At 68.6% G+C, this 55,013-nt stretch carries 58 protein-coding genes, 3 tRNA genes and 1 pseudogene (1 of these 62 only partly in view); 36 read left to right on the top strand and 26 right to left on the bottom strand.

From position 1 onward, the window contains the following. The first annotated feature begins 214 nt into the window (after positions 1-214). On the top strand, positions 215-691 hold the full coding sequence (locus ACIRVF_RS11600) for a hypothetical protein (RefSeq protein ID WP_402816113.1): 477 nt from the start codon (positions 215-217) through the stop codon (positions 689-691). Further along, on the top strand, positions 691-1,002 hold the full coding sequence (locus ACIRVF_RS11595) for a transcriptional regulator (protein WP_402816112.1): 312 nt from the start codon (positions 691-693) through the stop codon (positions 1,000-1,002). Before ACIRVF_RS11600 ends, ACIRVF_RS11595 begins: the two co-directional genes overlap by 1 nt. Before the next feature lie 13 nt (positions 1,003-1,015). On the opposite strand, the gene ACIRVF_RS11590 is transcribed toward ACIRVF_RS11595, so the two are convergent. Continuing rightward, the gene (locus ACIRVF_RS11590; RefSeq protein ID WP_402816111.1) at positions 1,016-2,011 is read right to left on the bottom strand and encodes a hypothetical protein; all 996 of its coding nucleotides are present in this window, start codon (positions 2,009-2,011) and stop codon (positions 1,016-1,018) included. A gap of 125 nt (positions 2,012-2,136) precedes the next feature. On the opposite strand from ACIRVF_RS11590, the gene ACIRVF_RS11585 reads away from it, so the two are divergent. After that, entirely contained in the window at positions 2,137-3,402 is a 1,266-nt protein-coding gene (locus ACIRVF_RS11585; RefSeq protein ID WP_402816110.1) for an ADP-ribosylglycohydrolase family protein, read from the top strand. Here the strand turns inward: ACIRVF_RS11585 and ACIRVF_RS11580 are convergent. Beyond that, complete coding sequence (locus ACIRVF_RS11580; RefSeq protein WP_402816109.1) at positions 3,392-4,126, bottom strand: GNAT family N-acetyltransferase; 735 nt, start codon at positions 4,124-4,126, stop codon at positions 3,392-3,394. The genes ACIRVF_RS11585 and ACIRVF_RS11580 overlap by 11 nt on opposite strands. Before the next feature lie 676 nt (positions 4,127-4,802). On the opposite strand from ACIRVF_RS11580, the gene ACIRVF_RS11575 reads away from it, so the two are divergent. From ACIRVF_RS11575 to ACIRVF_RS11555, 5 genes are all read left to right on the top strand, one after another. Further along, positions 4,803-5,747, top strand: a complete 945-nt coding sequence (locus ACIRVF_RS11575) for a PAC2 family protein (RefSeq protein WP_402816108.1) — start codon at positions 4,803-4,805, stop codon at positions 5,745-5,747. Positions 5,748-5,880: 133 nt separating this feature from the next. After that, the gene (locus tag ACIRVF_RS11570; RefSeq protein WP_402816107.1) at positions 5,881-6,900 is read left to right on the top strand and encodes an SGNH/GDSL hydrolase family protein; all 1,020 of its coding nucleotides are present in this window, start codon (positions 5,881-5,883) and stop codon (positions 6,898-6,900) included. Between the two features lie 145 nt (positions 6,901-7,045). Then, positions 7,046-8,356 carry a deoxyguanosinetriphosphate triphosphohydrolase gene (locus tag ACIRVF_RS11565; protein WP_402816106.1) on the top strand — a complete coding sequence of 437 codons (1,311 nt, stop codon included), beginning with the start codon at positions 7,046-7,048 and terminating at the stop codon, positions 8,354-8,356. A 65-nt stretch (positions 8,357-8,421) separates the two neighbouring features. Further along, on the top strand, positions 8,422-10,338 hold the full coding sequence (gene dnaG, locus ACIRVF_RS11560; protein ID WP_402816105.1) for a DNA primase: 1,917 nt from the start codon (positions 8,422-8,424) through the stop codon (positions 10,336-10,338). 154 nt (positions 10,339-10,492) lie between these two features. Continuing rightward, positions 10,493-11,626: a sigma-70 family RNA polymerase sigma factor gene (locus tag ACIRVF_RS11555; protein WP_402816104.1), complete on the top strand. Its 1,134-nt coding sequence runs from the start codon at positions 10,493-10,495 to the stop codon at positions 11,624-11,626. Between the two features lie 67 nt (positions 11,627-11,693). Here ACIRVF_RS11555 and ACIRVF_RS11550 read toward each other — a convergent pair whose 3' ends face one another. From ACIRVF_RS11550 to ACIRVF_RS11535, 4 genes are all read right to left on the bottom strand, one after another. Then, complete coding sequence (locus tag ACIRVF_RS11550) at positions 11,694-12,797, bottom strand: DUF2690 domain-containing protein (protein WP_402816103.1); 1,104 nt, start codon at positions 12,795-12,797, stop codon at positions 11,694-11,696. 589 nt (positions 12,798-13,386) lie between these two features. Continuing rightward, on the bottom strand, positions 13,387-14,790 hold the full coding sequence (locus ACIRVF_RS11545; RefSeq protein ID WP_402816102.1) for a glutamate decarboxylase: 1,404 nt from the start codon (positions 14,788-14,790) through the stop codon (positions 13,387-13,389). Between the two features lie 112 nt (positions 14,791-14,902). Further along, entirely contained in the window at positions 14,903-16,339 is a 1,437-nt protein-coding gene (locus ACIRVF_RS11540) for an FGGY family carbohydrate kinase (protein ID WP_402816101.1), read from the bottom strand. A 125-nt stretch (positions 16,340-16,464) separates the two neighbouring features. Beyond that, a complete protein-coding gene (locus tag ACIRVF_RS11535) occupies positions 16,465-16,761 on the bottom strand; it encodes a hypothetical protein (protein ID WP_402816257.1) in 297 nt (98 codons plus the stop codon). A gap of 247 nt (positions 16,762-17,008) precedes the next feature. On the opposite strand from ACIRVF_RS11535, the gene ACIRVF_RS11530 reads away from it, so the two are divergent. Both ACIRVF_RS11530 and ACIRVF_RS11525 read left to right on the top strand, forming a co-directional pair. After that, positions 17,009-17,081: transfer RNA gene (locus ACIRVF_RS11530), tRNA-Asn, on the top strand. Positions 17,082-17,144: 63 nt separating this feature from the next. Continuing rightward, positions 17,145-17,217: transfer RNA gene (locus ACIRVF_RS11525), tRNA-Asn, on the top strand. A 156-nt stretch (positions 17,218-17,373) separates the two neighbouring features. Here the strand turns inward: ACIRVF_RS11525 and ACIRVF_RS11520 are convergent. Continuing rightward, the gene (locus ACIRVF_RS11520) at positions 17,374-18,120 is read right to left on the bottom strand and encodes a trypsin-like serine peptidase (RefSeq protein WP_402816100.1); all 747 of its coding nucleotides are present in this window, start codon (positions 18,118-18,120) and stop codon (positions 17,374-17,376) included. A 125-nt stretch (positions 18,121-18,245) separates the two neighbouring features. Further along, the gene (locus ACIRVF_RS11515; RefSeq protein ID WP_402816099.1) at positions 18,246-19,094 is read right to left on the bottom strand and encodes a trypsin-like serine peptidase; all 849 of its coding nucleotides are present in this window, start codon (positions 19,092-19,094) and stop codon (positions 18,246-18,248) included. Positions 19,095-19,283: 189 nt separating this feature from the next. Between ACIRVF_RS11515 and ACIRVF_RS11510 the strand changes: the two genes are divergently transcribed. The 5 genes from ACIRVF_RS11510 (at position 19,284) to ACIRVF_RS11490 (ending at position 22,593) form a co-directional block, all read left to right on the top strand. Then, positions 19,284-19,357, top strand: a tRNA-Ile gene (locus ACIRVF_RS11510). Positions 19,358-19,646: 289 nt separating this feature from the next. Further along, positions 19,647-20,594: an SPFH domain-containing protein gene (locus ACIRVF_RS11505; RefSeq protein WP_402816098.1), complete on the top strand. Its 948-nt coding sequence runs from the start codon at positions 19,647-19,649 to the stop codon at positions 20,592-20,594. A 4-nt stretch (positions 20,595-20,598) separates the two neighbouring features. Then, positions 20,599-20,832 carry a hypothetical protein gene (locus ACIRVF_RS11500; RefSeq protein WP_402816097.1) on the top strand — a complete coding sequence of 78 codons (234 nt, stop codon included), beginning with the start codon at positions 20,599-20,601 and terminating at the stop codon, positions 20,830-20,832. 60 nt (positions 20,833-20,892) lie between these two features. Continuing rightward, complete coding sequence (locus ACIRVF_RS11495; RefSeq protein WP_402816096.1) at positions 20,893-21,561, top strand: GPP34 family phosphoprotein; 669 nt, start codon at positions 20,893-20,895, stop codon at positions 21,559-21,561. Positions 21,562-21,684: 123 nt separating this feature from the next. Continuing rightward, a complete protein-coding gene (locus ACIRVF_RS11490) occupies positions 21,685-22,593 on the top strand; it encodes a 1-aminocyclopropane-1-carboxylate deaminase/D-cysteine desulfhydrase (protein ID WP_402816095.1) in 909 nt (302 codons plus the stop codon). Positions 22,594-22,600: 7 nt separating this feature from the next. Here ACIRVF_RS11490 and ACIRVF_RS11485 read toward each other — a convergent pair whose 3' ends face one another. Both ACIRVF_RS11485 and ACIRVF_RS11480 read right to left on the bottom strand, forming a co-directional pair. Beyond that, positions 22,601-24,106, bottom strand: a complete 1,506-nt coding sequence (locus ACIRVF_RS11485; RefSeq protein ID WP_402816094.1) for an LCP family protein — start codon at positions 24,104-24,106, stop codon at positions 22,601-22,603. A 118-nt stretch (positions 24,107-24,224) separates the two neighbouring features. Next, positions 24,225-24,689 (bottom strand): MarR family winged helix-turn-helix transcriptional regulator, encoded by a 465-nt coding sequence (locus ACIRVF_RS11480; RefSeq protein ID WP_402816093.1) that lies wholly within the window; start codon positions 24,687-24,689, stop codon positions 24,225-24,227. 106 nt (positions 24,690-24,795) lie between these two features. Here ACIRVF_RS11480 and ACIRVF_RS11475 point away from each other — a divergent pair. Next, a pseudogene (locus tag ACIRVF_RS11475) lies at positions 24,796-24,981 on the top strand (NADP-dependent oxidoreductase); the annotation flags it as partial. 90 nt (positions 24,982-25,071) lie between these two features. Here the strand turns inward: ACIRVF_RS11475 and ACIRVF_RS11470 are convergent. Continuing rightward, on the bottom strand, positions 25,072-25,446 hold the full coding sequence (locus tag ACIRVF_RS11470) for a hypothetical protein (protein ID WP_402816092.1): 375 nt from the start codon (positions 25,444-25,446) through the stop codon (positions 25,072-25,074). 66 nt (positions 25,447-25,512) lie between these two features. Beyond that, positions 25,513-26,001, bottom strand: a complete 489-nt coding sequence (locus ACIRVF_RS11465) for a hypothetical protein (protein WP_402816091.1) — start codon at positions 25,999-26,001, stop codon at positions 25,513-25,515. A gap of 354 nt (positions 26,002-26,355) precedes the next feature. Here ACIRVF_RS11465 and ACIRVF_RS11460 point away from each other — a divergent pair, with 354 nt between their 5' ends. From ACIRVF_RS11460 to ACIRVF_RS11390, 15 genes are all read left to right on the top strand, one after another. Continuing rightward, the gene (locus ACIRVF_RS11460) at positions 26,356-27,279 is read left to right on the top strand and encodes a hypothetical protein (RefSeq protein WP_402816090.1); all 924 of its coding nucleotides are present in this window, start codon (positions 26,356-26,358) and stop codon (positions 27,277-27,279) included. A gap of 32 nt (positions 27,280-27,311) precedes the next feature. Beyond that, positions 27,312-28,007 carry a hypothetical protein gene (locus ACIRVF_RS11455; protein WP_402816089.1) on the top strand — a complete coding sequence of 232 codons (696 nt, stop codon included), beginning with the start codon at positions 27,312-27,314 and terminating at the stop codon, positions 28,005-28,007. A gap of 2,219 nt (positions 28,008-30,226) precedes the next feature. Continuing rightward, the gene (locus ACIRVF_RS11450; protein ID WP_402816088.1) at positions 30,227-30,538 is read left to right on the top strand and encodes a hypothetical protein; all 312 of its coding nucleotides are present in this window, start codon (positions 30,227-30,229) and stop codon (positions 30,536-30,538) included. 128 nt (positions 30,539-30,666) lie between these two features. Beyond that, complete coding sequence (locus ACIRVF_RS11445) at positions 30,667-31,470, top strand: hypothetical protein (protein WP_402816087.1); 804 nt, start codon at positions 30,667-30,669, stop codon at positions 31,468-31,470. Beyond that, entirely contained in the window at positions 31,470-31,664 is a 195-nt protein-coding gene (locus ACIRVF_RS11440) for a hypothetical protein (RefSeq protein ID WP_402816086.1), read from the top strand. The genes ACIRVF_RS11445 and ACIRVF_RS11440 overlap by 1 nt, the downstream gene beginning before the upstream one ends. Before the next feature lie 91 nt (positions 31,665-31,755). Beyond that, positions 31,756-32,067 (top strand): hypothetical protein, encoded by a 312-nt coding sequence (locus tag ACIRVF_RS11435; RefSeq protein WP_402816085.1) that lies wholly within the window; start codon positions 31,756-31,758, stop codon positions 32,065-32,067. A gap of 19 nt (positions 32,068-32,086) precedes the next feature. After that, a complete protein-coding gene (locus ACIRVF_RS11430; RefSeq protein WP_402816084.1) occupies positions 32,087-32,347 on the top strand; it encodes a hypothetical protein in 261 nt (86 codons plus the stop codon). Positions 32,348-32,428: 81 nt separating this feature from the next. Beyond that, positions 32,429-33,226 carry a hypothetical protein gene (locus ACIRVF_RS11425; protein ID WP_402816083.1) on the top strand — a complete coding sequence of 266 codons (798 nt, stop codon included), beginning with the start codon at positions 32,429-32,431 and terminating at the stop codon, positions 33,224-33,226. A gap of 156 nt (positions 33,227-33,382) precedes the next feature. Next, positions 33,383-33,688, top strand: coding sequence for a histone-like nucleoid-structuring protein Lsr2 (locus tag ACIRVF_RS11420; RefSeq protein ID WP_402816081.1), 306 nt, complete (start codon positions 33,383-33,385; stop codon positions 33,686-33,688). Next, entirely contained in the window at positions 33,685-33,933 is a 249-nt protein-coding gene (locus ACIRVF_RS11415) for a hypothetical protein (protein WP_402816079.1), read from the top strand. Before ACIRVF_RS11420 ends, ACIRVF_RS11415 begins: the two co-directional genes overlap by 4 nt. Beyond that, positions 33,930-34,289 carry a hypothetical protein gene (locus ACIRVF_RS11410; protein WP_402816078.1) on the top strand — a complete coding sequence of 120 codons (360 nt, stop codon included), beginning with the start codon at positions 33,930-33,932 and terminating at the stop codon, positions 34,287-34,289. The genes ACIRVF_RS11415 and ACIRVF_RS11410 overlap by 4 nt, the downstream gene beginning before the upstream one ends. Positions 34,290-34,291: 2 nt before the next feature. Beyond that, positions 34,292-34,528, top strand: coding sequence for a hypothetical protein (locus tag ACIRVF_RS11405; RefSeq protein ID WP_402816076.1), 237 nt, complete (start codon positions 34,292-34,294; stop codon positions 34,526-34,528). A 79-nt stretch (positions 34,529-34,607) separates the two neighbouring features. Next, positions 34,608-34,796 (top strand): hypothetical protein, encoded by a 189-nt coding sequence (locus ACIRVF_RS11400; protein WP_402816075.1) that lies wholly within the window; start codon positions 34,608-34,610, stop codon positions 34,794-34,796. A 14-nt stretch (positions 34,797-34,810) separates the two neighbouring features. Then, positions 34,811-36,262 carry a DUF3987 domain-containing protein gene (locus ACIRVF_RS11395; protein ID WP_402816074.1) on the top strand — a complete coding sequence of 484 codons (1,452 nt, stop codon included), beginning with the start codon at positions 34,811-34,813 and terminating at the stop codon, positions 36,260-36,262. 290 nt (positions 36,263-36,552) lie between these two features. Continuing rightward, positions 36,553-37,416 carry a hypothetical protein gene (locus tag ACIRVF_RS11390; protein WP_402816073.1) on the top strand — a complete coding sequence of 288 codons (864 nt, stop codon included), beginning with the start codon at positions 36,553-36,555 and terminating at the stop codon, positions 37,414-37,416. 190 nt (positions 37,417-37,606) lie between these two features. Here the strand turns inward: ACIRVF_RS11390 and ACIRVF_RS11385 are convergent, their stop codons facing one another. Together ACIRVF_RS11385 and ACIRVF_RS11380 are read right to left on the bottom strand one after the other, a co-directional pair. Continuing rightward, positions 37,607-37,813, bottom strand: a complete 207-nt coding sequence (locus tag ACIRVF_RS11385; RefSeq protein ID WP_402816072.1) for a DUF397 domain-containing protein — start codon at positions 37,811-37,813, stop codon at positions 37,607-37,609. Beyond that, positions 37,810-38,643: a helix-turn-helix domain-containing protein gene (locus tag ACIRVF_RS11380; RefSeq protein ID WP_402816070.1), complete on the bottom strand. Its 834-nt coding sequence runs from the start codon at positions 38,641-38,643 to the stop codon at positions 37,810-37,812. Before ACIRVF_RS11380 ends, ACIRVF_RS11385 begins: the two co-directional genes overlap by 4 nt. 137 nt (positions 38,644-38,780) lie before the next feature. Between ACIRVF_RS11380 and ACIRVF_RS11375 the strand changes: the two genes are divergently transcribed. From ACIRVF_RS11375 to ACIRVF_RS11360, 4 genes are all read left to right on the top strand, one after another. Continuing rightward, on the top strand, positions 38,781-39,047 hold the full coding sequence (locus ACIRVF_RS11375; protein ID WP_402816069.1) for a hypothetical protein: 267 nt from the start codon (positions 38,781-38,783) through the stop codon (positions 39,045-39,047). Between the two features lie 1,334 nt (positions 39,048-40,381). Then, positions 40,382-40,531: a hypothetical protein gene (locus ACIRVF_RS11370; protein WP_402816067.1), complete on the top strand. Its 150-nt coding sequence runs from the start codon at positions 40,382-40,384 to the stop codon at positions 40,529-40,531. Positions 40,532-40,628: 97 nt separating this feature from the next. Beyond that, entirely contained in the window at positions 40,629-41,495 is an 867-nt protein-coding gene (locus ACIRVF_RS11365) for an aKG-HExxH-type peptide beta-hydroxylase (RefSeq protein ID WP_402816066.1), read from the top strand. A 63-nt stretch (positions 41,496-41,558) separates the two neighbouring features. Continuing rightward, the gene (locus ACIRVF_RS11360) at positions 41,559-41,813 is read left to right on the top strand and encodes a hypothetical protein (protein ID WP_402816065.1); all 255 of its coding nucleotides are present in this window, start codon (positions 41,559-41,561) and stop codon (positions 41,811-41,813) included. Position 41,814: 1 nt separating this feature from the next. Here ACIRVF_RS11360 and ACIRVF_RS11355 read toward each other — a convergent pair whose 3' ends face one another. From ACIRVF_RS11355 to ACIRVF_RS11300, 12 genes are all read right to left on the bottom strand, one after another. Next, the gene (locus ACIRVF_RS11355; RefSeq protein WP_402816064.1) at positions 41,815-42,486 is read right to left on the bottom strand and encodes a pentapeptide repeat-containing protein; all 672 of its coding nucleotides are present in this window, start codon (positions 42,484-42,486) and stop codon (positions 41,815-41,817) included. A 180-nt stretch (positions 42,487-42,666) separates the two neighbouring features. Beyond that, a complete protein-coding gene (locus ACIRVF_RS11350; RefSeq protein WP_402816063.1) occupies positions 42,667-42,891 on the bottom strand; it encodes a hypothetical protein in 225 nt (74 codons plus the stop codon). Between the two features lie 54 nt (positions 42,892-42,945). Beyond that, entirely contained in the window at positions 42,946-44,259 is a 1,314-nt protein-coding gene (locus ACIRVF_RS11345; protein WP_402816062.1) for a peptidoglycan-binding protein, read from the bottom strand. A gap of 61 nt (positions 44,260-44,320) precedes the next feature. Continuing rightward, positions 44,321-44,581: a hypothetical protein gene (locus ACIRVF_RS11340; protein ID WP_402816061.1), complete on the bottom strand. Its 261-nt coding sequence runs from the start codon at positions 44,579-44,581 to the stop codon at positions 44,321-44,323. Positions 44,582-44,590: 9 nt separating this feature from the next. Next, the gene (locus ACIRVF_RS11335; RefSeq protein WP_402816060.1) at positions 44,591-45,169 is read right to left on the bottom strand and encodes a hypothetical protein; all 579 of its coding nucleotides are present in this window, start codon (positions 45,167-45,169) and stop codon (positions 44,591-44,593) included. Then, positions 45,170-45,580: a hypothetical protein gene (locus ACIRVF_RS11330; RefSeq protein WP_402816058.1), complete on the bottom strand. Its 411-nt coding sequence runs from the start codon at positions 45,578-45,580 to the stop codon at positions 45,170-45,172. It lies immediately after the preceding gene. 412 nt (positions 45,581-45,992) lie between these two features. Further along, complete coding sequence (locus ACIRVF_RS11325; protein WP_402816057.1) at positions 45,993-46,757, bottom strand: hypothetical protein; 765 nt, start codon at positions 46,755-46,757, stop codon at positions 45,993-45,995. Positions 46,758-46,769: 12 nt separating this feature from the next. After that, complete coding sequence (locus tag ACIRVF_RS11320) at positions 46,770-47,825, bottom strand: hypothetical protein (protein WP_402816056.1); 1,056 nt, start codon at positions 47,823-47,825, stop codon at positions 46,770-46,772. Continuing rightward, on the bottom strand, positions 47,825-49,054 hold the full coding sequence (locus ACIRVF_RS11315; protein WP_402816055.1) for a siphovirus ReqiPepy6 Gp37-like family protein: 1,230 nt from the start codon (positions 49,052-49,054) through the stop codon (positions 47,825-47,827). The genes ACIRVF_RS11320 and ACIRVF_RS11315 overlap by 1 nt, the downstream gene beginning before the upstream one ends. Positions 49,055-49,059: 5 nt before the next feature. Continuing rightward, a complete protein-coding gene (locus tag ACIRVF_RS11310) occupies positions 49,060-50,058 on the bottom strand; it encodes a phage tail domain-containing protein (protein ID WP_402816054.1) in 999 nt (332 codons plus the stop codon). Positions 50,059-50,073: 15 nt separating this feature from the next. Beyond that, positions 50,074-54,603, bottom strand: a complete 4,530-nt coding sequence (locus tag ACIRVF_RS11305; protein ID WP_402816053.1) for a transglycosylase SLT domain-containing protein — start codon at positions 54,601-54,603, stop codon at positions 50,074-50,076. Positions 54,604-54,611: 8 nt separating this feature from the next. Next, positions 54,612-54,848, bottom strand: a complete 237-nt coding sequence (locus ACIRVF_RS11300) for a hypothetical protein (protein WP_402816052.1) — start codon at positions 54,846-54,848, stop codon at positions 54,612-54,614. 54 nt (positions 54,849-54,902) lie between these two features. Here ACIRVF_RS11300 and ACIRVF_RS11295 point away from each other — a divergent pair, with 54 nt between their 5' ends. Then, positions 54,903-55,013: the 5' portion of a hypothetical protein gene (locus ACIRVF_RS11295; RefSeq protein WP_402816051.1), read on the top strand. 30 nt of this gene lie beyond the right edge of the window; the window shows 111 of its 141 coding nt (coding positions 1-111); it begins with the start codon at positions 54,903-54,905; its stop codon lies beyond the right edge, outside the window.

Below are 55,013 nucleotides of genomic sequence, written 5' to 3'. Positions count from 1 at the left end.
CCGCTCACCGCCCGCCTGCCCGGTCCTCGGGCCCCGGCGCCGCCCCCGACCCGTCGGCGCCTGGCTTCCCGGCCCCCGCCTCCCCCACGCGGAGCGGGGGCCGCGCCGTGTGCCCGGCGGTGCACCGGCCTTCTGCCTGCTCGCCGGAAAATACTTTCCAACTCGGAAAGTCAGTGGCACAGTGGAGCCACCGTCACCTTCCGAGGGGGAAGCCATGAGTGACTCTGTTCCCACGCCGTCGTCCGCCGCCGAGGCGCTGCGCCTGGCCGACCGGGCCGGCGCGGCCGCCCGGCGACCGCGCCCCACACCCCGCTGGTACGGGCCCACCCTGGCGGCCGGCTTCGTCGTCTTCGGGATCGCGACCGGACAGGCCGTCGCGGCCGAACAGGTCTGGCTGATCGGGGTCCTCGGTGGCGCCTGGGGCGCGCTGAGCGGCCTGATCGGGTGGGCCGGGACGCGCGGCGGCGGCGTCGTCCGGCGCCAGGCGCCGTCCGGCCTGGGCGGCCCGGTGGTGCTGACCGTCCTCTCCGTGCTGGCGGCGATGCTGGGCGCCGCGGCGCTCGCCTGGTGGGCGGGTGGCGGTCCCGGGTGGATCGGGGCGGCGGGAGGGTCCGCCGGGGGAGCGGTCTTCTGGATGGCGAACAACGCGCTCAACCGCCGCGTCGAGCGGCTGTGGAAGGCCGGCAGCTGATGCCCGCCGCCCTCGACCCGCTGCTCCAGCACGCCACCCGCCTCACCGTGCTCGCCTTCCTCGGCGCCTGCCGGGAGGCCGAGTTCGCCGCCGTCCGGGACCACTGCGAAGTCTCCGACTCCGTCCTCAGCAAGGCGGCCACCGCCCTGGAGGAGGCCGGGTACCTGGCGGTGAAGAAGGGATACGTCGGCAAGCGCCCGCGCACCTGGCTCGCCGCCACCCGGGAGGGCCGCGCCGCGCTCGCCGCGCATCTCGCCGAACTCCAGCGGCTGGTGGCCGCAGCCGAGGCGGCAGGCTCCCAACTCGCCTGACCGGCAGCAGGGTTCACCGCGCCCGACGCCAGCTGATCCGGCCGTGCGGGCCGTGCGGGCCGGTGGTGACCAGGGCGGTCAGCTCGTGCAGCACCGGTGCCGGGTCGCGCCGTAGCTGGACCGGGGTGGTGCGCACCACCGGCAGGCCGGCGGCGGTGAGGCGGTTGGCGCGGGCCAGGCCGCGTTCGTGGTCGGCCGGGTGCAGGTGGTAGGCGCGGGAGTCGATCTCCAGGGCCACGCAGGCGTGCGGCCAGTAGGCGTCCGGTACGGTGAGGAACCGGCCGTCCAGGAAGAGCACCGGGTTCCACAGCGGCTCCGGCAAGCCCGCGTGGGCGAGCACCTCGCGGGCCTCGCCCTCCACCACCGAGCGCACCCCGGCGGTCAGGTCCTCCACCACCCGGGCCACCAGCGGCAGCGCCAGCGCCCCCGGTCGGGCGAGCAACTGGTCCAGCAGCTCGCCGAGTTCGCAGTGCCGCCGCTGCACCGCCTCGGCGCACAGCGCCCGGAACCGGCGCGGCCCGGTCTCCTGCGGCGCCACGTCCGCCAGTGCCCGGGCGACCGTGGTGCTCCACAGCCCGTCGTCCCGCTCGAAGCCGCCCGGCATCGCCCCGGACGCCCGGTGCACCCGGACGAACTCCCGGTCGCCGACCCGGCGTTGGGTCGGGATCAGCACATCGACCTCGGCCAGGTCGGCCGGGTGCCCGGCGCTCGGCAGCCCGGCCTCCGCCAGCACCGTGAACCCGGTCAGCAGCACCTCGCCGGGCTGCGGCTGCCGCCCCTTCGGGCTCGCGTACGCCAGGGCGGCCCGCAGTTTCTGATGTGGCGTCAATCTCCCGCTCTGCAGGCAGATGACCCGCGGCAGCACCTGCTGCCAGGGCCCGCCCGGCCGCAGCCGGTGGGCGATCGTGCCGGAGGGCACGCCGAGCCGACGCAGCTGCGCCCGGGTGGCGATGTGCTGCTGGTCGGCGCCGAGCAGGGCGACGGGGTCGAGCGGGTTCGCGCGGGTCATACCCGGGGTGCTGCCCGCCCGGATCGGCGGTATGCGAAACGTCCCTCGTCAGGGGCTTCCCCGCACCGAGGTTGACGCTGCGGAGGTTGACGGAACCGCCGCCGACCGGCTGAACTCGGTCCCACATGATGACCGAACCCAACGGCCCGGCGCTCGACGCGCTCAACGGCCTCTCCGTCGGTGACGCCCTCGGCGCCCAGTTCTTCGTCCCGGCGACCGCCCGGGCCCACTTCACCACCCGCACCGACCCGCCCGGCCCCTGGCCGTGGACCGACGACACCGAGATGGCCTGCTCGGTGTACGCCGCCCAGCGCGAGCGCGGCACCGTCGACACCTTCGACCTCACCCACGCCTTCGCCCTCCGCCACGACTTCGACCGCGGCTACGGCCCGGCCGCCACCCGGATGCTCCGGCTGATCCGCGAGGGCGGCGACGCCAGGGCCCTGGCCGCCGAACTCTTCGACGGCCAGGGCTCGTACGGCAACGGCGCCGCGATGCGGGTCGCCCCGCTGGGGGCGGCGTACGCGGACGACCTGGACGAGGTCGTCCGGCTGGCCGCCCGGACGGCGATGATCACCCACACCCATCCGCAGGCCGTGGACGGCGCGATCGCCGTCGCCGTGGCGGCGGCACTGGCCGTCCGGACGCGGACCGAGGCCAGGACACCGGAGACGTTCCTGGGCGAGGTCGCCTTCCACACCCCGATCGGCGCGCTGCAGAAGGGCCTGCACGAGGCGATCACCCTGCTCGCCGAACCGGACCCGCTGGTCGCCGCGCAGGTGCTCGGCAACGGCAGCCGGACCTCCGCCGTCGACACCGTCCCGTACGCCCTCCGGTGCGCGGCCCGCCACCTGACCGACTACCGGGCGGCCGTCCGGGAGGCGATCGCGCCCGGTGGCGACATGGACACCGTGGCCGCGATCACCGGCGGAGTCGTCGCCTCGTGCACCGGTACGCGCGGCATCCCGGCCGAGTGGACGGCCGCCCGCGAGCCGCTGCCGGCCTGGGCGTTCCCGGAGCCGGGCGGCGTGACCGGCGGCCGGGGCCGCCCGGACATGCTGGTTCCGCGCCCGCACCCCGTCCCCGACGTGGAGTGGACCGACGAACAGTGGCAGCGCATCCGGACCGGGAGGCACACGGACACGCTGGACCACCGCTGGGCGGTGCACACCCGCGAGGGTTCGGTCAGGATCTGCCGCCCCGCGGACGGCCACCCGGTCTGGGAGGTGGCGGTCACCAGGATCCGGGGTGGCTGGCGTCCCGTTTCGGTGGCCGTCGAAACGAGCCACCCCCGGTGGTCCGTGCTGCCCACGGACCCTCACGGTCTGACCACACTGAGCTGGATCCTGAGGACCGCCGCCACCGGCGAACGGTCCCCTCTCAGGCCGTGATCATCAGCTGCCCGGCGCTGCCGCCGCCCTGTCTAAGACACTCCTGGTTGATCGCCGGATCCGGGGCGCTCGGCGAGGTGGCGGCGGCGATCCGCAGCTCGATGATGTCCCGGACGGCGGGCCACTCGGAGTCGAGGATCGAGTAGAACGCGGTCGAGCGCACCACGCCGTCCAGCCCGCGCGAGTGCGCCCGGCGGACCCCCTCGGAGGTCGCGCCGAGCCGCTCGATCGCGGCCCGGGAGCGCAGGTTGCGGGCGTCGGCGCGCAGCGAGATCCGCTGCACGCCCCAGGTCTCGAAGGCGTGCCGGAGCATCAGCAGCTTGGCTTCGGTGTTGATGCCGGTGCCCTGGGCGCGCGGCGAGAGCCAGGTGTTGCCGATCTCGGCGGCGTCCGGGACGGCCGTCGCCGGATCGCCGAACGGCACGCCCGGCGCGGGCGGCCACACCAGCGGGCCCTGCCAGTAGTCCAGTTCCAGGAACCGGGTGGAGCCGACCACCCGGCCGTCGGCGACGTTCACCGTCGCGAACGGCAGCGACCGGCCCGCGGCCTGGTCGGCGAGGGCCCGCGCGACGTAGTCGCGAGCCGCTTCCAGGCCGTGCGGGACGGGGGTGAAGGCGTAGGTCGTACGGTCCTCGGCGCCGGCCGCGGCGATGGCCTCGGCATGGTGTGCGGCGAGGGGCTCCAGCCGCACGGTGCGGCCGGTGAGGGTGACAGGTGCTGGCACGGAACCTTCTGTCCTTCATCGGTCGTAGGGCGCAGTCCGCGCCGGGGTGCGGCACTGGCTGCGGTGGACTGGTTCGCCCCGGTCCGGTTTCCGCCTCCGGGTACCCGTGCGCGCCGGAGGATTCCGGTCGGGCGGGGCGGGGGGCGGCGGCCCGGAACGGGCGGCGCGTGGTGCCGGAACGGACACGGGTCCTCGGACCGGTCCGGCGGGAAGAGCGAGGGGACAGTGTGCGTCCGCGAAATGGCCGAGGAGGAAACGAGAGCGCGAAGGGAAGCAGGCGGCCAGGTGAAGGCAAGATGCGTCGTGGGTGGCTGTCCGAGCAGCGATCCGGGTCGTGGTCGACGGCGTTACGGACGACGTGACGACGACGCGACGATGCGAGGCAGCGAGAGGACGATACCCGCCAGAACGCGGTGCGTCACTTCGCGGCACGCGAATGGCGGCGCGGGCCGCCACCGCGCGCTTCGAAGCGGGCTGTTGAACGCCCGTGACCAGGGGCTTTTCCTTCGGGTGCGATCATGGTCCGGAGGGGACGGCGAGGGCCTCCGGCCGCTTCGCCGGGCGGGTCGCGCGCCGAGCGGTCGGCCGGAACGGGAATTCCGGCGCGCCCCGGCACGCTGGACAGGACGAGAAGCCGGTCGGATCGGGACGAGCAGAGAACGGGGTTGGGTACGCGGTGCGAGACTTCCAGGCGCTGTACGAGCTGGATGAGCGGGGCGTGGCCGCCGTGGCCGAGGCGAACGCGGAGCTGCGTGACACCGGCGCCGGCCTGGTGCTGCTCCACCACTTCGAGGGGTTCATGGACGCCGGCGAGGCCGGCGGCCAGGTCGTGGCCCACCTGCTGGAGACGGGCTCGCCGCAGGTGGTGGCCCGTTTCGACCACGACCGGCTGGTCGACTACCGGGCCCGCCGCCCCGCGATGGTCTTCGACCACGACCACTGGACGGCCTACGACCCGCCGGAGATCCTGCTCCAGCTGGTCCGCGACGCCGCCGGGGCCCCGTTCCTGCTGCTCACCGGCCCCGAGCCGGACGTCGAGTGGGAGCGCTTCGCGCGCGCCGTCCGCGCGCTGGTCGAGCGCTTCGAGGTCCGGCTCAGCCTGGACTTCCACGGCATCCCGATGGGCGTGCCGCACACCCGCCCGGTCGGCCTGACGCCGCACGGCAACCGGCTCGACCTCGCACCGGGCTACCCGCAGTGGTTCGAGCAGGCGCAGGTCCCGGGCAGTGCCCAGGCACTGCTGGAGTACCGGCTCGCCGAGGCCGGGCACGACGTGCTGGGCTTCGCCGTGCACGTCCCGCACTACGTGGCCCGTTCGGCCTACCCGGCCGCCGCCGTACTGATCCTGGAGGCGGTGCAGTCCGCGACCGGCCTCGTCCTGCCCGGTACCCGGCTGCGCGAGCGGGTCGGCGAGGTGTACGCCGACATCGAGGAGCAGTTGGCCCAGGGGGACGGCGAGTTGCGCTCGGCGATCCGCGGCATGGAGGGCCAGTACGACGCGGTGGCGGGCTCCGAGGGCCGGGAGAGCCTGCTGGCCGAGCCGGCGGACCTGCCCTCGGCCGACGAGCTGGGGCGCCGCTTCGAGGAGTTCCTGGCCGAGCACGAGCGCGGCGCGGAGTAGCGGGCGCCGGTTCCTCCGGAGAGCAGGGCGCCGGCGGGAGTCATCGGCGCCGCCCGTACGTTGGACTCGGCGGTGCCCGGGGGACGGGTCGCCGTAGGGAGCTGCCCGTGACTCGCACCCCCGGGGGGATGCCATGCCGAGGACCACACGCCCGACCGTCGTCGTGACGGCCGGGCTCGCCGCCCTGATGCTGGCCGGACTGGCCGGGTGCAGCGGCGGGGGCGGTTCGGACGGTTCGGACGGTTCGGACGGTTCGGACCGGGGTTTCGCGGGCGCCCTGCCCGGCCGGGTCCCGGCCGCCGCCACCCCGACACCCACCCCCACCCCGCCCAGCGGCCCGTACGTGGCCCTCGGCGACTCCTACACCGCCGGGCCGAAGATCGATCCGCAGGTCGGCGACCCGGGCGGCTGCGGCCGCTCCGGGATCAACTACCCCGCCCTGGTGGCGAAGGCGCTCGCCCTGGCGCCCGGGCAGTTCCGGGACGTCAGCTGCAGCGGCGCCCGCACCGGGGACCTGAAGGCCGCGCAGCGGACCGCCGACGGCTCCAACCCGGCCCAGCTGGACGCGCTGACCCCGGCCACCCGGCTGGTCACCCTGGGCATCGGCGGCAACGACGCGGGCTTCATGCAGGTCGTCACCGACTGTGCCAAGGACACCCTGGTGGGCGCGGTGAGGGACCTGGTCGGCGAGGAGACCTCGGTCGCGCCCTGCCGGGAACGCTACGCCTCGGGCGGCTCCGACCAGCTGCGGGCCCGGGTCGACGAGGCCGGCGGCCAGGTCGCCGACGTCCTCCGGGAGATCAAGCGCCGTTCCCCGCAGGCCCGGGTGTACGTCGTCGGCTACCCGGCGCTGCTCCCGGCCGACCCGGTGAGCTGCCGACCGGTGCTGGGCACCACGATCGCGGCGGCGGACCTCGGCTTCCTCGCCGAGAAGGAGCAGCAGCTCAACGGGATGCTCAAGCAGCGCGCGGAGGCCGCCGGGGCGGTGTTCGTGGACACCGCCGGGCCCTCGGCCGGGCACGACATGTGCGCGGGGGAGGACTCCCGCTGGATCGAGCCGCCCTTCCCGGCCCACGGGCTCACCCCGATCCACCCCAACGCCAAGGGCGAGGAGGCGGTGGCCGGCGTCGTGCTGAAGGCCGTCCGGAGCTGACGGGCGGCCCGGGCGGGGCCGTCCGGGTACGAGCGGTTCGCGGCGGCGGACACCGGCGCGCCTCCCACGGTTCACGCCCCGGTCCGCGCTCCTTCGCGCGCGGCACCCCCCGCGTGTCGGGGGTGCGGCGTACCGTGAGCCCCATATGGATGACACCACGCACCGCCTCGCCGCCCCGATCCCGTACGACCACGCCGCCGAGGCCCGCTGGGTCCCCGAACCGGACAAGCGCCCCGGCCGCACCGCCTTCCAGCGCGACCGTGCCCGGGTGCTGCACTCCGCCGCGCTGCGCCGACTGGCCGGCACCACCCAGGTGGTCGCCCCGATGCGCAGCGACTTCCCGCGCACCCGGCTGACCCACTCGCTCGAATGCGCCCAGGTCGGGCGGGAACTGGGCGCCGCGCTGGGCTGCGACCCGGACCTGGTGGAGACCGGCTGCCTGGCCCACGACATCGGCCACCCGCCCTTCGGCCACACCGGCGAGGAGGCCCTCGACCAGGCCGCCGAGGCCTGCGGCGGTTTCGAGGGCAACGCCCAGTCGCTGCGCATCCTCACCCGGCTCGAACCCAAGCGCTTCGCGCCCCAGGAGGACCGCCCCGCCGCCCGGCTCGCCCCCTGGCCGGGCCGCAGCGTCGGCCTCAACCTGACCAGGGCCGCCCTGGACGCCGCCACCAAGTACCCGTGGACCAAGGGCGCCCACCCCGCCGACCCGGCCTCGCCCAAGTACGGCGTCTACGCCGACGACCTGCCGGTCTTCCGCTGGCTGCGGGCCGGTTCCCCGACCGGTCGCAAGTGCTTCGAGGCCACCGTCATGGACTGGTCCGACGACGTGGCCTACTCCACCCACGACGTCGAGGACGGCCTCCAGGCCGGCCACATCGACCCGGCCGCGCTGCGCGCCCCCAGCGAGCGCGCCGAACTGTTCAAGGTCGCCGAGCGCTACGCCCCCGACGCCGAGCCGGAGGAACTGGCCGCCGCGCTGGACCGGCTGCTCGCCCAGGACTGGTGGCCGCAGGCCTACGACGGCACGGCGCGCGCCCGGGCCGGGCTCAAGGACCTCACCAGCCAGCTGATCGGCCGCTTCTGCCTGGCCGCCGAGCAGGCCACCCGGGCCCGCTACGGCCCCGGCCGGCTGACCCGCTACGCCGCCGAGCTGGTGGTGCCGAGGGGCGTCCGGCTGGAGTGCGCGGTCCTCAAGGCGGTCGCCGTCCGCTTCGTGATGATGCGCGACGAGCAGGCCCAGCTCCGGGCCCGCCAACGGATCGTGATCGCCGAGCTGGCGTACGTCCTGACCCAGCGCGCGCCCGAGGGGCTGGACCCGGTGTTCGCCGCGATGTACCACGAGGCCGAGGACGACCGCGCCGCCCTGCGCACGGTCGTCGACCAGATCGCCACCCTCACGGACGCCTCGGCCCTCGCCCTGCACGCCAGACTGGTCGGCGCCGCCTGGGCGTAGCGCCGGGGGCGGACCCCGGTCCGGACCCCGGCTCGAAACCCCGGCCGCCCCAGTAGACTTCCGGGGTGGCCGGGCGGATCAGGGACGAAGACGTACAGGCGGTGCGCAGCGCACTGCCGATCGACGCGGTGGTCGGCGACTACGTACAGCTGACCAACGGTGGCGGCGGCGAGTACAAGGGCGTCTGCCCCTTCCACGACGAGAAGTCCGCCTCCTTCTACGTCAACCCCGCCAAGGGCGTCTTCCACTGCTTCGGCTGCCAGGAGAACGGCGACACCATCGCCTTCCTGATGAAGATCGAGCACTTCACCTTCGCCGAGGCCGTCGAGCGGATGGCCGCCCAGGCCGGCATCACCCTGCGCTACGAGGAGGGCGGCTACAGCCCCCGCCACCAGCAGGGCGAGCGCACCCGCCTGGTCGAGGCGCACAAGGTGGCGGCGGCCTGGTACCAGGAGCAGCTGGCCTCGCCGGAGGCGGAGATCGGCCGGCGCTTCCTGGCGGAGCGCGGGTTCGACGAGGAAGCCGCCAAGGCCTTCGGCGTCGGCTACGCCCCGGCGGGGTGGGAGCACCTGGTCCGCTTCCTGCGCGGCAAGGGCTTCACCGACAAGGAGATCCTCCAGGGCGGCCTGGCCTCGCAGGGCCAGCGCGGCGGTCTGATCGACCGCTTCCGGGGCCGGCTGGTCTGGCCGATCCGGGACATCGCGGGCGAGGTGGTCGGCTTCGGTGCCCGCCGGCTGCGCGAGGACGACAACGGTCCGAAGTACCTGAACACCCCCGAGACGCCGATCTACAAGAAGTCCCACGTGCTGTACGGGATCGACCTGGCGAAGAAGGAGATCGCCAAGTCGGGCCGCGCGGTGGTGGTCGAGGGCTACACCGACGTGATGGCCTGCCACCTGGCCGGGGTCACCTCGGCGGTGGCCACCTGCGGCACCGCCTTCGCCGAGGACCACATCAAGATCATCCGTCGCCTGCTGATGGACACCTCGCAGTACCGGGGCGAGACGGTCTTCACCTTCGACGGCGACGCGGCCGGTCAGAAGGCCGCCCTGCGCGCCTTCGAGGACGACCAGAAGTTCGCCGCCAGGACCTCCATCGCGGTCAGTCCGGGCGGCATGGACCCCTGCGAGCTGCGGCTGGCCCAGGGCGACGAGGCGGTCCGGCAGCTGATCGACAACCCGGTCCCGCTGTTCGAGTTCGCGCTGAACACGGCGGTGTCCAAGCACCGGGTGGAGACGCCCGAGGGGCAGGCCGCCGCGATGGAGGAGGCGGCCCTGATCGTCGCCAAGATCAAGGACCCGTCGATCCGCCACGGCTACGCGATCAGGCTGGCCGGCATGCTCGGCGTGAACCCCGGTGACGAGCAGTTCGTGGTCCGCCGGATCTCCCAGCTGGCCCGCTGGGAGCGCGAGAAGCAGCAGAACCCCCGAGGCAACGGTCAGCAGCGGCGCCCCGAGCAGCCCGCCGCGGTGGCGCGCCCGGCCCGGCCCGCGTTCCGGCTCAACCCGCGCGACCCGGCCCAGTTCGTCGAGCGCGAGCTGCTCAAGCTGGCACTCCAGCACCCGGACCTGGTCAGCCCGGCCTTCGACCACTACGGCGAGGACGAGTTCCCGACCCCGCCGTACACCGCCGTCCGGCAGGCCATCGCCAAGGCCGGCGGCGCCGCGTACGGGGCGACCCTGCCCGACTTCGTCAGCGCGGTGCGCGAGGCGGCCCCGGACGACCAGGTGCGCTCCCTGGTGACCGAGCTGACCGTCGAGCCGGTGCGCTCACTGCGCAAGGCGGACGCGGTCTACGCGGGCGAGTTCCTGGTCAAGCTGCGCCTGTTGGCCGTCGACCGCCGGATCACCGAGGTCCGCGGCTACCTCCAGCGGCTCGGCCCCCGGGCCGACGCCGAGCAGCTGCACGCGGTGCAGACCGAGCTGTGGCAGCTCCAGCAGTACGGGCAGCAGCTCCGCAGCCGGGGCGCGGCGGCGCTCTAGGCCCGACGGGCCCGGTGGTGCCGGGGAGCCACGAAAGTCCTGCGCAGAAAGTCGGCGCACGAGTCTCGGCCACGGAGCGTGGCGTACCGCACACTGGAGGGCGTCCCACCTCCGTACAGCGCGGGTCCGCCAGAGTCGCGCCCGCCCCGAGGGGATGCCCGTGGACCGAGGCCCTGCCGCAGCGACCACCGCCCGACCGACCGATCCCGCCGGACCGCCGGCCCGGGAGCAGGAGAGCGACCACGGCCGGGCCGGGGCCGCACCCCCGGACGGCGCGCGGATCCCCGCCCAGGGGCTGCCGGAGGGCCACCCCGACAGCCCGGACCCGGAGGCCGACGAAGGCGGCGACGATCCGCCCGTACCGGCCGAGGGCGGCGGTCCGGCCGCCGACCTGCTGCGCCAGTACCTGCGCGAGATCGGCCGGATCAGGCTCCTCACCGCCGCCGAGGAGGTCGAACTGGCCCGCCGGATCGAGGCCGGCCTGTTCGCCGAGGAACGCCTGAACGGCGATCCGCCCCCGCCCGACCCGCTGGCCCGCGAGCTGGACACCCTGGTGGTCCTCGGCCGGATCGCCAAACGCCGCCTGATCGAGGCGAACCTGCGGCTGGTGGTGTCCGTCGCCAAGCGCTACGTCGGCCGCGGGCTGACCATGCTGGACCTGGTCCAGGAGGGCAACCTCGGCCTGATCCGGGCGGTGGAGAAGTTCGACTACGCCCGCGGCTACAAGTTCTCGACGTACGCGACCTGGTGGATCCGGCAGGCGATGACCCGGGCGCTGGCCGACCAGGCCCGGACGATCCGGGTGCCGGTGCACGTGGTCGAGCTGATCAACCGGGTGGTCCGGGTGCAGCGCGCTCTGCTGCAGGAACGCGGCCTGGAACCGACCCCGGCCGACATCGCCACCGCCCTGGAGCTCACCGAGGCGCGGGTGCGCGAACTGCTCCGGCTGGCCCAGGAGCCGATCTCGCTGCACACCCCGGTGGGGGAGGAGGACGACGTCGCGCTCGGCGACCTGATCGAGGACGCCGACGCCGCCTCGCCCGCCGAGTCCGCGACCTTCCTGCTGCTGCGCCAGCACCTGGAGGCGGTGCTGGCCACCCTGGGCGAGCGGGAGCGCCAGGTCGTCCAGCTCCGCTACGGCCTGGACGACGGCCGTCCGCGCACCCTGGAGGAGATCGGGGCGGTGTTCGGCGTGACACGGGAGCGGATCCGCCAGATCGAGTCCAAGACGCTGGTCAAGCTTCGCGACCACGCCTGCTCCGCGCAGCTGCGCGGCTATCTGGACTAGGGCTGGACCAGCGCCTGTGCGGCGTCGCGCGCCCGGCATGATCCGCCGGACGGGCCCTCGGGCAACGCTAGGGAGCGGACGGGGCGGGCGACGGCTGGTCGGTGGGCGGGGCCTGCGTGGGCGTGGCCGGGTCGCTGGGCGTCGCCGCCGCGGCCCCGGCGCCCGGGGGCGGGGAGGCCGGGCCGATCGGGATCGGGGTGGAGGCCACCACCGAGGCCAGGTCGGTCACGGTCGCGGTGCAGTCGTGCCCGGCGGGCTGGAAGCCGCAGACCCGGAAGCCGATCGACGGGTCGGCCGCGTTCAGCATCGCCGAGTAGTTGTCGTAGCCCCAGTGGATCATCGCGGTCTCGCTGTCCCCGGTGCTGTCGGTGATCACCGCGTAGTCCTTGGGCTCGCCCTCGGTGATCGCCGCCCAGGCGGCCTGACAGGTCCGGCTGTACCGCAGGTAGACGACGACCTTGCCGATGACCTGGGTCTGCAGGGTCCGGGCGTCCTTGCCGCAGCCGGTGCTCTTGGGGTCCTTGTGGGCGCAGCCGACGGCCCGGCACGGCGGGTCGGAGGGGGCGGGCCTGGCCACGGCCGGGGCGGTCGGGGTGGGTGCGTCGGCCGCCGAGGCCTCGTCGTCGTGCCGGCTGACCCGCAGGCCGACCAGCACCACCAGCAGGGCCAGCACCACGGCGCCGGAGACCAGCGCCACCGGGCGCCGCCACCACACGGGCGCGGGCTCGGCCCGGGCGGGCCCGGAGGCCTCCTCGGCCGTCGGCGCCGGCTCCCCGGACACCGCCCCGTCGGCGGGCTCGGCGGCCGGCTCCTCGGCGGTGGCCGCCTCCTCAGGGGTCCCAGCGGCGGCGGGCGCCCCGGTGACGGCCGGCTCGGCGGTGGTCGCCCCCACGGCGGTCGCCTCGGCGGCGCGCTCCGTCGCCTGCCGCCACAGCCGCCGCAGCGCCGTCGCGTCGCAGTCCACCGCACCGATCAGCGCTTCCAGCGCCTGCTCGGTGACCACCCGCTTGCCGTTCAGCCAGCGCTCCCAGGAGGCCCGGCTGTAGTGGGTGCGGCCGGCCAGTTCGGACAGCGAGAGTCCGGCGGCGTCCTTGATCGTCCGGAGCTCCTGCGCCAGCAGCCGGGCGGGCTCTGACAGCTCCTCGGGCAGGTCCTTCCAGGCGGAAGCCAATGCGACCCTCCATGACTCGCGGGACGGGACGACGGTGGACGGGGGCGGGAGGGTGCGCGCGCCCGGTCCGGCCGTTCGGTGTCTCCCCTTCTCCAACCTCACTGGCCCGGTGTCCCAAACTCCAGGTCATGGCGTTGAGACGGACGGAAGTGTCTCACAACCCCCGGGATCGTCGAAGAGTCACCTGTTCGTCGTGCAGAGTTCTCCTCGCCGGTGCGTTTCCGCAGCCCCGGCCGCTTCGTTCGGGCACCGGCCGGTCGGCCGGATCGACCCGACACGGGTCCCGGACACCCCCACCGGTCGGGGGGGGCCGCCGGGGGGGGGGGGGGCCCCCCCCCCCCCGCCCCCCCCGGGGGGGGGGGGGGGCCGCCCCCCCCCCCCCCCGGGGGGGGGGGGGGGGCCCCCCGCCCCCCCCCCCCCCCCCGCCGGGCCCCCCCCCCCCCCCCCCCCGGCCCCCCCCCCCCCCCCCCGGGGGGGGGGGCGGGGGGGGGGGGCGCCCCCCCCCCCCGACCGGGACACCCGGCGGGAGGGCGCTTCCCCTGCGCCCTCCCGCCGTGGCGTTTCCGGGCCGTCCTCCCGGCCCCGCAGCTCAGTGGTGGAAGCCCTCGCTGGCCGGCACACCCAGCTCCTTGAGCGGGACGGGCTGGCGCCGCAGCTCCGGCAGCAGCCGGTGGAGGTCGGCCAGCAGCAGGTCGGCGAGGTCCCGGGTGAAGGCGTTGCGGCAGACGATCCGGAGCACCGACAGGTCCTGCCGGTCCGGCGGGAAGGTGTACGCGGGCACCTGCCAGCCGCGTTCGCGCAGCCGCCGCGAGACGTCGAACACGTCGAAGGACACGTCCTCGGTGGTGGTGAAGGCGAACACCGGGAGCTGGTCGCCGCGGGTCAGCAGCCGGAAGCAGTCCAGCTTCCCGATCTCCCCGGCCAGGTAGGTGGCGACCTCCCGGCAGGCGCCCTGGACCGCCTCGAAGCCCGCCCGGCCGAGCCGCAGGAAGACGTAGTACTGCGCCGCGACCTGTGCGCCGGGCCGGGAGAAGTTGAGCGCGAAGGTCGGCATGTCGCCGCCCAGGTAGTTGACCTTGAACACCAGCTCCTCGGGCAGCGCCTCGTGGTCCCGCCACAGCGCCCAGCCGACGCCGGGGTAGACCAGCCCGTACTTGTGGCCGGAGGTGTTGATCGACTGCACCCGGGGGAGCCGGAAGTCCCAGACCAGGTCCGGGTCGAGGAAGGGCGCCACCATGCCGCCGGAGGCGCCGTCCACGTGCACCGGGACGTCCAGGCCGGTGCGCTCCTGGAGCTCGTCCAGGGCCGCGCAGATCTCCGCGATCGGCTCGTACGACCCGTCGAAGGTCGAGCCGAGGATGGCGACCACGCCGATGGTGTCCTCGTCGCACAGCGCGGCCGCCTGCTCGGCGCCGAGGTGGAAGCGTTCGCCCTCCATCGGCGCGGTGCGGGCCTCGACCTCCCAGAAGTTGCAGAACTTCTCCCAGCACACCTGCACGTTGACGCCCATCACCAGGTTGGGCCGGGCCCCGGCCGCGTACCGCTCGGCGTTGCGGCGCATCCAGCGGCGCTTGAGGGCCATGCCGGCGAGCATGCAGGCCTCGCTGGAGCCGGTGGTGGAGCAGCCGACCGCGGTGTCCGGGTCGGGGGCGTGCCACAGGTCGGCGAGGATGGCCACGCAGCGCCGCTCCAGCTCGGCGGTCTGCGGGTACTCGTCCTTGTCGATCATGTTCTTGTCCAGGCACTCGGTCATCAGCCGGCTGGCCTGCACCTCCATCGACGTGGTGACGAAGGTCGCCAGGTTGAGCTTGGCGCTGCCGTCCAGCATCAGCTCGTCGCGGATCAGCTGGTACGCGGTGTCGGCGGCGACCGGGCCCTCGCCGAGCCGGTGCACCGGCGGGGCGAGTTCCATCGCGCCCAGCGGGTCGGTGATGCCGAGCAACGGATTGACGCTCAGCCGTCGGTTGCTGCCGGTCCCCTTGTGCAGGGCCATGGGATCCTGCCGCCCTTCGCCTCGGTGGCCGTGTCCCGACCCACGCTGCCACCGGGCGCGGGATGACGCATCTTCAGCGTCCCGCCGCGGCCGGCCCCCGGACAGCAGGGCCCTACGCGGAGGCGGCTTCCGGGTGGACCTGGTCCCGGGCGGCGCGGTACTGCTGGCGCACCGCCGAACCGATCGCCAGGTCCTGCTCGCCCTCGGGCTCCACCGTCTCGGCGTCCGGCAGCTCCCACTCCGGCGGCTCAGCGGTGCCGGCCAGCGCCCAGGCGGCCTGCCGGGCGGCGCCGCGGGCGGCGTGGGCGCCCGGCGGGGGCACCACGACCGGGACGCCGAACAGCATCGGGGCGACGTGCCGCACGGCCGGCAGCCGGCCCGCCGCGCCGAGCAGGAACACCCGCTTGATCTCGACGCCCTGGGCGCGCAGCACGTCCAGCGCGTCGGCGATGTTGCACAGCATGCCCTCGACGGCGGCCCGGGCCAGGTGCTGAGGCGTCATCGCCTCGGCCCGCAGGCCGGTCAGGGTGCCGGCGGCGTGCGGCAGCGCGGGGGTGCGCTCGCCGTCCAGGTACGGAAGCAGCACCAGGCCGTAGGCGCCGGGGGAGGAGTGCAGGGCGAGGTCGCTCAGCCCGTCCAGGTCCGCGCCGAGCATGGCGGCGGTGGAGCGCAGCACCTGGGCGGCGTTGAGGGTGGCGACCATCGGCAGGTGGCGGCCGCTGGCGTCGGCGAAGGAGGAGACCAGGCCGGTGGCGTCCACCACGGCCTTCTCGTGCACCGCGAAGATCGTCCCGGCGCTGCCGAGCGAGACCACCGCGTCACCCGGGCCGAGGCCGAGGCCCAGGGCGGCGGCCATGTTGTCGCCGGTGCCGGCCGAGATCAGCAGGCCCTCGGGGGTGTGCCCGGCGGGTTCGGCCGGGCCGAGCACGTCCGGCAGCCTGAGCTCGTGGCCGAGAGCCAGCTCGACCAGGTCCTGCCGGTACTCGCCGGTGATCGGGGACCAGTAGCCGGTGCCGGAGGCGTCGCCGCGGTCGGTGGTGCGGCGCTTGGGGTGGCCGAGCAGCTGCCAGACCAGCCAGTCGTGCGGCAGCAGCACCTCGGCGACCCGGCGGGCGTTGACCGGCTCGAACTCGGCCAGCCAGCGCAGCTTGGCGATGGTGTACGTCGGGGCGGGCACCGCGCCGATCGCGGTGGTCCAGGCGGCCGGTCCACCGAGGGCGTCCAGCAGCTTGGCGGCGGCGCCGCTGGAGCGCGGGTCGTTCCACAGGATCGCGGGCCGGACCAGCACGCCGCCCGCGTCCAGGCCGATCATGCCGTGCTGCTGCGCGCTGACGCCGATCGCCCGGACGCCCTCCAGCAGGCCGCCGGCCGCGGCGTCGCCGAGCGAGTGCAGCCAGACCTGCGGGTCGGTCTCGCCGGGGCGCAGGTCCTGGTCCTCGGGGACGGGGTGCGGCGCCTTGCCGGAGCGAAGGACGGCGCCGCTGTCGGTGTCGCACGCGACGATCCTGGTGCGGCTGGTCGAGCTGTCTATCCCCGCGACGATGGCCATGTCGAGATCATGCCTCAGCCCGGCCCGGTACGCGTCCGGGCCGGGTGAGCCGTTGCCGGTTCGGGACCCCTGGTTGGGGACTCCTTTGCCCGGGGCCTGTCAGCAGGCCGCGGGTCACCACCCCGTCACGGGCGGAAGGTACCCCAGCCGTCGTCCTCCGTCCGGGACCGGCTGAAGTACGGCACCCGGTCGGTGACCGCGCTCGGCAGCCGGTCCCCGACCCGGTCCGCGACGGCACCGGCCGCCTTCCCGGCCACCGCGCCGGCCTGCTGCCGCGCCCGGTCGGCCGCCCCCTGCACCGCAGGGGTCTGGGCGATCTGCCGGGTGACCTTGGCGATCTGCTCGTAGCGCTGGCGCCCGGCCCGCGAGCCGAGGACGTAGCCGGCCGCGAAACCCACGGCCAACGACAGCTTCCACATGATCGGACCCACCCTCTCCTGGCGGCCTTCTGCCGCATTGCCCTACCCGTTGCTCGGGACGGCGAACCGTCCGCGCCCCCAGCATCCCCGGCTGCCGCCGCGGGCGCGCGCGGGGCACGCCGGACCGGCGGGCCGGCGGGCCGGGGTGGCCGGGGAAAGCGATTGGCGGACCACCCCCCCGAGTGCGCTAATGTATGTCCCGCAGCGAGCGCCGAGGAGCCCGGGTCACGGGAGCCGAGGCGGAAGCCGATCCCCCATAGCTCAATTGGCAGAGCAGCCGACTGTTAATCGGCAGGTTATTGGTTCGAGTCCAATTGGGGGAGCTCAGGAGAAGTGCTCTTCGGGAGCCCGTTTCCTGTGCGTGGTACGGAAGTTGAGTACTGCGATCCCGCATAGCTCAATTGGCAGAGCAGCCGGCTGTTAACCGGCAGGTTATTGGTTCGAGTCCAATTGCGGGAGCTGCACCGGGCCCGCCCGGTGACTGCTCAGAGCGAAGGCCCCCCGGACGACCGGGGGGCCTTCGTGTTGCCCGGGCCGGTGTCGTGTGCGTCACCCCGGGAGGTCGCCCCGGGGAGCGCCACCTGGGGCGCGTCATCCCTGGGCGCCCCGGCGTCATCAGGTGGTCGCCCTCCGGTAGAGGTCGGAGATCCGCTGGTCGAAGGCGACGCTGTACGAGGTGCCCGGGGTCTCCCCGCCCTCCTGGTAGCCGCCGATCACGCCGACCACCGCGCCGTCGCCGGCCACCCACGGGCTGCCGCTGGTGCCGTCGGTGTAGCCGCCGCAGTCGAAGCGCGCCTGGGTGGCGCTCTGCGAGCTGGTGCGGACCGAGCAGGTGATCGGCTCGTCGCTCTCGTTGGGGTAGCCGGTCACCGAGACCGCCAGCCCGACGCCCCGGCCGGTGCCGAGCGGGTTTCCGCCGACCGCGTCCTCGACCTGCCGGCCGTCGGCCGGGCTGACCGTGACGAAGGCCACGTCGTAGTCCGGGTCGTCGTCCGAGGCCCAGCGCGGATCGACGGTGATCGACTCTACCTGCCAACTCCCGTACGGGGAGTACCCGTTGCGGTAGCCGGGGGTGAACACCAGGCCGTCCAGCAGGCCGACCCGCTGGTTCTGCACGCAGTGCGCGGCGGTGACCAGCAGGTTGTGCCCGGGGCTGTGCACCACGCTCGCGGTGCAGGCCCGGGAGCCCTGCGGGCCGTGGACGGACAGGGTGCCGATCCGGTCACGGGCCGGGCTCTGCTGGGCGATCTCGGCGTTCGGCGGGGCGTCCGACCCGCCGCACGCGGTGCCGGAGGCCAGCAGCAGGGCGGCCAGCGCGGTCGCTCCGGCCGCGCGCGGGGCCGGCACCGGGCGGGGGGCCATCGACGCTCCGTCTCGTTCCTCGGGCGGGCATCCGGGCCGTGCGTTCCGCCGTTCGAGAGGAAGATCTACCAGGCCGTGCCCGGCGGCGCCACTGCCGACCGCCCGGCCGGGCCCATCGCGCCCCCTCAGCCGGTGGCCCGGTCGTACAGGGCCTGGACCCGGTCGCCGAAGTAGCTGCTGTACGAGGTGTCCGGGCTGTTGCCGCCCTCCTGGTAGCCGCCGATGACGCCGACCACGGTGCCGGTCCTGGTGGCCGGGTCGAAGTCGGTGACCCACGGGCTGCCGCTGGTGCCGCCGGTGTAGTCGGGGCAGTCGATCCGCAGCTGGGTGGCGCTCTGCTCGGTCGTGGTGTTGGAGCAGGCGATCGGGACGTCGCTGCTGCCGGGGTAGCCGGTGATCCGCACCGGCAGCTGGTAACCGCGGTTGACGCCCAGCTTGTTGGCGCCCAGCACCTGCTGCACCTGCTGCCCGTTCTGGGCCTGGACGACCGCGAAGGCGACGTCCACGTCCGGGTCGGCGTGGTCCTTCCAGCCGTCGTCCACGGTGACGGCCACCAGCGGCCACACGCCGCTCGGGGTGTCGCCGTTGCGGTAGCCGGGGACGAAGACCAGGTCGCTGCGCGGGCCGATCTTCGGGTCCCAGACGCAGTGGGCGGCGGTGACGATGAGGTTGAGCCCGGCGCTGTCCACCACGCTGGCGGTGCAGAAGTGGTCGCCGTCCGCGTTGCGGGTGAACACCGCGCCGACCAGGCCGTTGAGCACGGTGGGCTTGGCGGTGCGGGTGACCCCGGTGTGCCGGCCGGCCGCCCCCCGGAAGCGCTGCTTGGTCCAGCCGTGGCCGTTCAGGGTGCCGGTCGGCGGTGCCGAGGTGACGGTCGGGGCGATGCTGCCGGGCTGCGTCGCGGTGGTGCAGCCCGCCGCCGCGAGCGCCAGCACCAAGGCCCCGGCCGCCACTGCCGTTCCACGCATCGTCATCAGCCCAGGCTGCCCTGCCGGGCCCCGGGGCCGCCACCCGGGTTCCGCCGCCCGGAGCGGCCCGCGCACTCGGCACCCAGGTGCGCCCCCGGCGCGCACCACGGGTGATCGACCGGCTATGCTGCCCGGGACGGCCTCGCGGGGCCGTCTGCTGCTGCCGTGGCCGGGAACCGGCGCGCGCGGCGAACCGGGGCGGTAGCTCAGCCGGTTAGAGCAGGGGACTCATAATCCCTTGGTCGTGGGTTCGAGTCCCACCCGCCCCACCTATGCGACGCGTGACGAGTGTCGTAAGACCGTCCGCGGACGGCTCCTGAGCTGGAGCTTCGCCGTCCGTGACGACGGAAGTCTAGAGCCCGGCCGCCTTCTCCCGGCCCGTGGCGCGCCGGAATTCACCCGCCCGTGGGCATCGGCCCCGGAGCCGCCCGATGGCCGCCTCCCGTCGACCGCGCACCCCCTGTCGTACCGATCATCTGACAACCCCTGGCGCTCTGCGTGAAAAAAGTGATATCACTTTGACAGCTCAAGCGGACACTCGCACTGGGGGACGGTCACATGACCACACCGCGTTTCGCCGTCGAGGACGGCCCTGCCATCGACCTTCCGGCTCCGAAGATCACCGAACGGGTCATCACCGGCGCCCCCGGGTTGCCCGTGCTCGGCGGGGCGCTGCTCGGCCTGCTCGCCGGGTTCGGGTCGCTGATCGCCGGAGGGGTGCAGATCAGTGGGGGCAGCAAGGGGGTGGGGATTCCGCTGGTGGTCGTCGGGCCGCTGATGGCGCTCGGCTCGCTGCTGCTGCTGTGCGGGCTGACGGTCGTCTCGCCCGGGCAGGCCCGGGTGGTCCAGCTGCTCGGCCGCTACCGCGGCACCATCCGCGCCGCCGGGCTGACCTGGGTGAACCCGTTCACCAGCCGCCGGCGGATCTCCACCCGGATCCGCAACCACGAGACCGAGACCACCAAGGTCAACGACGCGGACGGCAACCCGATCGAGATGGCCGCCGTGGTGGTCTGGCAGGTCGAGGACACCGCGATGGCGGTGTTCGAGGTGGACGACTACGTCGACTTCGTCGCCATCCAGACCGAGACGGCCGTACGGCACATCGCCACCAGCTATCCGTACGACGCCCACCACGAGGGGCAGTTGTCGCTGCGCGACGGCGCGGACGAGGTCGCCCGCAAGCTCTCCGCGGAGATCGCCGCCCGGGTCGCCTCGGCCGGTGTGCGGGTCATCGAGTCGCGGATCACCCGGCTCGCCTACGCGCCCGAGGTCGCCCAGGTGATGCTCCAGCGGCAGCAGGCCGGGGCCGTGGTGGCCGCCCGGCGGCTGATCGTCGAGGGCGCCGTCGGTATGGTCGAGGAGGCGCTGGACCGGCTCGCCGAGCGGGACGTGGTGGAGTTGGACGAGGAGCGCAAGGCCGCCATGGTGAGCAACCTCCTGGTGGTGCTCTGCGGCGACCGGGGCACCCAGCCCGTAGTGAACACGGGCTCCCTCTACCAGTAAGGGCGTGGCGTTGGCGACGGAACGGAAGAAGCTCCTGCTGCGACTGGACCCTTCAGTTCACGACGCGCTGGCCAGGTGGGCCTCGGACGAACTGCGCAGCACCAACGCGCAGATCGAGTTCGTGCTCCGACGCGCCCTCACCGACGCCGGCCGGATGCCCAGTGGCGCGGCCGGCCTTCCCCGCCGCGGCCGACCGCCCAAGGAGGGCCCGGGGAGCGACGGTCCCGGAGGGGACTGACCGCACCGGCCGGGCCGCCCAACAGATCTGTTGGATCGTCGAGATCTTTCGGAGAACGAGATGGACCTGCCCGTCAACCTGCCCGAGAAGCTCTACCTGCTCGCCCTCGACCCGCGCCGCGGGCGGACCACCCGGCACTCCTCGCTCAACCTGCTGCTCCAGGCGGCGGCGCTGACCGAACTGCTGCGCCGGGGCCTGCTGTACGAGGAGGGCCGCAAGGCGGTCGCCAGGGTCCGCGGCGGGGCCGCCGAGGAGGGCCTCGACCCTTACAGCGCCCGGCTGTTGGACCAGATCAGGGCCAGCCGGCCGCACAGCTGGAGCACCTGGGTCGGCCGCGCCAGGAGTGCCGGGCGCGACCAGCCCGTCCGCTGGGTCCGGGACGGCCTGGCGGACGCCGGCCGGATCACCCTGCGGCAGCACCGGGTGGCCGGGCTGTTCCCAGTGACCCTGGTCACCCTGGACCCTCCCGGGACGCGCGAGGCCGTGGCGGCCGTCGTCGCCGGGGCCCTGAAGGGCCCGCTCAGCCGGGTCGACCCCGCCGACGCGGCGCTGACCGCCCTGGTCGCGGCCGGGCGGCTGTGCTCCGTCCTGAGCGCCCGGCAGCGCCGCGAGCACCGCGCCCGGATCGCGAAGCTGGCCCCCGCGGCCGGCCCGGTCCCGCGCGCCCTCGGCAAGGCGCTGGCCTGGCAGATGGCGGGCCACGCGGCGCAGAGCGCGGCCGCGGGGTGACGGGCCGTCCACGGGGGTGACGGCCCGTCCCGGGGCAGCGGAGCCCGGTCGCCGGACAGGCGGCCGGGCTCCCGTCCGTCCGGGGCCCGGTGGAGTCCGCGGAGGACGCCCTAAGCTGGCCGGGTGCTCGAACCCGCCCTGCTGCCGACCCCGCTGGTGGACTGCACCGACGAGGCCTTCGTCCGGGCCGGGGTGGAGCTGCGGCTCAAGCGGGACGACCTGCTGCACCCGAGCGTCCCCGGCAACAAGTGGCGCAAGCTCGCTCCCAACCTGGCCGCCGCCGTCGAGCAGGGCCACACCCGGCTGCTGACCTTCGGCGGGGCCTACTCCACCCACCTGCGGGCGGTCGCGGCCGCCGCCGGGGCGCTCGGGCTGGAGAGCGTCGGGCTGGTGCGCGGCGAGGAGCTGGCCGACCGGCCGCGCAACTGGTCGCTGCGGGCCGCCGAGGAGTCCGGCATGCGCCTGGAGTTCCTGACCCGGGCCGCCTACCGGGAGGCGACCGGCCGGGCCGGCGCCGGGGACGGCGCGGAGCTGCGGCGCCGCTGGGGCCCCTGCCTGGTGCTCCCCGAGGGCGGCTCCAACGCCCTGGCCGCGATCGGCGCGGCCGCCATCCCGGCCGAACTCCCCGACCTGGACGGGCGCGACGTGGTCTGCTGCCCGGTCGGCACCGGTGGCACCCTGGCCGGCATCGCGGCGGGCCTGCCGCCGGGCGCGCGGGCGCTCGGGGTGGCCGTGCTGCGCGGGGGCGAGGGCTACCTGGAGGCGGAGGTCGCCCGGCTGCACCGGGCCGGGTTCGGGCGCGAGTTCGCCAACTGGCGGATCGACCACGCCCACCACGGCGGCGGCTACGGCAAGGTCACGGCCGAACTGTCTTCCTTCGCGCGGGAGTTCGAGCTCCGCCACGGCATCCCGGTGGAACGCCGGTACGTCGCCAAGCTGCTCGCCGCACTGGCCGACCTGGCCGGGGCGGGTGCCTTCCCGCGCGGCACCCGCCTGACGGCCGTGGTCACGGGCCTGCCGGACCCGGAGTAGGACGCCCCTACGACCCGAAGGTCAGGTCGGCGCACGGGTCGGTGTCGGCGTTCCGGGTGTTCTCCGCTATGCCGGTCGGAACCCCGCTCGGCGCGGTGCTCGGCGTGCCGCCCGGGGTCGCCGAGGGCGAGGAGACGGAGTTCAGCTGGGTGCCGGCGGCCTGGTAGTCGGCGCCGAGGGTGACGGTGACGGCGCCCGAGCCGGCGGCCTCGACCGTGCGGGCGCCGGGGAAGAGCGCCGCGACCTGGTCGGCGGTGGCCTTCAGGGCCGGGTCGTAGGAGACCTCGGTGTGCTGCTTGCCGGGCTGGTTGGCGCCCAGCACGACGTTCTGGAAGCCGCGTCCCCTGAGGGTCTCGGCGCCGGAGCCGGCCAGCCCGGCGGTGCCGACGCCGTTGACCACGGTGATCGGGGCCGCGGCCTGGTCGGGGCTGAGCGGCACGTTCGCGCTGGGCGAGGCGGTCGCGGAGGCGGACGCGGCGGTGGCCGCGCCGGTGCCCGAGGTGCTCCGCCCGTCCAGGGTGCGGTCCTCGCGCAGCAGCTTCCACAGGTCGTCGGCATCCGGCTGGACCAGCCGCACCCGGTCCCCGGCGAAGCGCCAGGGGGCGGTCACGAAGGTGACGTCGGAGAGCTTGATGTCCTCCAGGGAACGGGCGAAGTCGACCAGCTTCATCGCGGTGCCGAGCCCTTCGTCCACGGTGAGCGACTTGGTGGCGGCGTCGGCCAGCGGCAGCAGGGTGGGCAGTGAGAAGCCCTGGTCCTGGACCTTCTTGATCATGGAGGAGAGGAAGGCCTGCTGGCGCTTCATCCGGCCTATGTCGGAGTTGTCGCCGATGCCGTGGCGCGCCCGCAGGTAGTCCACCGCGGACTTCCCGGAGAGGTTCTGCATCCCCTTCTTGAGCTGGATGCCGTACTCGTTGACGTCGTTGGGCACGCAGGCCTCCACGCCGCCGATGGCTTCGGTCATCGCGGCGGCGCCCTTGAAGTCGACCACGATCGTGTGGTCGACGCGCAGCCCGGTGAGCTTCTCCACGGTGTTCTGGGTGCAAGCCGGGTTGCCCTTGGCGAGCTCGCCGAGGCTGAACGCCGAGTTGAACATCTGGTCGTTGCGCGGCTTGCTCCAGGTGCCGTCCGCCAGCTTGCAGGACGGGATGGTGACCAGGGTGTCGCGGGGGATGGAGACGCCGACGGCGTGCTTGTGGTCGGCGTAGACGTGCACCAGGATCGCGGTGTCCGAGTTGCCGACGCCCTCGTCGCCGCCCCCCAGCGAGTTGTTGCCGTCGTCCCGGGTGTCGGAACCCAGCAGCAGCACGTTGACCGGCACCTGGGCGCCGGGGCTGGCCGGTACGGGCGCCGGAGGGCGCTCGGTGGCGACGCCGGCCGCGGAGAAGGTGGTGATGTTGTTGTCCAGCCGGTGGTAGAACCAGGCTCCGGCGCCCACGACCGACAGCACCAGAACGGCGGCCAGGCCGATGGCGGTCCGCAGGTAGCGGCGCCGACGCGTGCTGCTGCTCATCCTCCGTGCCCCCCGTCTTCAGTTTCCAGCGTTCGAGTTTCGAACGTTAGACGTTCCGGAAGGCTGTTCGGTTACCTCTGAAGGGGAGGGGAATCGGGCTACGGGCCTGTGATGCTGGTCACGCCCCCGGGCCGGAGGCGCCGGTGAGCATCCGGCGGAGGAGGTCCCGCAGCACCGTGCGCTCCTCCGGGCCGAGCGCGGCGAGCGGCTCGCGGGCGAAGTTGAGCGACTCGCGCAGCTCCTCGGAGGCGGCCGAGCCGGTCTCGGTGGCGGCGACCAGCTTGACCCGGCGGTCCTGCCGGTCGGCCTCCCGGGTGACGAAGCCCCGGGCCTCCAGCCGGTCGACGATGCCGGTGATGTTGGAGGGCTCGCAGCTGAGCGTCTGGGCGATGTGTCGCATCGGCAGCGGGCCGCGCCGCAGCAGGGCGAGCACCTTTGCCTGGGCGCCGGTGAGCGAGCGGGCGGCGGCGGCCTCCTCGTACTCGCGGTGGAAGAGCGCGACCAGGTTGGCCATCAGGTCGACGACCTCTCGGGTGATCTCGTCGGACTGCGGCGTGGCGACCTCGGTCGACTGAGTGTCCATGTCCCAGAGTCTACCTGAAAAGTTGACAACCTGAACCTTTCATGCCCATCGTTACTTCAGTTCCTCAACCTTTTACCTGCCGAAACCCCCTCCAAGGAGCACCGCCATGGCAGAGCAGGCCGCCCCCGCCACCGCCCGTGAATGGCACCTCGCCGCCCGCCCCCAGGGCTGGCCGGTTCCCGCCGACTTCGCCCTGGTCGAGGCCCCGGTCCGGACCCCGGGCCCGGGCCCGGGCGAGATCCTGGTCCGCAACACCCACCTCTCGGTGGACCCGTACATGCGCGGCCGGATGTAGGGCAGTTGACAAAAAGCCTGCCCGCAGGTCAGGGCTAGTGTGCTGCCAAGATGTCGTCGCTGCTGGCTGTCGCCCCTGGGCGCCTCGTCAGGTTGTAGGCGGCTGCGTCGGCCCTTGCTGGACTGCTGGCGGTGCCACCTGTGCCCGGATGGCCTCGCGTACCACCTCGGCCGTCTCGTGCATCTCCGCCCGCCGTGTCTCCTCCCTCTCGTGCGTTTCGGCCCGCTGTGTCTCCGCTGCGATCCGCTGCCGCTCGGTCTTGGCTTCGATCTTGGCCTTCGCGATGACGCTGGCTGCGGTTGCCAGGGGTACTACTGCCCCGCCGATTTGAAGTAGGCCGGAGACGTCGCCATGGGTCAGCGATTCGCCGGAGTCGCTGTCCAGCGATTCCCGGAGTGCGCGGTACATGCGCTCCTGCTCTGCGATCGCGGCGAGAGCGGAGTCTTCGGGTGTTTCAGGCATGGGGCGAGCCTAGAGCGGTTGGCCGCTTCAACGGATCGAGATCAGGACTCTTGGTACGTTGAGCTTCTACTGAATCAGGCCGCGCGACGTCAGATCGGCCTTGAACTTCTCCAGCGCAGGCCAGACCTGCGTTTGCATCGTCTCTGGAGCCACCGGCCTGAAGTCCCGGCCCAGTATGTCCGAGAGCTGGTCGGACTCTGTGATCAACGGTTGATAGTACGGGTCACCCAGGTACTCGGCTTTCAGGCTGAAGTTGATCTGTCCGACCATGCGCCCAAGGCTCAACGCCTGACCGCCGCACGTGGCCGGGTCCGTACAGCCCTGCGGCTTGTACGTGTCGACCGCACTGGCGAATCCCTTGGCGCCCGCCGACGAGTTCACCATCCTGGCTGCCGGCACCTCTGGTGCCAGTGCCTTGGGCGTGAAGCTCTCTGTAGGCGCTAGCCCGGCGCCCGGCCTTTCGCTACTGCTGCATGCAGCAGTCGTCACCAACGCCAGCCCGACGGCCACGAGGCCGACGGCGCGTATGGACCTGTGCGTCAACATGATCGGCACCGTACCGCCACCCTCACCACCGTTTCTATACGTTGGTTTGCCGTCATCCTGCGACGGGCTTGATCAGGAGTGGAACAGCCTGGCAGCCGGACCAAATGACAAACTCATGACAAGCATTCGCACCAGTTGCAGGCGGCCGGATGTTGGCCACTTGACAAAGATTCCAAGCCGCCTGACCTGCGCAGATGCTTCGCCCTCGCCCGCCGTGCGAGGGCTTTCGTGTACCTGAGGACCCTCGGAGGGCTTGACCGAGGCCCGGAAGATCGTGGTACGGTCCCCCCACTTCAACCAGCCAAGTGACCCCGGCAGCGCGCCAACGCTCCGGGGTCCGACACCGAAGAGGTCAAGTCTTCAGTGCGAATCCAGCGTACCCGTCACGAACGGGCGTTCACCGTCCTGCCCAACGCGATACTCCAGGCCCGCGGCCTCTCTCTGGCAGCCCGCGGACTCCTGTGCCTTCTGCTCTCGCAGCCTGACCACACGGCCGAGACGGTCAAGTCGCTCACAGAGGATGCCCCTGAGGGCCAGCAGCGTGTCACGGGGGCCATGCGGGAACTCCAGGCTGCTGGCTACGTCATCTGCACGAAGGCGCAGAACACCAAGGGCCACTGGTCTACGCACGTGACCGTCTCCGATGTCCCGATGACCGAGGGGCCGAAGATCGAGTCGCCGAGGCCCGGGGGACAGAAGTGCCGGTCCTTCGGGCCTAACCCTTCGGGAAAGGACCAGGGAAAGAACCCCTCCCCTACCCCTGCCAAGGAGGTCGAGGCCGCACCGGCGGCTGAGGTTGAGGGCGGGCAGGGAGATGGCCAGCAGGACCAGGACCAGGCCACGGCTGACGCCGTGGCTGCCCTGGCCAGTGTCGGCCGCGTCGAGCGCCGCCTTCGCCTGGGCGTCCCGGAGATGCTTCGCCTGGCCCCGCTCGCCGTCGAGTGGCTGTCCCGTGGCGCCACCGAGGCTGAGATTCGCGACGCCCTGATTTCCGGCCTGCCTGCCAAAATCCGCTCCGCTGCCCACGTGATCGAGTGGCGTCTCACGAACAAGGTCCCCCCGGTTCCTGCCCTCTCCGCACCGGTTGTCCCGCTGGCCGAATGCGGCCAGTGCCGGGGCCCACTTCCCCGTGGCCAGGAGGCCGGAATTTGCGGCCCGTGCGCCGGGGTGGCCCCGCGCGCCACCGCGCCGGCCGACAGCCTTGATTGGCGCGACACCCGGAACCGTCCCGGGCTTGTGTCTCCTGCCGCTGGCGTCGCGCGCGCCCGCGCTGCCCTCGGTTTCTAACCCTTCCGATCCTGGCCTGAGAGGGGACACCTATGTCCACTGTGTCTGTTGACCTGCCGTGGTTCGCGAGGGCGACCCGAAAGTTCGGTGCGCCGGCCGCCTTCGCCGCCGCCCTGATCATGTCTGTCCCGGGTGAGATCCACCTCGCCGAGGTGGCGGGGTGGAGTGGTGACTTCGCCAAGCTCATGCCGGTTTGTGTCTCGGTCTACGCCGCCAGTGCCGCCGTCATGGCCGACGTTGCTCGGCGGTTCGACTTGCCGGGACGAAAGAGCGCCCAGGTCGGTGCTGTCCTTGCACTGATCCTGGCCATCCTGGCGCAGGACATATCCCACCTGATCCAGCTCAATTACATGAACAGCTCTGCTGTCCTGGTCGCGGCTGTCTCGGCTATTCCGGGACTGGTTGTGGCTCACCTGCTTCACATGGGGCGTGGCCCACGCGAGACGGCCATCGAGGTGGAGGCCCCCGATGTCCCCGAGTCCGACGAGGACCAGGAGGACGGGCAGCTGTCCCTGATCGACATGAAGACAGGAGAGGCGAAGCCGAGGCGAGGGAAGAGGGGGCGGCCGGCCGTGGCTCCCGAGGTGATCGAGGCCGCTGCCAAGGAGTTGCAGGCCCGGGGCGAGAAGGTCACAGGGGCGGCCCTGGGGGAGGCGCTTGGGCTGTCCCGCCGGACAGGAGCGAGGTACCTGCGCAAGGTGGCCACCACCGCAGCTGAGACCGGCTGACATGCCGGAAATACGGAAAGACCCCCGCACTCACGATGCGGGGGTCTCTCCAGTGTGCGTCTCTCCTGAGCCGTACCAGGCAATGGGCAGGCTTGGTGTTGACCAGGCCAGGCTACCGGATTGATTCATTCGTTCAGACCTCGATGGCCTGAAAAGTCACTGGCCCCGGACACCAGTTCCGGGGCCGGCTTACCTGATCTACAAGAGGATGACGGTCTCCCGTAGACGGGGTGCACAGGGCCACCCTACTCGGCTCACAGATGTCCGTCTGCCGGGGCATATATGACCCCCGGCAATAAAGATGTATGTGTCACACACGCAGGTCGCCGGACATGATGCCTGAAAGAGTGAGGTAGCTCACAAGGTCACTCACGTGGCTGACGCGGGAACCCTTAGAGCCTTCGTAGGGCGGCCTCGCACAGCCGGCACCGCTTGTCTTCCAGCTCAGGGGGATACCAGGGCTCCCCAGGCCTCCCAGGCCGGTAATGCGAGTGTTCCATGGCGGACGCATCCAGGCCGCAGAGCGTCTGCGCTTGGGGGTCCTCAGGTACTTCGGGGCCCTGGCCGGCGGCATGCACCAGTACGACCGGCTCTGCGGCCTCCTGGCCCTCCCAGGTCTGGTCTAGCTCGAACAGAACGATGATCCCAGCCACGTCCTGAGCATGCGGCCTGTCTGCTGGGGCCGCATGTCGGCGCTTACTGCCGGCAGCCGGAGCGATCTACGGCCTCCGAGGCCTCTGATTCATTCATTCAGGACTCGTTGAGCGCCGAGGACGGTCCTTCGGGGCCCGAAACCGGCTTCAGAGAGTCACTACGGCCACTCCAGAGGACCCAAAGAGGGCCTAGGAGGGCCCCAGGAGGCTCCGAAGAGCTTCCAAGGCGGCTTGACAAGCCCAGTCGGACCGTAGTCCGGCACAGTTGGTCTCCAGCCCCGAAAACTTTCATACCCGTACACGGTCGAAGGAAGGCACCCCCGGTGGGTCCTGTGTGCGTGTATGCGTGTATTACCCCCGGGTACACGGCACAGACGATCACGAATGAATCAATACTCTGACCAGGCGATTCATTCATGGGCACTCACATGTGACGGGATATCGGGTGAGCACCGGCCGGGCAGGCCTACCGCTCCGGTCTAGACCAGTGGGATTCACTGACGGGGCATCAGGTACACACATGACCGAGCATCAGGTAAGCGCTTGCATGCCCGATTCGACACGTAATGTCTGAGTCATGCTTGCTCGTGTCATGCTCATGAATGTGTTCATTATGTGTGACTCATGAAGCGATTGAGTGCATGCGAGTTGACTATCTCGTGTAAATGGTAACGGGTAGGTCTCATAATGAGTGCGCTCATGTAACAGATCATGGCTACTCTACGTAGTGTTTCATGTGATGAAATAAATAGCCGGCTCTGAAAGTGTCCGTTTTGGGGTATTGACATTCCTGGAATCCGTGCTAGTGCGTGCGCGTTCTCTCCCCTATATCCATTAGCGGATTCCGGGTGTAACTGTCCGCGCTTGGGCGATTACGTTGAAGTGGGGGGATGGTGGCGTTCCGCAATCGGCGTCTCTGCGGGGCCGGTTGCGTTGAAGTGGGGGGATCCCTAGCGTTCTCGGTGTCGGAAACAGCGCAACGCAGAAAGCCCCTCCGGGAAGTACCGCCACCGCAACAGCGGGGGACAAGGGAAGCGGAGGTGAGGCAGCGAGGCTGACCGGCGGGGTGTGAATGCGCCGCCCCCAAACCCACTAAGTGAATGACCGGGCTCTCCGCCAAGAGGGCCGCAGAACGGCGTACAGCGGCTCTCAGAGCCACAACAAGCACGCGCATAGGTCCCCTTCCTGGATTGGCAATCGAGGGGCGAAACCGGCGCCGAACACACATAGGCCGCACCCCTTGAAGCGAATAGACAGGGGTATGCCACATTTCCTAGCGGGCCCGAGAGCCTGCCGTGAGGGTTGGAGCGCGAAAGCGTCGGGTGGCGGCTGTATAACCGGACTTGATCACCCGGCATGAATAGATCACTGCAAACACAAGCCAACACCATTGCGTCCGGCAGTGCGAAGGATAGGCGACTGATACTCGCCTTCCGGGCCAACTGACCCTAAGCGTGTGAGGCAGGCTCGATTGATCGGGTCAAGTCGTGGACGGCCCCGCAAGGGCCCGTGCTCGGCTTAATCCGGCCTATCTGGCCGGACACCCCTATCCACCTAGGAGAGAGAGTGTCTGACACCCTTATCAAGACCCCGTGCGGGTGCACGGTGCGCGGTAATCGCCACACGTGGGACTACCGGCAGTACACCGTTGAGATTCGGGATATCTACGGGCTCGCCGTTCGCACGGTGGAAGTACCGGCGAATGACGACGTGCATGCCGAATCGCTGGTTGCTCAGCGCGGCTATGCGGGCAACGTGCGCGTTTACCCGGCTAGCTGGACCTATCACAGCATTGGGTACGCCACCATGCGCGGTGAATGCTGCACGGATTCCCGAATCTGCACCGGATGTATGAACCGGATCATTGACGGCTTGTAGTAGCCGCTAGGGCCCCTCTTTTAGACCAAAAGTTGAAGTGGGGGAATGTTGGCCTGTCCGCCCCGGGCACTCACGATGCCCGGGGTGGTCGGCCGTACCCCCTTAACCACCGTGAAAGAGAGATCACTATGACCACCGCAGCCCCCGAGATCATCCTCTCGGAAGCGATCCACGAATACACGCGACAGAACTACGCCTATGGTCCGTGGAACTTCGAGCACACCGCCGAACAGAACGGGTGGACGTCCATCGGGATGATCTGTGACCCGATGGGTTCGCCGGTCAGCAGTAGCACCAACAGTCGCGATTATCAGTACGTCACCCACACGTACGCCCTTCACGCCAGTAACGCTGAGGAGATCGAACGAATTCTTGGGGAAGTGGCAGACGGCCAGGAATGGGCCCACGGCCCCGGGGACTGCTACGTCTACAACGCGGACCACCCGGGCATGGTTAAGGCCGTCGCGGAAATCGAGGGTGCTCTAGGTGACGGCCCTCTCAATTCTGATCGCATGTCTGAGCTGGAGTGGGAGGAGAACCACCCCTCCGAGCACGAGTGCTACTCGACCGACCCGGATTGCGGCTGCGAGAAGAACACACACGCCTGCCGTGAGGAACTGTGGTCGGCCGTGAGTGGGGGAGAGATCGGCCTCACTGCCGAAACCTACTGGTGCCGGTACTGCAACGGCTGGATAGACCTTACGGACGCCGACCGTACCGAGATGAACCGTCGGCTTTACGGGCCCCGGAAGTGGTGGCAGTACACCCGGGCCGACTTTTCGCCCCGGGCTGCAAAGCAGTACGCGGCGGCGCAGAAACGCCACCGTGAGGAAATTCAAGCGTGGAAGGAGCTCGGGCAGCTCGACCTATTCTCGGGCGATCCCGCGCCGACCGTGGACGACCTGATCAGCATGATGGGACTGGAGAGCTGATGCGTAACTTCATTGTCCGCATGGCCCTTGTGAGCGCCATGGTCGGCTCTTTCTACGTCGGTTATCTGGCAGATCACCCACCCACTCCCAGCCCATCGGTGGGGGCGTTCAACGACGGCTTCGAGGATGCGAAATGGGATGACTGCCAGCAGGGATATGCGGCCGCCTGTGACTGGCTGCACGACCGTCGATGAGTGACGCGCTTTGGTCGGGACCGGATTACCGGCCCCGGTCATGGCCTGTCAGTCGGCAGACACCAACCAGTCTCACCGAAAGGGATAGTTCATGCGAAAGATGATCCGCTCCGTCGCAACCCGCCTGTTCCGTAGGAATCAGCAGCTTCGGAAGTCGACGGCACCGAGCAACTCCTACGGAGTGCGTACGGCCCTTGAAATGCTCGGTCGGGAAATCGAGAGCTTTGATTACATCCTGACTTGTGGAGAAGTGGAAGCATTGGCGGACCTGCTTCGTTCCTACGGCCTTTCGGATGAAGCCGAGAGGGTGATCCACGGCCACGCCGAATACGACGAATGCGGGGACTCGCATCATGACTGCGGCCCCGATTGCGACGAAGCCGGATTCGACCTCGCCGCCTGACGATCTAGGGAGATTGCTAATGGACATTCACCAGATAGTGGAAAACATCCTTGCGGGTCACGATGCGGCCCAAGCCGAGTGGGAGAGTGATATTCGAAGGAATATCAAGACTTACGACCCTGAATGCGAGGACCAGCCCTGCGAGGACTCCGAGATTGAGTTCCATACCGAGCTGCGTGAGGACTGGAACGCCGATAAGGCGGCCGATCTCGACGTCTACATAAGCGAGTTGCGGTGCTGGCTCGCTGCCGAAAAGCGTAAGGCTGCAAGGAACGCCTGACCTGCTTTGCTCTGGGCCGCCCCTCGGGGCGGCCTTTTGCATGGCCTGTCAGCCGACAGCCAACACCTAGCCAAAGGCGAGATGATGGGTAACTGGACGGATAGCCGGGACGGCTTTGCCCGACTCGGGACCGAGTACACCCCCGACTACCGGGGATACGTGATCAACGTCCGCGATGAAGGCGAAGACTGGTACGTCTACGCGTGGGATGAGCGGAATGGGGTCACTGCCTACCTGGCCCGCGCCGCTACCGAGAATGCGGCACGGGAAATCCTGGAGATACACGCCGGTATCCGGCGCTCCGGCTTCCTGTGTGAGGCGTGGGTCAGTGAGGAGGTCGGGCACTGCCCAGAGGACGCCACAGGTGTCCGGTGGCTCGATTCCGAGCGGACCGGCAAGCGGGTTCGGTTGCTGTTCTGCCCCGCGCACAGTCACATCTTCTCCGCATTGACGTGGGACCCCATCTCGACCTACCGGGATGAGTGGGGCATTGAGCCGGAGGCCAGCCGGATCATCGGCGGTCGGCGCGGGCCCGTTCGTGAGGGTGAGCCGACCTGGGTAGTGATGGTGGATCACGCCTGCCAAGCCCCTTACGTGAGGAGCACGCTCCGTCGAGCGCTGGCCAAGACTGAGCCCACCTGGTCCGACACGGATTACGTGAATGCGGCCCGCTCGCTGGTCTTCAAACTCCCGGACCACGGCCCTTGGTACCTGACGCGGGTTGAGCTCCACACCATCCGGATCGCGCTGGAGCGTCGCCGGGCAAGGTACGGACGGTTCACCGGGCCGGGCAACTACGAAGCACACGAGGTCATCGCCCAGCGGATCACCTGGGCAAGCGAGTACGCGATTCGCCGCCGTCAGCAGGACCTCAGCTAGTCGCTTGCGTGACCACCAGGACCCCGCCCTCGTGGCCGGCCTCTTCCCAGGGAGAGGACTGCCCCGCGGCCGGCTTCGGGGTTCTGGCGGTCGCGCTGGCCACTAGACAGAAAGGGCGGTCGGGTGAATCCAACGGATGAAGAAGTGCGGGCATTCATGGTTGAGATCGGAATGCGCGACCCCGACAACACATCGGAAGTGCTTCCGCCGGAGGTCCGATACTTCCAGAACTACAAGCCGTCTTATGACGCTCGGAAGGCCCAAGAAAGGGCCGCGCGGGAACGCATGGACGCATCTTGGGCAAGGGCAGAAGAGTCCCGGAAGCGTGCCCAGTTCCACAGTCACCACATGAAGAAGTGCCGCGAGTGGGGACGTGAGAACGGGTTCACCGTGGGAACGCGCGGAGCCATCCCTAAGGCCGTTCGTAAGGCATACAAGGAAGCGACAGGAGTAGAGCTGTGAGCATGATCAAGCGGTATTCGCAGGATGCGGAAGCGGTGGAGACTCGGGCCGTCGAGATCGCTCGAATGAGGGACGACCGGTCCAGCCTCGTGGCACTGCGGGAGCTGTTCCGGGAATGCGGAACGCTCGCTACGGAGTACGCCGACCCGGAGCGGGTAGCCCGAATGCTGGTCGAGGACGTGACGGAAACGTGGCAGGCGGAGCGGTGGAACATCCGTAACGGGGTGGAGCTGGTGGCCGCGTGAACCTTCGCGAGCCACACCCGATATTCGGCCGGGTGGTGGTAGACCCGGGCTCGAAGACAACGGCACCGCAAATGTGGCAGGAATTCCTACTGGGATTCCTGCCACTGTGTATTGCGGACCTGCGAGCCAAGGCGCCGAGCGAGTTAGAGGCGGTGCGACAAAGGGCGCTCGAACAGATCGCCTCACACGGAGACGTCGCCCAGTTCGGCGGGAAGGGAAAGGCGGAAGCGCGGGTGGGCATAGCCCAGGGTCTCGCAATACTCGCCTTCACCGAAGGCGGTGTCACGGCACTGGGAATTCATGCTTGCGTTAAGGCTCACGAGGGCTGCCCTGGAAGCATCGAGAAGGAGAACTAGAGATGACCGGACACTATGCCAGCCTTGAAATTGCTCTTGCGCTCGACAATGCCAGGGCGCTTATAGAGGAGGAACTTACTTCTAGTGAGAATTACATGGACCTGATGGACCTCTTCACAGCTGCCTTTGAGAAGGCGCTGAGGAATCCCGAAGTCGATTTCGGGGAACTCGTGGAAATTGAGTACGGGGGCACTCACACAGTGGCCGAGGTCAAGAGCTGGTGGGACAACTGGAGCTAGCTTCGAACGCTTTTGGTGATGGCCGGGCCCTGGCGGTCCGGCCTTCGCCATGAACGCTCGCACATTAGGAGGAACAAGCATGGCCAGGACGGTAATCGAAAAGGTGGACTGCGACGCGTGCCTGAAGAAGGGGGAAGAGGTTGACGCCGTAATGAAGTTGATCATCGGTCCCGACGAATACGACTTGTGCGAGAGGCACGGAGAGAAGTTCCGTGCCCTTCTCGCCGAAGCACTCGGTACCACCACCGCCATCACGCAGAGCGCGTGAGAAAGGAACAGGACATGAGTACCACCTTTGAGGCAATGCGGTTCGGACCCCTCGGGGACGCCGTTGCGGCGGCGATGCCGAACAGCGAGGCCGACCCGGTAGGGGTGTGGGCGGCTGCCCTCTCGATGTACTCGGCTGCCATCAGCCGGAACGTCCGGCTCGACAACAACCGGCCGGTGGTCGTGTGGACGGTCCTGGCCGGCCGGTCCGGAGTCGGCCGGAAGGGGTATGCCCTGTTCACGGCCAAGACGATCCTGAACCAGGTCATCGGCGGATTCCTGGACACCAGGACCCGGGACGGCATCTCGTCCGGTCCCTCGCTGGTCGACATGCTCAACAAGTTCGAGCTGGAGACCAGCGGTCAGCCGACCGGGATAGACGGTCGGGCAATGCTGGTGGAAGAGGAGTGGGCGAGCGTCCTGAAAAGGCAGAAGCGCTGCCCGAACTTCAGCACCTTGTTCCGGACCGCGTGGGACGGCAAGACCATCAGCAATCGGACGAAGAAGGAACTACAGGCGGTCTCACGGCCGTTGCTGGGGTTCCACGCCCACATCACGCCCGGCGAGTGGGCCAAGTACGTGAGTTCCAGTGAGGCTCTGGGAGGCTCCTACAACCGCTTGTTGCCGGTCCTGGTCGAGCGCTCCAAGATGCTGAGCTACACCAACAAGCCCGCCGTCGTGGACGTAAAGGCGCTCAAGGCGGCTTACGCCTGGGCCACCGCCGAAACCCGCGTCATCGCGTTCGACAAGGCGGCCGGGCAGAGGTACGACGAGATCCGGGCCGAGGTCGAAGACCGAATGGCCGAGCTTCCCGAGCTGCTGTCCAGCTACATGGAGCGGGCCGCCGAGCAGGTTCACCGGATTGCGGCCGTCCTCACCGCCACCACGCGGAAGACGAAGATCACGCGGAAGGCGGTCGATGCCGCCTGGGCCTTCGTGAGCTACAGCATGGCGTCTGTCGAGAAGTTGGTGCGTGAGGCCGCCGACCAGACCGTGAAGCCGGTGAAGAGCACAGCAGAGATGATCCGGGAAGTCCTTCAGCGGTACGAGGGCGAGGCATCTAGCACGATCCTCCTCCGGGCCCTGGGAACCCGAGTCACGGCGGCCTCGGTGAGGGCGGCGGTTGAGCAGATGCCCGACGCCACGATGGAGACGGTCAGGTCGGGGGGCCGCGGGGCACCTCGCATCATGTACCGCCTGATCGAACCCGAGGCGCCAGCCGTGGTCCAGGAGCCCGAGACGCCGACCGCTCTGGGGGTGACGGAGGCAGAGCCGATTTCCCGGCCGGCGAGGCGGCCGAGGAAGGCGGTCGGGGCGGCCGAACGGCCGACAGGTAAGCCCGCGCTTCGGGTAGTCGGGTCGACCGGCCCGGCCCCGAAGAAGGTCAAGGTCAAGGCGAAGGCGAAGAAGTCGGCCGCCCCCGTGGTGGCTGAGCCCAGCTCGAACCCCTTCCTCGCGCTGCTGTGAAGCACAGCCTTCGAGGACGCCCACAGGGCCACTTGCAGTGCACCGAATGCCGGGCCGTATTCCTGAGTAAGGAGTCGGCCCGGCTTTCTGTTGCCCCGTGCTTGGAAATCAAGCTCCCGCACGGTCACCGATATGACCGTGAGCACGTCCTTTTACCCACGTACTACGACCGAGGAACCGGCCACGGCCCCGACCGGCTGTGTGACGACTCCGGTTGCTTCTGCATGCGTCACCAGTGTGACTGCGACATGTGTCAAGAAAAGCTCATCGTTCCGGCTCTAAAGATCCTGATGGACAGCCAGGAATCCGACCCTAAGGAGAACACAAAAATGATCGGCGGCATTGAAATGCACCTCCCTGCCACCCTGCGCAAGCATGTCATTCGTTACCTCGTGCCGGAGACGGACGGGCAGCACGACCTGATCACCGCGTGCAAGGAACTCCAGCTCGGCAACACCGCGCACTCGGTCACGGTGCGGGTCAGCAACGAGGCCCTGGGCGCCGCCCTCGACGTCTGCCGAGAGTGGTTGGACAGCGACAACGGGAACAAGCTGATGACGGCGAAGACCGTCCTTAAGCGGCATGAGCTGGACTATCTGCCTGAGGACCCGCGCGAGCGGCGGCACGAGGTCAAGATCCCCAAGAGCCTGGGCAGCTATGTCTCGTCGCAGGTCACGCAGGGATTCTTGGAGGACCGCCCGGAGCTGCTGGCCGAACTGAAGGCATGCATGAACGGGGACGGCAGTCTTAGCGGGCGAGTCACCTACGGGACGCTCGGTTGGCTGCTGGAGGTCGCTCGGTCCAACGCGGTGCACGGTGCAGGCGCCCCCCAGAGGGCGGGCAAGAAGTTCCTGGACACCTACACCGAGGTCTACGAGAAGACTGGGCGTCTGATCAACGGGTACCTCGGCACGGACGATGAGGGCCAGGCGCCGGCCGAGGTGGAGGCCGCCGAGGACCAGGGCCAGGCCGTTGAGGTGGTCGAGGACGACGATCAGGAGCCCGAGGAGGAGACCGCCGAGCAGGCCGAGGACTCGGGCCCGGCGGTGCCGGTCGGCCCGGTCCCGGAAAACTTCGTGTGGATGGCCGAGAACGCCGACACCGAGACGGCGAAGGCCTGGTGGCGCCGGAAGGTTGAGTCGTGGGGCATGTGACCCCGATGGACATGCCGTCGAAGCGCCCCCGCTTCGTGCGGGGGCGCTTCGCGCCACTGGTCGCTCGTTGGCGGGACGGGGTGTGGCACGAAGAGGAGCCAGCGCCCGCGGAAGCCGGTACGGAAGTGGCAGACGCCGAGTAGGACGACGGAGGCCCCCACCCGGCGGGGTGGGGGCCTCCTTGACGTCATCAGATCTCGCCGAACTCCCCAGTGCGAACGGCGGTGATGAACGAGTCCCACGCGTCCGTGGGGAAGACCAAGACCGGTCCCTGGGTGTCCTTGGAGTCTCGGACGGGCATGACACCGGGGACACCAGGGGCAACCTCGACGCAGTTGCCCCCGTTCTGGCTGTAAGAGGACTTGATCCAGGTCAGGCGGTCAGTGCGGGCGTTCATGGTCGGAGGTCCTTCCGGGCTGCGCGAATCATGTCGAGGGAAACCACATCGGAGCTGGCACCCACTTGGAGACGATCGTAGTCACGGGCCCACAGGGTGACAGTTCCGGTTTCCCTGGTTAGGAAGCCCCGCTCCTGCGACTCGGTGTATCCCAGCAGAGTTCGATCAGGCAGGGTGAGCAGTACGACCGGTAGCGCCAGCGAGCGGCGCTCGCCCATGGAAAAGGGCGCGACTTGAATGATAGTCCTCGGGCGTTCCGCCAGGTCGACCAGACGAGTCAGCTGTTCGTGCATGACTGCCGGCCCGCCCACCAGCCTTCGGATGCAGCTCTCGTCCAGGACCGCATGAAGTAGGGGCGCGTCGGCGCCGTCGAGGCGTTGTTGACGGGTCAGCAGGTACGCAACCCGCGCCTCGGCCTCTTCAGCCGTAATCGCCCCACGTCGAACGTCTGCGGCTGCTAGGGCTTCTGCGTAGGCCTTCGTCTGGAAGAGTCCCGGGATTACCCCCAGTTCGAACTGTCGCAGCTCAACGGCTTTGGACTCCTCGGCCGCGTACTCCGGAAAGCCCTCCAGGAGCGAACCGCCGCCGCTGAGGCTCCAGTACGTCAGTTCTAGTACCCCACCAGCACCTAGGACGACGTCCGCGGCTTTGACCCAGTCAAGTGTGGGAATGCGAGTACCCCGTTCGAGGTTAGAGATCTGACTGTCGCTCAGGTTAGTGAGCTTGCCGAGCTCTATCTGCGTGAGCCCCGCCGCCTTGCGCAACCTGCGGACTTGCGCGCCAAAGGCCTTCAGTGGAGACGCCGAAGGGTCGAGCTCTGTCTCACGCATCGTCAAGCCTCCGTTGTCTTCCGAATCCCACGGGGGATCTGTCAAGAGGGGAAGTCTTCCGATGGTAGGGGCCAGCGCGTCACCATGGCTACACCCGGTGAGGCGCCGAGAGCGCCGTGCTACCTACGGAGACCCCCATGCCTGAAGACGAGAGACCCCCGTTTCAGCCCCAACTCCACGAAGTTGTACGCGACTTCGGCCACAAGGAGCTTGGGGAGCCGCGCGAGGGTGTGTACGTGGGACCGGGCTGGTCCGTCAAGACGGTGGAGTTGCGACCGCTCGGTGAAAACGGCGGCGTGTGGATGACGCGGCGGGACCTGATCGAACCGCTCAGCCCGAGGGAGATTGCACCCGGGACCGCCGGCAACCCCAGGCGCCGGCCGTTTGATGGGCCCGCGCTGTGAGCCCCGCCGGAGTGTTGCTGGCCGGCCTGGAATTCAGCACGGTCGTGGCCGGCGGATTCGCGGCCATGGAACGGGCGACCCGGAACCGTTGGGCTGCTGACTGGCCGCCCCGGTGCTGCGGCACAGTGGAGTGGACTGGTGCTCGACCCTTCGGCCAGCGGGCCGCCGACGACTCGTGGTGGTCCTGCCTCGGCTGCGGTGACTTCGGGTACGTCGAAGACGGCAAGAAACTTGTGGTCGGGCGGTTCGACTCCGGCACCCAGGCCGGGAAAGTACTGGCGAGGCTGCGGTGATCGGCATCCAGACGGCATTCAACCATCCGGGCACAGTCCCGGAGGTGCCTGTTTCCCACCTGTGGAAGCTTGGCCGGTGTGTGCCGTGTGACCGCCCCACCTTGGTGGGGCCTGGCTTCTACTTCCAGCGGCAAGACGGGGAGTTGGTGGCGGTACCGGTCTGCGTTGACCACCTCGCTGCCCTTGAGCGTTACGTCCACAGGGTGGCCATGCGCGCGGAGCTGCCACCCCGACGGGAGGACTGGTCGTGAGTCTTTCGGGCCCCAAGAATGTCCTGAATGCTCCGCCTGAGGAGCTTCGTTGCACGCCTGAGGAGTTGGCCGCGCTTCGGCGCCGTATGGGCCTGCGAGCCCAGTTGGACCGTCGTCGCCTGCGTCAGTCGTGCCGGGGACGTCCCTGGGAAGTACACGGCCCGGGTGGTTGGTGGGAGGGCGCCGAGCCGGACCCGCCGACCTGACAAGCTTCCACCGCCGCAGTGCCGGTGTTCATCACCTGCGGCGGTGGGTTTCAACTCCTGCCACCTGTCCCACTCCCCGGGTGAGCAGGGGCCGGCGAGCAGCCCCGCCGGATCGCTTCGGAGCGTCGTTGCAGGACCCCGGAGCACACGCGCCACCTCCCGCCGGGCTCATCCTCCCTCTGTGGGGGGTGGCGCGATCAGACCACCAGTTAGAGGGACCTGACCTCTCTTGCTGGGATCCCCGCCCCGGTGACGCGTCTTGTGGTCCGCGGACGACCGGGGCGGGCATGAAACTCCCGGCCTCTGGGGAGGCCGGGCGCGTGCCGTCGACTGTGGAATTGGGTCGTGCCTCCCTGCGGTCGACGGCACGCATCAGACCACCCTTTCCTCACGGGAAGGGGCGAACCCCGATCCGCCTGTGAAGATCGGGGAGGGGAGCACAACCCCCGTCCCAGTGGCGTGAATTGTGGACCACGGACGACTGGGACGGGGCCCCAAGCCTCAACCTCTTGGGTCACTGACCCTCACAAGTTCCTCCCCGTCGGGGAGGTTGCACCACCACGTCAAACCGAAGGGAGATCGCAATGCCCGCGATCATCACCACCGAGGAGCCCGAGGTGACCGAGGACGCCACGTCGTCCCTCGACGTCGCCGCCGTCGACACCATCCAGGGCAACGTCCGGGCGTTCTTCGGCCAGGACAACACCTCGATGATGGGTGGCTGGACCAGCTGACGGCCGGTCTGAGCGCCTGAAGTAGGCCAGGTGCCCGGCCCCACTGGGATTGGGGCCGGGCACCTGGTGTTCCCAGCATCTCAGCCAAGGAGCGTCCATGCGATTCCTCAACATCCACCACGCCCGTGAGACGATCGGGCGACTCGTGAGCGCGGTCAACAAGCAGCCGCCGCCGACCGCTGCGGACCTCCCGGTCGCGTACCGGAAGGTCGTCTCCGCCTTCCGCCCCCTGCCCGTCGAGGGGGAGGGCATCGCGGTCCACTTCAAGGACAGCGAGTGGGGTACGTACCTGATCGAGAACCGAGTCTTCGAGAACGTTTTCGAGGGCCTGGAGGACACTCCCACCGACCTGCGGGACAAGTGGACCCGGGACTTCTCCATCGCGCAGCTGCACACGCGAGACACCGCCCCGGACCTGGGCGCTCTGGTGGACCTGGTGGTGACCGACGTCGTCTTCTTCAGTTCGACCAACAAGGGCGGCGGGACGGGCAGCATCCTGCCCGGCCTTGTCAGCATGAGCCCCGGTGACGACTGGCGGCCCCACGACTTCGCCGAGTCCCTGGTCCACGAGACGGTGCACCTGAACGTGTTCCTGGAGCACATGGTGTACGGCATGTACACCCTGCCGGCCAAGGAGCTGGAGGCCGACGAGCACCGGGTCGTCTCGGCCGTGAAGTTCGGCCAGCTGAGGCCGCTGGACAAGGCCTTCCACTCCGCGGTCGTCGCCCCGCCCCTCATGTGGATGCAACACCTGAGGGGCGAGACGGAGTTGGTGGACAAGTTCCGCCACTCGATCCGCGAGTGCACGGACGGCCTGCTCGGCAAGCTCGACCTGTTCACCCCGTACGGTCAGGGGATGGTCCGGGAGCTGGCCGCCTTCGCGGAGACTCTGGACTTCGACCTCGTCGAACGGTCCATCTCGGGCCAGGAGTTCGCACACTACGAGCTGCCTGCCGCCGCCTAGCTGGCCAAGGGCCTCGCCCAACACCCCGGGCGAGGCCCACTGCTTGCACCTCACGGAGTACGTGTGTCTGATGTACCGGTGCCACGCGAAGTACGCGTGGAAGTCGTTCGCGCCGAAGGCTACGAGCTGGAGATCGAGGGCGCTCTCTCCTTCCCGTTCGTAACCGAGGAGGACATGAGCCGGCACCCTGAGGAGGTCATCGCAGAGGAGGTTCGTCGGGAGCTGTTCATTCCCGACTACGTACCACTCGTAGTGCTCGTGACGGAAGACGATGGAGAGCTGCGGCGGATTGAATTTCCGGCAACCCCGCGGCCTTAACTCAGGCCTCGAATACGATGCCAGCCTCCCTGGCGAGGCTCAGAGCCAGCTCCATCCCTCCTGGGCCTCGTACAGTGGCGCCCTTGAGGTGGGAGGCCCCGCCAAGATCGATCAGCGTGCAGCCGTCGAAGCTGACACCGGGCTGGATGACGACGTTGGCGAACTGGGCCCCGGTGAGATCGCACTTCTCGAATCGGACATTGCGAAGCTCAGCAAACTGGAAGTCCGCCTGACTGAGGTTGCAATCCGTGAACACCACCGTGTTCAGCTTGGCGTAGCGGAAGAGGGTGCTATCTGCTCGGGTGCCCTCGAAGAGGACGTCACGGAAGCTTCCGTTGCTCCACGAGGACCCGGTGAGCCGGCACCCGGTGACCGTGCTTCGGAGGATCGACACGTCTTGCGTTCGAACTGTGGCGAAGTCGCACGTGTCGAAGGTGACGTGAGCGAGAACCGACCGAACCAGGTGTGTCCCAGTAAATCGGACATTCTCGAAAGAAGACTGTTCCACCTCGATGGCCTCGCCCTGGCGGCCGACGAGGCTCAAGCCCTCGTAGCGACGGCCCTTGATCGTGGCGTCGTCCTCGAAGTCGTCATCAGGCAGCTGCGCGGGCCGTAGGCCGATCTGGAAGCGCGGGGCCTGGGGGTTCTTTTGCCGAGGCATCGCCTGAGTCATAGAGGCACCTCACAGCATGTTGTAGGGGTGGAGAGGACGAACGCTAGCAGCCAAATCCCGTAACCAGAAACGCAGTTGAAACTACAGGCATGCCGGAGGCCTGTAGTTCTTCAGAGTGCCGGAAAGCAGAAAATGCCCCCTCCCCGAAACGGGGAGGGGGCGCATCTTTGCGTTTGTGGATCAGTGAGTCTGGTCGGCCTCCAGCTTGGTCAGCTCGACCTGAAGCCGGGCAGCCTCGTCCAGTGGAGAGGTCTCGTGCAGGGCCGCCGTGGTCTTGCTGTCCTCGTGCCGCTGGGCCAGTTCACCGGCGCCGAGCAGGGCCGCGGCGGCAGCAACCAGGGCCTCCCACGGGATCGCCGGGTACCAGGCGGTGAGGAGCGGGATCAGGGCCGCGACGGCGGCCACGATCCGAACAGCGTGAGTCGAGACGAATGAATTCATGTGTCCCCCTTGGGTTAATTACTTCATCAGGAGAGCCCACGTGAGTGGGCCCGGGTAGCCATCGGCAGCAGTTCCACGCCACCCCTGAGCGCGCTGGAAGGCCTGCACCGCGCGCCTGTCGGCCTCGCTCCAGTGAGGGCCAGGGCCTACGGCGTAGAACCGGCCGTAGCCGTGCTTGACCAGCTGCTTCCCCAGCAGGGTCACGGACTCGTTCACCGCACCCGCGTGGAACTTGGAGGCACCTGGGAAGGCGGGAGTTGGGGCGGTGGGCTTCGTCGAGCTGGCGGCCGGAATGTCACGGCCCTGGTGGTTGACCAGTAGAGCCCACGTCTGTGGGCCAGGGACGCCGTCCGCGGAGATGCCTCGCCACCCCTGTGCCTCCTGGAAGGCCTGGACCGCCTGACGGTCGGCCTCGGTCCAGCGAGGGCCTGGACCCTGCCGGTAGAAGCGGCCCGCGCCGCGCTGGACCAGGAGTTCGCCGAGCTTCGTCACGCTGGCGTTGTTCGCACCTGGACCGAACTGGTCTGCGCCAGGGAAAGCGCCGGAGTTCGAGGCCGGCGGGGAAACCGGCGGCGGGGTCGGACCGGTTTCCGGGTCCTGGCCGCCGTCCGGGGTGGCTGGCAGGGTGATCGTGTCCCCGGGTTGAATCTGGTCCGGGTGGTCCTGGACGCTCGGGTTGAGCGACAGCAGAGCAGCCACGCTGATGCCGGCCGCCGCAGCGATGGCGGTGATGGTCTGACCCGCTCGCACGGTCAGGGTGCGGGTGGTCGAGGTCGAGCCCGAGTTTCCGGCCGGGCCGGACGCGGTGGCCGCGAAGACGAAACCGGCTCGACCCTTAAGGTCGGGGTCCGCGGTGACGATGCCAGCCTCGAAGGCCGGCAGGCCGTAGCCGTAGACGTAGGCGTCCCGGCGGCGCCGTTCCCGCTTCATGACCTTGTTGCCGTTGGCGTCGTTGGTCATCGAGGTGTTGCCCTCGTACGTGTAGATGTTGCTCTCGTCGTAGGCATAGACGATGCCGGTGTGAGTGCCACCCCCTGGGCCGTACAGAACCTGGGCGCCCACTGCGGGATAGGCGCTCCAGCGGCCCCGGGACTGCCACCAGTCGACGGCGTTCGAGCAGGACGCGGTACGGGGGTAGAGGCTGGCGACACCGGCCTTCATGGCAACCCAGCTGACCCAAGTTGCGCACCACGGCTGGTAGTTACTCCACTCCAGACCGGGCACCTGCCCGCTGTACTTCTGGTGGCCGCTGGGCCTCTCGCCGGGCGCTCGTTCGGCCTGATAGCCGACCTCGGCAGATGCGACTCGGAAAACGTCGGATACCTGACTCAAACTGCCTCCAGGGCATGTAAAAGGGGCCAGCCGTACGGCCAGCCCCTCGGGGGTGAATGAATTAGAGCCCGGAGCGTATCCGGGAGGGATCGAGAGTGGTGATCAGCTCGACCAGGCGGCGGTTCTCCGCCTCGATGCGCGTTAGCCGGTCCTTGATTTCATTCATGTCATCTTGGAGACGGTCCGCCCTGGTCTTCTGAGCCTCGGCCTCGCCTCGCCAGACCTCAGCGGTTTTTATCTGCCAGGCGGCCCGGACAATAACGAAGGCGGCAACAACCGAGGCCGCGGTTCCCGCAAACCCGAAAATTTCAGTGGGGTCCATTGGCCTCCTTTAGCCAGAAACCTTTTCAGCGGTCAGATTCCAGGCGTTTCGCTCGTCACTGGGCCCGCCGTCAGATCGGAATCCTTGCCACCAGGAGACCATGTAGGCCGTGAATGCGTCGCCGGTGTTGAGGGTCGCCGCAAAGGTGAAGGAGGTGGACTGAGCATCCCCGTTGGTGGGCGGGTAAATAAATGCGCCGGTAGTCGCGCCTGGACTGGTGGCGATCCACGCATGGGCCTTGCATGTGGAGCCGCCAGTGCTCCACCCGCCGTAGCTCATGGTGAAGCGATATGTACCGGCTTCCGGGACCTTGATGGTTCCGCCGTCAGTCGTTGCCCAGGTGCCAACGCGCGCAAGCGGCTGGGAGGTGTTCCAATAAATGACGGTCGAACCGTTTGCTCCGAGGACCACCGAATTCTGAAGGGCGACGGAAAGAACCGGATTCGCCTTCAGCTTGTTGATCGATGCCTCGTGGTCATTAGCCACTGAGTAGAGAGCGTTATGGACGTCGTAAATCTGGCCGTTCATGTCGGCCGGGGCAACAACCTGGCGACTGGTCCAAGACTTCAGCGTGGGAAGAGTAATCAATCAGAGCTCCAGGATAGTAGTAGTGCCGAGTTCGGAACCGACAGGGTCGCCGAGAATCCAGGTGGGCTTTCCGTCCGACTTTCCTGGAACCGAGATGAGAACAACTGCTGCGGAAGGGACGGTGGTGTCGAGCTGCACGCTGCCGGGCGAACCGCCGGCACCCGGGGTGTCAGCAACCATGAGACTGACCTGATTCGCCCCGAAGGTGCCGAGTTGCTGGTCCCGACCAGCGACGCCGGAAGGCCAAGAGAGGCCTGTGAGAGTGCTGGAAACGGTCACGGCTGCGTACACGTTTCGGTAGCTCGTGGAGGGCATCAGGGGCAGCGAGTTGGTGTTGGAGTACTCGCGGATGCCGACCACGGGGGTAAGTCCGATGTTGGAGACGTCCCCGTTTCGGTACACCAGGTTCATTACGGCAGCGTTGTGGGCGGGGCCTACGTCCCAGATCACCGAGCTACCCCGGGACGGCTCCCAGGGCCATACGGCCACGGCCACCAAAAGCCCGCTGGTGAGCGTGTATTGGGTCGGGATGGCCCCCGCAGGGGTGAGTAAACGGGGCGCTGGCGCAGGGCCAGAGCTGACGCAGATCGAGACCACGAAATCATTCGTACGTACGACTGGGAGGGCCACCTCGGCGAGGGCCTGGTCCACGAACATGGCCCGAGTGCTGGCCGCGTAGGCCGGAAACTCCCGGGGCACCGGGGCCGCGCTCATCCATGCGGCTCCGTCCCAGTAGAGGGGAGGCCGCGGGCTCCACTTGGTCCCGTCCCAGACCTGTGGCGTCTTGTCGACCCAGGTCGACCCGTTCCAGACGCGGAGTTGGTTAGCCATACTGCACCCACACATCCCCGGCCTTCGGGCTCGAAGGGGCGTTGGGTCCGCTGAAGAGGCGGGCAGACCCGACGTTCGCCGCCGTGATTGATCCGGCAGAGATCACCGAGCCGTCACCCTGAACTCGGAACAGACTCGCGGTAGTTGCTGTGGTGGCCTTCGAGTTGGTCACGTTGATGACAGGCTGGGACGAGCTGTAGGCCGGTGCCCCGATGCAGAGTGCGGCGCGCACACCGATCGTGTCGAGGAGCAAGGTGCCCGAGTTCTGCACGCGGGTGTAGTCCGTGCCGTCCGCCGTCTTGAGCTTCCAGGCGGAGCCCGTGGTGTCAGCAGTGGCCGGCACAATCCAACGCGCCCAGTCCGTACCGGCAGGCACGTTCAGATCCGACCCAGCCAGCGGCAGGAAGTTGGCAAGCCGCTCGTTGGTGTAAGCCCTGTCTTGGTGGGGGTCGGGGGCCGCCTGGTGCTGGACCAGGCGCTCGCCGGCAGTCACCGACACAAGGCCGATCCGCCCGGCCCCGAAGTCCACCCAAAGGCGTTCGGCTGCATTCGCCGGGCCGTAGAAGCTCGGGATCATGCCTCGAACGTCGGCTACGAGCTGGATGATCGGGGCGCCGTTGGTGTCGGTCAGGTCCGTCACCTGCCGGGCGCCCTCGCTCGGGCCGTCCCAGACGGTTCCGACAGCACCCGGGATGCGGGCGCCGGAAACGCTCTCCGCTACGTCAGCGGCCGTACCACCGAAGAGATTTCGTGCCAAGAGGGTTCCTCCTTACTGAGTGAAAACGTCTGATTCGACGGTGCCGGACAGATGCAGGGTCGAGTGCGCTGGAATCCCCTGAAGCACCACGAGGGAGTCACCCGCTGGTGTGACCAGGTTTACGGTGCTGGTCCCGTTGCCTTCCCAGGTGATGCCCTTGACGGACGACAGCCATGGCTTACCGCCGTTTCCCCCGGGGTTATCGAGGTAGCCCTCAAATATTTGGGCCGTACGTCCATTGGCCGGGTTTGGCAGAGATGCCTGCATGTACCAGCCGGTAGTCACGATATCGGCGGAAGTTGGATTCCTGAGCCGCATGTTGAAGCGGTAGACATTGGGCGCGATCCAGCGCCACCAGCACACGCGGTCTACCTCCGCGGGCTGAGTGTTCACGCCCCAAAGGCTCGGAGTGTACGGCCTGGCCTTACCGAGATGGCGAGTCACCATGTAGCCGTCACGGCCAGCAAAAGCCTCGTAAGGGGAGTCCCCGCCGTCCTGGTCGAGGTCATAGATGAAAGTGCCCTGAGGTACGAAATCGGCCGTGGAACGGGTATTCCATGGCGTCGCTACCGGCCTGGGCATGTCGAAGGAAGCACGGGAGTAGACCGAGAGAGCACCGTTCGCGGCCGGCACGTCGACTTCGAGGAGCACCATTTCCCAGACACCGCCCGGCGACCGCTGAGGCCGCGGAGCGATGGGGGAAATGCTGGGTTGGCCCTTTACCGCCACGATGTTGACCGAGCCCTTCACGACGTCCGCCCGGATCACCACCGTGTCCTTGCGGGCCCGATCGGTGGGGTTGGGGTCGATGTCGACATTCAGGGGCGCGGTGTTCTGGTAGTAAAAGCCCCCGACCCATGCGTTACCGGCCTCGATAGAGATCGTGCGGCCGTTGATCACACGCCAAGCAAAGGGGAGCGCTCCCGGGTCCAGGGTCGAGTTGGTGAGCTGGTAATCGACTCGATCTCCGCCCCACAGGTGGGCCATCTGTTGCCACTGGACCTGAGAAACCATCTCCGTTCCGCCGGAGGCGTTAGCCTGAGAAAAGGGATAGCTGATTTCTGCCATTACATCCTCGCTTCGAGCTTCCTCAGCTTCTCTCGAAGCTCAGAAACGGTCTTGTAGAGATTCAACGGATCGCCTGTTCCCTGTTCGCCGATCTTGGGACGGATGGTCAACGACTTCCCGGCGTCCTCAACGGTGATGTTGACCTCGCGAACGATGTCCGTGTATTCGACCCCATCGATTGCGACGGTCACCAGGTCACCAACGAAGTAATCCCGACCGAACCGAATCTGTTCCGTGTCGATCGGATAGAGCTGGAAGTTTCCGTTGCGTTCGCCCTGCTGGAGGGCTGACGCTGCGGCATCCAGAACGGCCTTCTTGGCGTTCTCAAACTCGGCATCCGTGGTATCGGGCTTCGACTTCACCGGCCGCCCTGTTGCCGGGTCAGTCCTCAGGGGAAGGTCTCGCCTGTCGACAAAAGCTTCGATCTGAAGGCCCCATTCGGCCTCAGCATCCGTATCGATCTGCTGGTACAGATACCGCTCGTCGCCCTCGCCCTGACAGCCCACGATGACGCGGGTAACGCGCGGTGCGGTGAGAGTCCAAACGTATTCGCGCAGGTTCCCCAACTCGGGGCTGAAGCGGACGTCTCGGGAACGATCGCGGGGCTTGAAGATGCGAAGCTCGATCTTCTTCAGGTCCGGGTTGTAGATGAACCGGTAGCCAAAGTCCTTGCCCTCAGTCCACCTCTCGAAGGTGGCCCCAAGGACATCGAATCGGAAGCTGTCGTTGACCTGTGACCCAAGGTCAGCCGGTGCCGAGAGAGCCAGGCCGGGAACTCGACGGTCGGGAAGAGCTGAGGTGCCTAGGGAGTGCTCCAGCTCCCACCAGAGGGCCTGACTGGCGGAGCCGGAGGCCTGGCGGGTCGGACGGGCGGTGTACTGCTGGGATACGGGCACCGCGGGCTCAGGGAAGGCCAAGCGGCTGTAAGCCAGCTTGTTGTCACACTTCCCGCCCACGTAGAGACTGCCGGGCCCTGTGTGTTGCTCAACAGTCCAGTACTCCTGAAAGAACTCGATCTGGCCCGTCAACACCGGCTCTGTGACGCCGTCTTGGTAGATGGCCACCCCGCCGCCCTTCTCCAGAAGGGCGGCCTGGTCGGTACCCGACTTCACGAGGAGCTGCCAAGAACCCTGCTGGCAGAACCTCACGATGAAGTCGAGCTTGATCCAAGTGTCAATGACACCAACGCGGTTGAGTGATCTGTCTCGCACCTCGATGCGGTAACCCATAGGCGTCAGTAGCTTTCGTAACGAGGGCGGAAGGACAAGCGGAGAGAGGCGGCGGAGCTGCCTGCCGTGAGGTCGACGGAGACGGCCGACTTTCCGGCCGGTATTGGCCAGAGCGACGGTGACGCATCCACCCGAGTCCAGTAGTTGGCGCCCTGGTCGTCCCTGAGCGTCTTCACCCCGGGCCGGGTATCCACGATGAGAGTGCGGCCCGCCGGCACGGCGTCAGGACTGCCAGTGATGCCCGCTGCGATCCCGAAGGCCCTGCCGTCCGGTGCGGTCATCTTGAATCCGCGGACGGGCCCCTTGAGTTCCCAGATGGGCCAGGCCTCGACGTCGCCCGGATTGATGATCGGGATGTCCTTGCTGGACAGAATCCCCTTGCTCAGGCTGAGAGGGAACAGTGCCTTCCCCGTCTTGAGAAAGGGCTTCCCTCCGCCAAACTGCCACTCGGCGACCTGGAGGTCATTACCGTAGAACCAAGGGTCGAAGGCCGTGAACTGGAGGCCGTACTTCATAAACCGGAATCCAGCGTTGTCCACGCCTTCATCCCCCTCCATGCCGCCCTTGTAATAGGCATATAGAGTGCGGGTGAGAGAATCAGCCTCGGTGAACTTGAGGACACAGAACCCGTTCTTCGGATTGAGCGCCGAGATCAGCCGCCGCTTGAGATCCTTCAGGGTGCGGCGGTCAACCCCGTGCAGGTACACCGGAATCATGACCTGCCGGGCTGCCACTCGCGACCCTCGGTAGATCGAGCCGTCCAAGTTGGGGCTATCATCGGAATGCAGCTCGACCGGCGGCATATCCAGTCCGGTCGCACCGGCCTGAATCAGGATGACGGGCCATTCTCGGGTGGCAAAGGCGGTCAGGGGGATTTCCTCCCCCTGACCGTTCGAGCCCGTGATCGTCACGTGAGTGTGGCCCCATGCCACCGGCTGAGGCGGCAGTGGCAGCGGTGCCGGCTGCTGGTCGAGGACCAGCGGCTTAATCGCCGGAATTGGCATGGGGCCTCCAAATGACTACATGGCTGACATAACCTCCGCATACTGGAGGGCGCGAAGGACAGCCTGTGTGGTGTCCTCGCTCTTGGCCTCGTGAATGTGAATCTCGTAGGCCTTGCCCTGGAGCATTCGCCGGGTATCCCCGGAATCGTGCACCCGCTCACCCCCACGGAAATTCACCAGCTCCGGCCCGTGCTCGCCGACGAGGCGAAGACCCGGAGACGCGCTGAACGTCCCGGACCAGTACCCCTGATTGCCGGAGAGAGCGTTCGGCCAGTTCGCCCCGTATCGGTGCATGGCGTAGTTCAGACCCGCGTAGATGCTGGCTAGACCATTGAGACGACCGAGATACTTGTACGGGCCGGCGTAGGCATCAAACGTGGCCTGGATCGTCTGCATGAGGCCCGCGCTCGGGCCGATATTCGGATTGAGCGCGTTGCTATCCCAGAGGTTCACGGCGTTTGGGTCTCCGCCGGATTCGACCTGGATTCGGTGCAGCACCAGATCCGTGTAGTCCTGGGAAAGGCCCAGCTCAGACAGAACCCGCTGCACCGTTGGACGCCAGCGGGTGACCTGGTCCCCGGTCGGATCGAGTTTGCCACCCATCATGTCGTGGAAATCCAGATCAGTGATGGAGAGGGTCGCATCGACCTTCGAGCCGGAGTCGAAGTCGAGAAGTCCGTCCAGGTTGGGTAGGGCTTCCGTGGCGGTACTCAGGACATCCTCTAGAACTGACCAGGCATAATCGCCCGGTGCGTCGTAGATATCCTTAACTGCCTGAACCATATCCGTAAGCTGGTCGACCTCTGCCGAGGCCATGTCCCAGATCCCGTTGATACCCTCCTTCACCGTCCCTATTGGGTCAGTGACGAGATCCTTGGCCGTTCCGGCGATTGACTTCAGGGACTCCCAGAGGCCACCGCCCAGATTGGAAATCACCTGCTTCAGGGTGTTCGTCGAGAAGGTATCGCCAAGGAATTTCTTCCCGCGCTGCAGGATGTTTCCGTCGCCCTTCCAGACGTCATCCCAAAAATACTCGCCAAGCACTGGAGAGATAGAGCCGCCGAGAATACCGGCGACCTGACCGAGGCCGGTCGGAACTCGCCGAAGCATGCTCCACGAGTCCGTGGTCACGAAGTTGAACATGTTCCGGAAGCGCTCCGCGACACCGGACCCGACCCACTTAGCGGCGTTCGACCCGGCCCGCAGCATTCCGCCCTGAGTTTCGCCGCCGACATCGTCACTGGCCTTGGCGTAGGTCATGACGTTGGCCGCAGTACTCGCGTAGGGGAAGATGTTGCTGAGCTGAATTGCCTCTCGGATCTGGTCGAAGCCCAGCCGCCCAGCGATACCGCCACCCGCGTAGCGGGACAGCTGGCCCTTTCGGGCAGCCGCGTTCCACTGGTGAATCAGTGCCGGCCCGAGAGCCGCGGTGACCTCTGGGCGAAGAATCGCCTCACCGGGAGACAGCATTGCCGGAATTGAATCCACGCCGGGCGCATAGCCCGGCAGGACACCACCAGTCGCATACTTCTTCTTCGGGGGCTCCGGCTTCGATGGATTGGCCGATCCTGCGTGCCCGCCGGGCGCCTTCTTGGTGATGTTGTCGATCGAGGTGTCAAGGTTGTTGGCATGCGTGTGAGCCGTGCTCAGAGCACCACTCAGTTTCTCAACCTGCTCCTTGATGCTGCTTAGAGACCGGTTGTTCAGCAGCCCTATTCGTCCCGCGAGAGAACTCTCACCAGTACCCTGGCCAACCTTGCTGTAGGCACTCTCAGCGGCGTTGTGGACCTGATCGAATTCGTTCTTCAACCCCGACAGGGATCGCTGATTCAGGAGCCCGATCCGGCCAGCCAGGTTGAGCGACCCCGTGCCCTGGCCCACCTTGTCGTGGACCAGGTCAACCGAGCCATGCAACTGGGTGAACTCGGCCCGGAGGCTGGACAGCGAACGCTGATCGAGCAGGCCGATGCGGCCAGCAACCGAGAGGGCACCAGTACCCTGGCCGACCTTCTCGAAGACAGTGTTCGCCGCGGTATGGACCTGGACGAACTCGCCCCTCAGCTGGTTGAGGTTCTTCCCATCAAGCTGACTGACAGCCAGCGATGTACCCTCGACCTTCAACTTCAGGTCTGTGACGGCACCATGCGCGGAGTCGATGGTCACCTTGAGGGCGGTCAGCTTCTTGCCGTCGAGCTGGGTCACCTCCCGCTGGCCGTCCTTGACGGCGGCCACCAGGCGCTCCGTGTCCTGGCGAGTGTTGGTGAACTCCGCCCGCAACCCGGCCAGCGAAGCCCGGTCAAGGGGCTCGATTCCCTGGGTGCGTACCTGAGTTACCTCAGTGTGGGCGGCCTGAGCGGCGCCTTCGACGCTTCGGGCACCACCAGACAGCTCCTGGATGATGGACCGGAGGTTGGTGGAATTGACCTCCTGGAGGTCCCGGCGGAGCTCCGCCGTCCGGGCGTCCGCCTGGCGGATCTGAGCCTCAAGGGCCTGGATCTCACTGCGGACCCGGCGTTCGTCACCACTGTTGCCCCCGGACAGCTCCACTCGGCGGTTCCGGTAGCCCTGGAGGAACCCGTCACCCTCGCTTCGACTTTGCAGGCCGGCCCGGGTCTGTCGAACGACTCGGGAGGCTCCGCGGACGCCACGACCAGCGGCCATCACGGGTGTGGTCACCAGGCTGGTGGCCGTGCCGGCGAGCTTGCCAATCTTGCCCACGGTCTTGGCGAGGACGCCCAGGCCCAGAAGGATGGGGGCCAGGACCGTAGCGAATTCGGCAGCCTTGAGCATCATGTCCCGCAAACCGGGGTGCTCTTCGAGGAACGCAGCTGCCTTCTTAATCCATGCCGTGAATCGGGTCAGGGAGCCGATGAATTTCTCGACAACGGCCTTGAGAGTCGGAAAGACATCCTTTCCGATGTCCTGGACGTCATTGAGAAGGCCACCCTCAAACCGGGTCCCCTTCTCGTCCGTGACCTTGTGACCCATGATCTTCTGGCCAAGCCCGGTGTAGTTGTACGAGCCGTCTTCGCCCTCGCTGTAGAAAAGCTGGCCGAGCTTGAATTGGGCCGCTTCCTTCATGTTCTCGATGCGCCCGCTGACCGTTGCGCCACCCATGCGCTTGGCGGCGCCCTGGATGTTCGGATCGCCCTTCCAATGCTCCAGCAGCTTTTCAATGAGCTGTTCGCCCGAAAGACCGCCAGTGTCCTTGGCGTTCGCCATGAAATCCATGAGCTGGGCGGAAGCTTCATACGTGGTCGGCGGGTCCAGGACCGCCCCAGCGTCCTTGGCCTGCTTCTTCTTACCCTCAAGCTCGGCCGGGGTGAACGCGCGGTCGTGAAAGCCCACGAGCTTGGCGATCTGCTGGGCAGGAATGCCGGTGGCCCGCTCCAACTGCTTGAGATTTCGCAGAGGAGTACGGCCCATGTCCTGGATAACCTCCAGGGCATACATGCCCTGGCTCACCATATTCGGGTCGAGAACACCGCCGTAGGCCGCGCTGTCACCAATCATTTTGACCATGTCGACGGACTTCTGGGTGACTTCGCGAGACCCCTCCGCCTTTACCAGCGGATCGGAAGACTCGAACTTCTTGTTGTGAGCCGCATTGGCTCGTGCGTAACGAGTGCCGTAGGTCAGCATGTCGTTCACGCTGTACGGCGTCTCAATGCCGTATTGAGTCATCTGCTTGAGAAGCGAGTTGACGTCCCGCAGCTCAATGCCCATGCCCCTAAGGCCGGTCTGGGCAGAAATCATGGCGTCGGCCGACTTAAGACCGAAGGTCGTAGCAGCGCCGGCCGCCAGGCCGAGCGGGGCGATCAGGTTGTTCGTGATCAGGTGGCCGGTCTCAGTGAGGCTCGTCCCGATCTTCTCCGTACGCTCGAACGTCTTCGTCCAGGCGTTGCGGACACGGGTCATGACGGAGGTGTGGGAGGTCTCCATCTCGGACAACGTGGTCCGGGTCTCGGCAAGCCGCTGGCGGAGTCCGTCCCGCACGACGGCGTTCTGTGCGATCTCGTCTCGAATGGCCTGCTGTTGGGCCTGCTGACGGATCCGAGCGGTCTCAAGGATGGCGGCCTGGGCTGCACGCTCCCGCTGCTGCGTCAGTCGGCTCCGAGCCGTCGCAGCCTCGGTCTCCTGTGCGACAGCGGCTCGAAGAGCCCGCTGAGTAACCGTGCTGGTCTCCTCGGCCAAGGCCTGCTTCTGCGCTTCGAGCTGTCGGGCCTCCCGGAAGCGGCGAGCGGCCTCGGCCCCGAACTGCTTGGTGAGGTCCCGCTCGATCGCGGCCAGCGTCTCTGCGCTGTCCTTGCCCTCTGCCTCGACTGCGGCCTTTGCCTTCCGGGCCGCTGTGGCAGCGGCCTTGGGCAGGGCTTCGAACCCCTGGGTGGCGGCGGTGGACATCGCCTTGCCGGCCTCAGTGCCGGCCTTCTCCATCTGCTTGGCCAGCTCGGCCCTGAACTTCGCCAGCGACTCGTTGCTGAGGCTGGTGTTGATCTCGATGTAGCCACTGCCCACCTTGATGGGGCCGCGATTACTCGGTGCCATGCGGCCTCCTACAGGTTGCTCATGCGGGTGAAGAAGTCGGCCACCTCCGTCCCGGTAGCGAAGTCGGGCTCTGGTGCTGGGAGTTCAAGCGATTCCACGCCAGGCCGGGGGATCGGCTGGGGGATCGGCAGGTCAGCCGAGGAATCTGAATTGGCCTTCATGAAGAGGAAGTTGCTCAGCTCAAGGGCGTCGGAGACACGGGCGAGAAGATGGTCCGCGGTGCCCCACTGAGTGGTCTCGTCCATGGCCGCCAGGAGAGTTGATCGGCCCGGCTTGGACATCAGCGAGGAGATCAACACGTGCACACGGCGGAGCGACAGCCGCCCGCGCCAGAGGTCCAGGAGGTCAACGCCGAAGTGTTCCAAGAGATCGGCTTCAAGCTCGTCGGGGAACTCCTGGATGACCCCGAC

The organism is Kitasatospora sp. NPDC101157 (genome assembly GCF_044768255.1).
Lineage (GTDB): Bacteria > Actinomycetota > Actinomycetes > Streptomycetales > Streptomycetaceae > Kitasatospora.
Note: the sequence above shows the minus strand (reverse complement) of the source record. Positions and strands in the feature narration are given on the sequence as shown.

Excerpts from the sequence above, each read along its gene's own strand:
- ACIRVF_RS11430 (WP_402816084.1), top strand. The coding sequence starts at position 32,087 with ATGGACATTCACCAGATAGTGGAAAACATCCTTGCGGGTCACGATGCG.
- ACIRVF_RS11545 (WP_402816102.1), bottom strand. The coding sequence starts at position 14,790 with ATGGCCCTGCACAAGGGGACCGGCAGCAACCGACGGCTGAGCGTCAAT.
- ACIRVF_RS11440 (WP_402816086.1), top strand. The coding sequence starts at position 31,470 with ATGCGTAACTTCATTGTCCGCATGGCCCTTGTGAGCGCCATGGTCGGC.
- ACIRVF_RS11585 (WP_402816110.1), top strand. The coding sequence starts at position 2,137 with ATGATGACCGAACCCAACGGCCCGGCGCTCGACGCGCTCAACGGCCTC.
- ACIRVF_RS11595 (WP_402816112.1), top strand. The coding sequence starts at position 691 with ATGCCCGCCGCCCTCGACCCGCTGCTCCAGCACGCCACCCGCCTCACC.
- ACIRVF_RS11320 (WP_402816056.1), bottom strand. The coding sequence starts at position 47,825 with ATGGCAGAAATCAGCTATCCCTTTTCTCAGGCTAACGCCTCCGGCGGA.
- ACIRVF_RS11470 (WP_402816092.1), bottom strand. The coding sequence starts at position 25,446 with ATGCCTGAAACACCCGAAGACTCCGCTCTCGCCGCGATCGCAGAGCAG.
- ACIRVF_RS11540 (WP_402816101.1), bottom strand. The coding sequence starts at position 16,339 with ATGGCCATCGTCGCGGGGATAGACAGCTCGACCAGCCGCACCAGGATC.
- ACIRVF_RS11420 (WP_402816081.1), top strand. The coding sequence starts at position 33,383 with ATGGTTGAGATCGGAATGCGCGACCCCGACAACACATCGGAAGTGCTT.
- ACIRVF_RS11310 (WP_402816054.1), bottom strand. The coding sequence starts at position 50,058 with ATGCCAATTCCGGCGATTAAGCCGCTGGTCCTCGACCAGCAGCCGGCA.
- ACIRVF_RS11435 (WP_402816085.1), top strand. The coding sequence starts at position 31,756 with ATGCGAAAGATGATCCGCTCCGTCGCAACCCGCCTGTTCCGTAGGAAT.
- ACIRVF_RS11380 (WP_402816070.1), bottom strand. The coding sequence starts at position 38,643 with ATGCGTGAGACAGAGCTCGACCCTTCGGCGTCTCCACTGAAGGCCTTT.
- ACIRVF_RS11300 (WP_402816052.1), bottom strand. The coding sequence starts at position 54,848 with ATGGACGAGACCACTCAGTGGGGCACCGCGGACCATCTTCTCGCCCGT.
- ACIRVF_RS11565 (WP_402816106.1), top strand. The coding sequence starts at position 7,046 with ATGGATGACACCACGCACCGCCTCGCCGCCCCGATCCCGTACGACCAC.
- ACIRVF_RS11425 (WP_402816083.1), top strand. The coding sequence starts at position 32,429 with ATGATGGGTAACTGGACGGATAGCCGGGACGGCTTTGCCCGACTCGGG.
- ACIRVF_RS11340 (WP_402816061.1), bottom strand. The coding sequence starts at position 44,581 with ATGGACCCCACTGAAATTTTCGGGTTTGCGGGAACCGCGGCCTCGGTT.
- ACIRVF_RS11390 (WP_402816073.1), top strand. The coding sequence starts at position 36,553 with ATGGACAGCCAGGAATCCGACCCTAAGGAGAACACAAAAATGATCGGC.
- ACIRVF_RS11405 (WP_402816076.1), top strand. The coding sequence starts at position 34,292 with ATGACCGGACACTATGCCAGCCTTGAAATTGCTCTTGCGCTCGACAAT.
- ACIRVF_RS11305 (WP_402816053.1), bottom strand. The coding sequence starts at position 54,603 with ATGGCACCGAGTAATCGCGGCCCCATCAAGGTGGGCAGTGGCTACATC.
- ACIRVF_RS11480 (WP_402816093.1), bottom strand. The coding sequence starts at position 24,689 with ATGGACACTCAGTCGACCGAGGTCGCCACGCCGCAGTCCGACGAGATC.
- ACIRVF_RS11370 (WP_402816067.1), top strand. The coding sequence starts at position 40,382 with ATGCCCGCGATCATCACCACCGAGGAGCCCGAGGTGACCGAGGACGCC.
- ACIRVF_RS11455 (WP_402816089.1), top strand. The coding sequence starts at position 27,312 with ATGTCCACTGTGTCTGTTGACCTGCCGTGGTTCGCGAGGGCGACCCGA.
- ACIRVF_RS11355 (WP_402816064.1), bottom strand. The coding sequence starts at position 42,486 with ATGACTCAGGCGATGCCTCGGCAAAAGAACCCCCAGGCCCCGCGCTTC.
- ACIRVF_RS11570 (WP_402816107.1), top strand. The coding sequence starts at position 5,881 with ATGCCGAGGACCACACGCCCGACCGTCGTCGTGACGGCCGGGCTCGCC.
- ACIRVF_RS11445 (WP_402816087.1), top strand. The coding sequence starts at position 30,667 with ATGACCACCGCAGCCCCCGAGATCATCCTCTCGGAAGCGATCCACGAA.
- ACIRVF_RS11375 (WP_402816069.1), top strand. The coding sequence starts at position 38,781 with ATGCCTGAAGACGAGAGACCCCCGTTTCAGCCCCAACTCCACGAAGTT.
- ACIRVF_RS11400 (WP_402816075.1), top strand. The coding sequence starts at position 34,608 with ATGGCCAGGACGGTAATCGAAAAGGTGGACTGCGACGCGTGCCTGAAG.
- ACIRVF_RS11495 (WP_402816096.1), top strand. The coding sequence starts at position 20,893 with ATGGACCTGCCCGTCAACCTGCCCGAGAAGCTCTACCTGCTCGCCCTC.
- ACIRVF_RS11365 (WP_402816066.1), top strand. The coding sequence starts at position 40,629 with ATGCGATTCCTCAACATCCACCACGCCCGTGAGACGATCGGGCGACTC.
- ACIRVF_RS11485 (WP_402816094.1), bottom strand. The coding sequence starts at position 24,106 with ATGAGCAGCAGCACGCGTCGGCGCCGCTACCTGCGGACCGCCATCGGC.
- ACIRVF_RS11385 (WP_402816072.1), bottom strand. The coding sequence starts at position 37,813 with ATGAACGCCCGCACTGACCGCCTGACCTGGATCAAGTCCTCTTACAGC.
- ACIRVF_RS11520 (WP_402816100.1), bottom strand. The coding sequence starts at position 18,120 with ATGGCCCCCCGCCCGGTGCCGGCCCCGCGCGCGGCCGGAGCGACCGCG.
- ACIRVF_RS11330 (WP_402816058.1), bottom strand. The coding sequence starts at position 45,580 with ATGAACCTGGTGTACCGAAACGGGGACGTCTCCAACATCGGACTTACC.
- ACIRVF_RS11590 (WP_402816111.1), bottom strand. The coding sequence starts at position 2,011 with ATGACCCGCGCGAACCCGCTCGACCCCGTCGCCCTGCTCGGCGCCGAC.
- ACIRVF_RS11315 (WP_402816055.1), bottom strand. The coding sequence starts at position 49,054 with ATGGGTTACCGCATCGAGGTGCGAGACAGATCACTCAACCGCGTTGGT.
- ACIRVF_RS11555 (WP_402816104.1), top strand. The coding sequence starts at position 10,493 with ATGCCCGTGGACCGAGGCCCTGCCGCAGCGACCACCGCCCGACCGACC.
- ACIRVF_RS11600 (WP_402816113.1), top strand. The coding sequence starts at position 215 with ATGAGTGACTCTGTTCCCACGCCGTCGTCCGCCGCCGAGGCGCTGCGC.
- ACIRVF_RS11395 (WP_402816074.1), top strand. The coding sequence starts at position 34,811 with ATGAGTACCACCTTTGAGGCAATGCGGTTCGGACCCCTCGGGGACGCC.
- ACIRVF_RS11505 (WP_402816098.1), top strand. The coding sequence starts at position 19,647 with ATGACCACACCGCGTTTCGCCGTCGAGGACGGCCCTGCCATCGACCTT.
- ACIRVF_RS11515 (WP_402816099.1), bottom strand. The coding sequence starts at position 19,094 with ATGACGATGCGTGGAACGGCAGTGGCGGCCGGGGCCTTGGTGCTGGCG.